Source organism: Tessaracoccus terricola, from assembly GCF_054776555.1.
This window is the reverse complement of the sequence record NZ_BAAHBS010000007.1, coordinates 57,539-113,579: the sequence shown is the minus strand read 5'-3', so window position 1 is coordinate 113,579 and position 56,041 is coordinate 57,539. Positions and strand designations below refer to the sequence as shown.

The window sequence follows — 56,041 nt, the reverse complement described above, 5'->3', positions numbered from 1 at the left end:
TTGGAGGGACGCCCCCATCGAGGACTTGACCGCGCGACGGTAGAGCGGGTCCGCCGACGTCGGGGACACGACGACGCCGCCCCAGCCGAGCGCGGCCGCCACCCGCAGGATGGAGCCGATGTTGGTGTGGTCCACGATGTCCTCGCAGGCCACCAGGCGCCGGGCCGCCAGCAGCTGCTCCCAGGGTGCCTCGGGCGGCCGGATGTAGGAGGCCAGCGCTCCCCGGTGGACGTGGAAGCCGCTGACCCGCTCGGCGAGTTCGGCACTGACGACGTAGCAGGGCACTTCCGGGTGGGCGGCCAGCACGTCGGCGAGACCGGCGAGCCAGCGCTCCTGCAGCAGGAACGAGCGGGGCCGCGCACCCGCCTCGGCGGCGCGGCGGATGATCTTCTCGCCCTCGGCTATGAACAGCCCCTCGGCCTGCTCGAGGTTGCGGCGCAGCCGGGAGTCGCGCAGGGATACGTAGTCGCCCAGCCGTGGATCGGTGGCGTCGGTGACCTCAACGAGCATCGGCGCCGCAGCCGTCGGGGAAGTTGTCCATGGGAGAAGGTTAGTGCCGTGGCACCCGGGACGCGGATCCCCGCCCGAGCGGTACGTTTGCTCCCATGGCTTCCTCCCGGTCGCGGATCGACCCGTTCCTGCTGCTGATCCTCGCGTCCGCGCTGCTGGCCATCGTGCTGCCGGCCACCGGGGATGCGGCGGTAGTCGTGGACTGGGCCACGAAGGTTGCGATCTTCGTGCTGTTCTTCGGCTACGGGGCCAAGCTCTCGGTCCACGAGGCGGTGGCCGGACTGAAGCACTGGAAGCTGCACCTGCTGATCCTGGCGTTCACCTTCGTCCTGTTCCCCCTCGCGGCGTTCGGGCTCCTGGCACTGCCCGACGGTCTGGTCGGCGGGGCCACGAAGCTCGGGCTGGCGTTCCTGTGTCTGGTGCCCTCCACGGTGCAGTCTTCCATCACGTTCACCTCGCTGGCCGGGGGGAACGTGCCGGGCGCGATGGTCTCCGCGACGGCGTCGAACCTGCTGGGCGTGTTCCTCACTCCCCTGCTGGTGATCCTGCTCCTGCCCACGACCGGCACGGGCGGCGTGGGGCTGGACCAGTTCCTGGGGGTGCTGGTGCAGTTGCTGCTGCCGTTCGTGCTGGGCCAACTCTCGCGCCGCTGGACCGCCGGTTTCATGGAACAGCACGCCAAGCGCATCAAGTACTGGGACCAGGGCGTGATCTGCCTGGTGGTCTACAGCGCCTTCTCCGACTTCTTCGCGCAGGGCACCTGGCGCGACCTGCCCGTCTCCGACCTGTTGGTGATGGCGGGAATCTCCGTGGTGCTGCTCGCCGTGATGCTGTGGCTCACGTGGCACGTGGGTGGCTGGCTCCGCTTCGACAGGGCGGACCGGATCGCCATCATGTTCTGCGGCACGAAGAAGTCGCTGGCCACCGGGGTGCCGATGGCCAGCGTCCTGTTCGTCGGTCAGGCGGTGGGGCTGATCGTCCTGCCCCTGATGGTGTTCCACCAGTTGCAGCTGATGGCCTGCACCGTCATGGCTGGTCGTCTGGCTCGGGGGCAGGCTCCTCGGTCCCGCTGAACGATGACGGCTGCTCCTGTGGCTGCGGCCGGTCCAGCTCCGCGGGCCCGTTGCCGCGCGAGCGGCGCCCCGTCGGGTTCTGCTCCATGGCCTGCGCCTCGGCGATCGCCTGCTGCATGGTGGCGTTCGAGCGTTCCTTGTCCTGGTCGCGCTGCGCCGCGATCTCGGCCTGGACGTCGATGCGCTCCGGGGCCTCGAAGTTCTCACCCACCTTGGAGATGTAGTCGCGCACGTTCTCCGCGCCCGAGACCTGGCCCAGCCCCTTCAGGGCGTCGTTCAGCTCGCTCGGGATGATCCACATCTTGTTGGAGTCCCCCGAGGCCAACCGCGGCAGCATCTGCATGTACTGGTAGGCCAGCAGCCCCTGGTCCGGCTGGCCGGCGTGGATGGCCCCGAACACGGTGGTGATGGCCTGCGCCTCACCCTCGGCCCGCAGCATCTGCGCCTGACGGTCCGCCTGGGCGCGCAGCACCTGCGCCTCCCGCTCACCCTGGGCCCGCAGGATGGCCGATTCCCGGTCACCGCCGGCCTGCAGGATCTGGGACTGCCGCTGGCCCTCGGCCAGCAGGATCGCGGCGCGCTTGTCGCGCTCGGCGCGGGCACCCTTCTCCATGGCGTCGCGGATGGTGGGCGGCGGGTCGATGGCCCGCAACTCCACGCGGTTCACCTTGATCCCCCACTTGCCGGTGGCCTCGTCGAGGACCATCCGCAGCTTCTGGTTGATCTCCTCGCGCGAGGTGAGGGCCGCCTCCAGGTCCATGCCGCCGATGATGTTGCGCAGCGTCGTCATGGTGAGCTGCTCGATGGCGTCGTGGTAGTTCTGCGCCTCGTAGGCTGCCCGCACGGGATCGACGATCTGGAAGTAGATCACCGAGTCGATGGAGACCATCAGGTTGTCCTCGGTGATGACTCCCTGCGGCGGGAACGGGACCACCTCCTCGCGCATGTCCATCGTGTAGGCGATGCGGTCGAAGACGGGGATGACCAGGTGCGGCCCGGGGTCCAGGCGGCGCCGGTACTTGCCCAGCCGCTCCACCAGCCCCACCTGCTGCTGCCGCACGATCTTGAGCATCATGAGCAGGAACAGCACCACCACCACAGCGATGCCGATTGCGACGAACTCCATCGTTCCTCCCGGGTTTCAGTGGTTCCCGAGCTGGCCCTGTGGCCGGACGGGATAGACGATGAGGGTCACGCCGTCGAGTCCGTAGACCTCGATCTCGTGGCCCTCGAGGATGGTCACGCCCGGATCGAAGGAGCGGGCGTCCCAGACCTGACCGGAGACCTTGACCTCACCGCCGTTGGCGTCGATCTGGGCGGTTGCCCGGCCGGTGGAGCCCACCAGCGACTCCAGCGACGAGCGGTAGCCGGGCGCGTTGCGGACCTTGTCCAGCAGCGTGGGCCGCAGCAACAGCAGCGTGAGCACGGCGACGACGACCGCCACCAGCACCTGCAACCACCACAGCCCGGGCGCCACCAGCGCGGTCAGCCCACCGGCAAGCGCCCCGGAGGCCAGCATCAGCAGGGTGAGGTCCATGGTGAGCATTTCCAGCGCGGCCAGTCCGACGGCGAGGATCCCCCACCCCGCCCAGGCGAAGTCGCGCAGCCACGCGAAGAAGTCATCCATGACGCGCGACCGATCTGGCGGCCCATCTGCCGTCGGCGTTGGTCACGTGCAGGCCCATCCCGAAGGTGGCGCTGAGGTTCTCGTCGGTGAGCGTGTTCCCGATCTCCCCGGCGGCGACGACGCGGCCGTCGGCCAGCAGCAGGCAGTGGGTGATGCCCAGCGGGATCTCCTCGACGTGGTGGGTGACCAGCATCGAGGCGGGCGCGTAGGCGTCGAGGAAGAGGTCCGAGAGGGTGTCCACCAGGGCCTCGCGGCCGGCCAGGTCCAGGCCGCCGGCGGGCTCGTCGAGCAGGAGCAGCTCGGGGTCGGTCATGAGGGCGCGGGCGATCTGGGTGCGCTTGCGCTCGCCCTCGCTGAGGGTACCGAAGGTGCGGTCCGCGAGGTGGTCGATCCGCAACTGCTCCAGCAGGCCCATGGCCTGGGCGTGGTCCTCGGCCTCGTACTCCTCGTTCCAGCGGCCGAGCACCGCGTAGGCGGCCGAGAGCACCACGTCGAGGACGCGCTCCCCGCGGGGGAGCCGCTCGGCCAGTGCCGTGGAGGTCAGGCCGATGCGGGGCCGCAGTTCGAAAACGTCGACGGTGCCGACGACGTCGCCCAGCAGCCCGACGACGCCCTCGGTGGGGTACATCTGCGCGGCCAGGATCTGCAGCATGGTGGTCTTGCCGGCGCCGTTGGGTCCGATGACCACCCAACGGTCCTGCTCCATCACGGTCAGGTCCACCTGGTCCAGCAGGACCGCGTCGCCGCGCTTGACCGTCACACCCGCAAGTTCCGCCACCGCTGTCATGGCACCAACCCTACCGGGGTGAGGCGTGAGCCGTGGTCAGGCCCCGGTGGAATGCAGCCCGCCGTCGACGTGGATCATCTCGCCGGTGGTGGCGGGGAACCAGTCGGACAGCAGGGCCACGACGGCCTTGCCGGCTGGCACCGCGTCGGTGGCGTCCCACTTCATGGGGGCCCGCTCCGACCAGATGGCGTTGAAGTCCGCCGAGCCGGGGATCGCCTTCTTGGCGAGGGTGTCGATGGGGCCGGCGGCCACGAGGTTGGAGCGGATGCCGTCGGGCCCGAGGTAGCGGGCGAGGTAGCGCGACGTTGACTCGAGCGCGGCCTTGGCCACACCCATCCAGTCGTAGGCCGGCCAGGACACGCGGGCGTCGAAGGTCAGGCCGACGACGCTGGCGCCGGTGTTCATGATGGGTCGGGCGGCCATGGTCAGGCTCTGCAGGGAGTAGGCGGAGATCTCGACGGCCTTGGAGACGGTCTCCCAGTCGGTGGACAGGAACGCACCGCCCAGGGCCTTCTCCGGATCCGCGAACGCGATCGAGTGCACCAGTCCGTCCAGGCCGCCGGTGAGGTGCTCGCCCAGGGCCTCGGGCAGGTTGGCGAGGTGCTCGGGGTCGGTCACGTCCAGTTCGATCAGCGGCAGGGGGTTCTCCATCCGCGCGACGACGCGGCGGGCCAGGCTGACGGCCCGGCCGGCGGCGGAGACGACGACGTTGGCCCCCTCCTGCTGCGCGATCTCGGCCGCGGCGTAGGCGATGGAGGAGTTCATCGTCACGCCGGTGACGAGGATGTTCTTGCCTTCGAGGATTCCCATGTCTTCCTTACGGTTTGTCAGTGGCCCATGCCGAGGCCGCCGTCGACGGGCAGCACGGCTCCGGAGATGTAGCCCGCGGCGTCGCCCGCGAGGAACAGCGCTGCGGCGGCGACGTCGTCGCTGCTGCCGAGGCGGCCCGACGGGATGCGGGACTTGTAGCCGGCGATGGTGTCCTCCGGCAGGACTGCGGTCATGTCGGTCTCGATGAACCCGGGTGCGATCACGTTGGCGGTGATGTTGCGGCTGCCGAGTTCCCTGGTGAGGCTTCGCGCCATGCCCACCAGCGCCGACTTGGAGGCCGCGTAGTTGAGCTGGCCGGGGGAACCGATGAAGCCAACCACCGAGGAGATCAGGATGACGCGGCCGAACCGGGCGCGCGTCATGGGCCGGGCGGCCCGGCGCACCACGCGGAAGGTGCCGGTGAGGTTGGTGTCGATGACCTGGTCCCAGTCCTCGTCGCTCATGCGCAGGATGAGGGTGTCCTTCGTGACGCCGGCGTTGGCGACGAGGATCTCCACCGGCCCGAGTTCGGCCTCCACCTGCTCATAGGCGGCGTCCACCTGGGCCTGGTCCGTGATGTCGCACTGCAGGCCGAGGACGCCGTCGGGCACTCCCCCGGACCTGTAGGTGGCCGCGACGCGGTACCCCGCATCGCGGAATCGTTCGGCGATCACCCGACCGATTCCCTTGGAGCCGCCGGTTACCAGGACAACGCGAGATTCTTCCACGGCGTCAACCTACCGCAACGGGCATATGCTGGACAGACCATGGCATTCTCACGTCACGCTTCGGACACGCAGCTCATCACCACTGCTGCGCGTGGGCGCACCCCGGACGTCGACGAGCGCGAGCGCCGCTACTTCATCACGATGAGCATCCGGACCGCGTGCTTCTTCGCGTTCCTGTTCGTGCCCGGGTGGTGGAAGGTGGTCACGCTGCTGGCTGCTGCGTTCCTGCCGATGATCGCCGTGCTGATGGCCAACAACTCCGACCACAGGCCCCCGCCCGTGGCCCCGGAGGACGACGAGGACCGGCCCGCCCTGCCGCCCTCCGAAGTGATCGAGGGCGTCGTGGAGGACGACGAGTGAAGAAGATGATCCTGCGCTGGGTGGCCCTCGCGGTGTTCCTCAGCCTGGTGGCGTTCGCGTGCGTGAAGTTGGGCGAGTGGCAGCTCGACCGGCTGGAGCAGCGCCGCGCCAGCAACGAGACGGTGGTGGCGAACGAGGGCCTGGCGCCCGTGCCGTACCGCGACGTGATGGGCGGCCCCATCGCCGACGAGGCGCAGTGGCAGCGCGTCGAGCTCACCGGCACCTACACCGGCGAGCAGTTCCAGGTGCGCTACCGCAACTACGACGACTCCGCCGGGATCGAGGTGGCGGCGGTGCTCACCACGCTCGAGGGCGACGAGCTCATCGTGAACCGCGGCTTCATCCCCCGTCAGGCCGGGCAACCGGACACCGAGGTGCTCCCCGAGCCCCCGGCCGGCGAGGTGGCGGTGATGGGATACGTCCACCGCGACGAGCAGGGCGACGACACCGCGGTGGTACCGCACGAGTTCAAGGTGAGGCTCATCAACTCGGAGGCGATCGCGGAATCGCTCGGGCGCGAACTGCTGCCCGGCTACGTGATCCTGTCCACCTCCAGTCCCGCCAACGGCGAGGACCTGGTGCCCATGGAGCCGCCGGTCCTGGACGAGGGCAACCACTTCTCCTACGCGCTGCAGTGGTTCGCCTTCGGCGCCATCGCAGTGATCGGGATCGGCGTGCTGATCCGGGCGGACCTGCAGGACCGCAGGAAGGCACGGCAGAAGGCGGAGAAGCTGGCACGTCTGGCCGCGGCCCGGGAGGCGAGGGCGGAGCGGGAGGCCGAGGAAGCCACCAGTGCCGCCGAGTGACGCACTGCAGCGGGTGGCCGGCTGGCTCGCCTGCCCGAACTGCGCCGCTCCCATGGAACTCGCCGACGGCGTGCTGCGGTGCGGCACGGGCCACGCCTTCGACGTCGCCCGCCAGGGGTACGTGAACCTGCTGGGCCGGGCAGCACCCGCCAACGCGGACACTCCCGCCATGCTGGCGGCCCGGGACCGGTTCCTGTCCTCCGGCCACTATCGGGACTTGAGCGACGCCGTCGCCGCCGCCGTCGCCGGGCGCGAGCGGCTGCTCGAGGTCGGGGCGGGCACGGGGCACCACCTGGCCGCCGCACTCGACGCGAGCCCAGGGGCGCTCGGCCTGGCCAGTGACGTCTCCCCCGCCGCCGCCCGCCGCGCGGCGAAGGCCCATCCCCGGATGGCCGCCGTCGTCGCCGACACCTGGGCCGGCCTGCCGCTCGCGGACGCGTCGGTGGACGCCGTCGCGTGCGTGTTCGCTCCCCGCAACCCCGCCGAGTTCGCCAGGGTGCTGCAACCCGGCGGCACCCTCGTCGTGGTGGTACCCGGACCGGACCACCTGGTGGAGCTCCGCAGGCGCCACGGCCTGCTCGACGTGGGCGCGGACAAGCTGGTGGAGGTCACAGCTCAGCTGCGGGAGCACTTCTCCCCCGCCGCCACCGTCGAGGTCCGCCGTCGCCTCCAACTCCGGGAGGCGGAGGCCACCGCCCTCGTCGCGATGGGACCGAACGCGTTCCACGCCGCCCCGGAGCGCGTGCCGGCCGCCGACGTGACCCTGCAGGTGGGCGTCGCGGCGTTCACGCGAGTGGATTAGAACTCTCTAACCCACCCCACATCGAGACCTCATCTGCCCACGATTGGATCAGTTCCAATGGTTCCCCACCAAAGGAAAGGCAGAACACAATGAAGCGTCTCCTCGCCGTCGCAGCCAGCGCGGCCCTCGCGATCGGCGGCCTCGCCCTCGCGGCCCCCACCGCCTCCGCCGATGACCGGACCTGTCGCGGCAGCATCGGCTCCGGCTACGTCGACGGCAACGTCATCGTCCCCTCCGGCGCCTCCTGCAACCTCAACGGCACCCGCATCGACGGCAACGTCGAGGTGGGTTCCAACGCCACCCTCTCGGCCAACAACGTCACCGTGGACGGCAACATCCAGAGCCAGGGACACCGTTCGGTCGCGGTCAGCAACAGCCGCGTGAACGGCAACATCCAGCTCGAGCAGGGCGGCGCCATCACCCTCTCCGGCAACCGTGTCGACGGCGACATCCAACTGTTCAGCAACCGCTCCGGCGCCAAGGTGCTCGACAACAACCGCGCCGAGGGCAACATCCAGTGCAAGTCCAACACCCCCGCCCCCACCGGCACCGGCAACACCGCCGACGGGAACCTCGAGGACCAGTGCCGGAACCTGCGGCCCGCCGGCGGTGGCGGCTCCACCGGCCCCGGCACCGGACAGAACGGCGCCAACGTGGACATCTACGTGACCGAGGGCCGCTGGAGCAAGAACGGCCGTGAGTGGCGCACCGTGTGCGCCCCCTACTCGCAGTCCGAGCGCTGCACCACCGAGATCTGGGCCACCCAGGTGACCCGCGACGGTGGGCGCTACGTGAACAAGTCCGGCTGGTACTTCAACAACCTCACCTACAAGCCCATGCCGCGCTCCATGTACGCCAACAACCCGCTCGGCAAGAACGGCAGCTGGACCAGCGAGGGACGCCAGTGGCGCACCGAGTGCGACACGGCCCTCACCGGCCAGGGCGGCTGCCGCACCTTCGTGACCGCCGACGTCATCGAGCGTCGCGGCGGCACCTACCGCACCGTCACCAGGGAGGTCTTCAACAACATGGTCCGCTTCAGCTGACCGAATTCCCCTGGGAACGGAGAACCCGACGGGCGCGGCTCGTCGGGTTCTTCACGTCTGTGCCTCAGAGGCCGAGGAACTGGCGGAACTCGTCGCACGCCTGCTCCGCCTGGGCCCGGTCCGGCATCTCACAGAAGATGCGCAGCAGCGGCTCGGTGCCGGAGAAGCGGGCGATGATCCAGCCCTGCTCGAAGTAGACCTTGCAGCCGTCCATGTAGTTGGTGTCGGTCACCTTCGCGGTGAACTCGGGCAGCTTCTTCTCCACCATCAGGGTGTTGAGGATCTCCGGCTTGCGCTCGGGGTCGAACGCGAAATCGGTCTCCGCCATGTAGTGCGGGGCGAACTGGCCGGTGATCTCGTCGTAGATCTCGCTCATGGACTTGCCCACGACGGCGATCATCTCCACCAGCAGGGCTGCGGCGTAGATGCCGTCCTTGCCGGAGATGTGGCCGCGCACCGTCAGGCCACCGGAGGACTCGCCGCCGATGATGGCGTCGGTCTCCAACATCTTGCCCGAGATCCACTTGAAGCCCACCGGGACCTCGTAGCACTTCTCCCCGAAACGCTCGGCGACGTCGTCGAGCAGCGAGGTGGTGGCGACGTTGCGGACCACGGGCCCCTTCCAACCCTTGTACTTCAGCAGGTAGTAGTAGAGGATCACCAGCAATTGGTTCGGGTGCAGGAAGTTGCCCTTGTCGTCGATGACGCCGATGCGGTCGGCGTCGCCGTCGGTGGCGATGCCCAGGTCCGACTTGTTGTCCACGACGAAACGCTTCAGCGCGGACAGCCCCGCGCTCGTGGGCGAGGGCAGCTTGCCGCCGAACAGCGTGTCATGGCGGTCGTTGATGACATCCACCTCGCAGCGCGCCGTCAGCAGGATGGTCTGCAACGACGTGCGCGAGACCCCGAACATCGGGTCCAGCGCCACCTTCAACTGCGCGCCACGGATCGCCTCCATGTCCACCTGCGAGATGATCGAGTCGATGTAGCCGTTGAACGGGTTGATCTCCACCACCGCGCCACGGTCCACAGCCTTCGCGTAGTCGATCTCGACGATCTGCTCCTCGCCCGCACCCTCGAGGGCAGTCATGCGCTCCTCGACGTCCAGCGTGACGTCCTCGTCGGCGTCCTTGCCGCCGGCGGTGAACACCTTGATGCCGTTGTACAGCGCCGGGTTGTGGGAGGCCGTGATCGCCATGCCGTAGGGCAGTTCCTGGTCCTTCACCGTCCACATGATCAACGGTGTCGGGGCCTGGGCCACCTTGATCACCTGGCACGGGATCCCCGCACCGGCGAACACCTCAGCCGCCCACTGCGCGGCGACGTCGGAGAGGAACCGGCGGTCGTAGCCGATGACGATGCCGCGCTCGGCCACGCCCTCGTCGACCATCTTCGCGGCCAGCGCAGCCGAGAGGAGCCGGACGTTGGCGCGGATGAACTCATCCCCGATGATCGCTCGCCAACCGCCGGTACCAAACTTGATTCGCGCCATTGCCACTCCTGTTCGTCTTCGAGCTTCCAGCGTAGACAATGGGCACGCGGTGAGTGATCGAATGCTCAGGAGGGGTGCGCGAACGCTCAAGCCAGGTCCACGAGCTCCTGGTACTCGTCGCTCCAGAGGTCCTCGACGCCGTCCGGCAGCACCAGGACCCGGTCCGGTTCGAGGGCCTCGACGGCGCCCGGGTCGTGCGTGACCAGGACGACGGCGCCGGCGTAGGTGCGGATGGCGTTGAGCACCTCGGCGCGGGAGGCCGGGTCCAGGTTGTTGGTGGGCTCGTCGAGCAGCAGCACGTTGGCCGCAGAGACCACCAGCATGGCGAGCGCCAGCCTGGTCTTCTCGCCGCCCGAGAGCACCCGCGCGGGCTTGGCAACGTCGTCTCCCATGAACAGGAACGAGCCCAGCACCTTGCGCACCTCGGTGTCGTTCAGGTTCGGCGACGCGGAGACCATGTTCTCCAGCACGCTCCGGTTCACGTCCAGGGTCTCGTGCTCCTGAGCGTAGTAGCCGAGCTTGGCACCGTGGCCGAGCAGGCGCTCGCCCGTGTCCGGGTCCTCCAGACCTGCGAGGATCCGCAGCATGGTGGTCTTGCCCGCGCCGTTGAGGCCCAGGATGACCACCTTCGAACCCTTGTCGATGGCGAGGTCGACGGCGGTGAACACCTCGAGGGAACCGTAGGCCTTGGAGAGGCCGTCGCCGCGCAGCGGCGTCTTGCCGCAGGGCGCCGGCTCCGGGAAGCGGATCTTGGCCACCTGGTCGGCCTGGCGCTCCCCCTCGATGCCGGCGAGCAGCTTCTCGGCCCGCTTCGCCATGTTCTGGGCCGCGACGGCCTTGGTGGCCTTGGCACGCATCTTGTCCGCCTGCGCCATCAGCTGCGTGGCCTTCTTCTCCGCGTTCACCCGCTCGCGCTTGCGGCGCTTCTCGTCGGTGTCACGCTGCAGCAGGTAGCGCTTCCAGTTCATGGAGTAGACGTCGATCTCGGCCCGGTTGGCGTCCAGGTGGAAGACCTTGTTCACGACGGCATCCAACAGCTCCGTGTCGTGGCTGATGATGATCAGCCCACCGGAGAAGTTCTGCAGGTAGCTGCGCAGCCACACGATGGAGTCGGCGTCGAGGTGGTTGGTCGGCTCGTCCAGCAGCAGGGTGTCCGCGTCGGAGAACAGGATCCGCGCCAGCTCGATGCGACGGCGCTGACCCCCCGAGAGCGTCTTGAGGGGCTGTGAGAGCACCCGGTCCGGGAGGCCCAGGTTGGCCGCGATCCGGGCCGCCTCCGCCTCCGCACCGTAGCCGCCGGCCGCCTGCAGTGCGTCCTCGGCCCGGGTGTAGGCGGCCATGGCCTTGTCCCGTTCGGCACCGTCGGTGAGGGCCATCTCCTCCTCCGCGCGGCGCAGGCGACGGATCACCACGTCCAGTCCGCGGGCCCCCAGGATCCGGTCGCGCGCGATCTGCTCCGGGTCCCCCGAGCGCGGGTCCTGGGGCAGGTAGCCGAGCTGTCCGGTACGGGTCACGTTGCCCGCGGCGGGCTGTCCCTCCCCCGCCAGGATCCGGGTGAGCGTGGTCTTGCCGGCACCGTTGCGGCCGACCAGTCCGACGCGGTCACCGTCGATCACCTGGAAGGACACCGGGGACAACAACAGACGGGCTCCCGCCCGCACCTCTAGATCCTTCACCTGTAGCACAAGGGGCGAGTCTACCCGGCCTGTGTGCGGACCCTTATTGCGGCAACATGGCGTCGGTGAACACCTTGCTCCGCGGCCTCGGCATCGGCCTGCTGCAGTCCATCGCGGCCCGCATCTCGCCCGTCGTGGCAACGGTCGTGCAGTTCGCGCTGATCCTCGTCGGGACACTGCTGCCCCTGTTCCCGCTCTTGTCCGGGGCCATCGGGTTGCCGGACCTCTTGGTCTACACCGTGCTGGCGATGCTGCTGTCGATCGGAGGCACCGTGGTCAGGTTGCGCACGATGTCCCCACGGTCCCCGAGTGCGGACTTCTTCACGCTGCACTACTCGGGGTTGATCGGAATCCTGTGCGTCGTGTGCGGTGTGTGGGCGGTGATCCTGCTCGTGATGACCGGCGGTCCGAGCGGTGGTTGGAAGGCGCTCCTGCCGATGGCCGCCGCGCTCGTGCTGGCCAACGCCTGGTCGCTCGCCGACGGCTGGTTCATCCGCGGCGGACGCTTCGCCGTGAGGACCTGGCAGGTCCTGCTGCCCGGCTACCTGCGGTTCGCACCGCTGCTGCTGGCCACGGTGTTCGGCGCGGTCGCCATCTTGGGCGAGGGCTCCGGAGTCTCGCCGTTCCGGGTGGCCGTGGGTCTGGTGGTGGCGCAGACCGTGATCGACCTCGCCGTTTCCGTGGCCTCCCTGCTGCTGGCCCGTCGCGCGGGCGCGGCCTCAGAAGACGAACGACAGGCCGACGAGCCAAGTCACCACGGCCAAGCCTGACAGGCCGAACTCGAGCAGGATCCCCCGGGCCGCTGCCTTGATGGCCTCCCAGGACGACTTCAGCGCTCCGGGCACCTCCCCCACCCGCAGGTACTCCGCGGCGAACAGGCCCAGCGCGAACCCGAGCGGCAGCCCCACCACGGGTACGAGGAACATGCCCACCACCCCGATCACGAGGCCGATCACGATGGAGCGGTTCGGGATCTTCTCCCGCTTGAGCACCCGCCCGGTCAGGACGTAGGTGCCCACCATGCCGGCAAGGCACAGCACCGTCCCGATGGCGAACACGACCCACCCCACGGGCCAGCCGATGAAAACCGCCCAGACAAGCAGTCCGACGATGATGGTGATGCTGCCGGGCAGGATCGGGACCACGATCCCCGCCAGCCCGATCAGCACGAGGATGCCGGTGATGACGGAGACAACCACGTCAGAGTGCATGCCCCAACGGTACGCTGTCTCCCAACCGATCATCGAGGATCGTTGACGCTGCGGCCGCCGGGCCTCGCCGCCCGGTCTCCCACCGTCGCCAAGCGTCCGGCACACCCGAAGAGGATACTGATGAACAAGAAGTTCGTGGTTGCCCTGGCCGTCGGTGCGCTCGTCTGCGCCGCCAACGTCTCCCCCGCCCACGCGGATCCCACCGAGCCTGCCGAGGGCTTCCGCATCTACCCCTACCTGCTGGCCCCCTCCTCCACGAGCATGCAGCTCAACTGGGTCAGCGAGACCGACACCGCAGGTACCGCCACGGTCACCGGCCCCGGACTGCCCGACGGGGGCGTGCAGCTCACCTCCGCACCGGAGTACCTGCCGCTGGCCGAGTACACGGAGGCTGAACTCGCCCAGGAGATCGACGGACTCGAGCAGGGATCCTGGCTGAAGGCCAACACCAACTACCGCCACATCGTCGACGTCGCCGGCCTGCAGCCGGGCGAGGCCTACGAGTACACGGTGGAGCAGGGCGGTGAGGAGTTCACCCGGACGTTCCGGACGGCCCCCACCGCCGAGGACTGGGACCACATCCGCATCGCCGCCTTCTCCGACTCCGAGACCGAGCCCTATGGCCGCACGGAGCAGCGCGAGTGGGAACTCAGCTTCACCAACCCGTACACCGAGGGCTCCGCCGAACGTCCCGGCGAGGGTTCCGACTACGTCGCCAGGCACGGGAGCACCACCCGCTACGACCAGTTCACGCTGCGATACCCCATGGACCAGGACCGCGCGATGCAGGAGAACATGCGCGTCATCGAGGAGCAGGACCCGGACCTGATGATCATCGCCGGCGACCTGTCCCAGGGATCCGGCTATCAGCCCGCCTGGGACGAGTTCTTCGGCTACGTCGCCGGAGAACACGGGACCCTCGCCTCGCAGATCCCGTTCCTGACCGCAGTGGGGAACTGGGAGACCTTCGCCGCCCTCAACGGCGGCTATGGCACCGACGAGGACCGATCCCCCGCCGTGATCTCGAGGAACAAGTACCTCGACTACTGGACGCACCCGGTGGACCCGGAGAACCCCGCCGCCCGTGGCTCCTACTACCGCGCGGACCACGGGCCGCTCACCGTGCTCACTCTCGACTCCACCAACGGGCGTCCCGACGAGAGCGCCGGCGACGGGAGCCTGCCGACCATCACCGGCGACGACACGGAGCTCACCCCGGAGAACCTGTCCACGGACACGCAGGGCGAGTTCACCTACGATGCCTACGCGGCGGCCTACCAGGAGGTCTTCCCCGGCAGCACCGCCGATGACGTGGACCTGCCCAACATGGACCCGGCCTCCCGCCAGTGGGAGTGGGCCCAGGAGCAGCTCGCGGACGCAGCAGCCGATGGCCAGATCATCATCGTCCAGTTCCACCACGCCGCGTACTCCATCGGTGTCCACGGGGTCCCGCCGAACCACGCCATCCCGGACAACCAGTCCGGCGTGGCCATGCGCGCCTACACCCCCATGTTCGAGGAGCACGGCGTCTCCGTGGTCCTGTCAGGACACGACGAGATGTTCGAACGCTCCTGGGTGGACGAGGACGGTGACGGCGAGGGCTTCCACTCCTACGACATCGGGGTGGCCGCCGACGGCCTGCGCGGCGAGTTGATGGTGCCGGCCGAAGGCGGCGGGTACGAACCGCTCGCCTTCAACACGGCCACGCAGTGGAGCGCCGTTCGCGACCAGCCGGAGACCTGGGAACTCGTCGACGGCCGTCCGCAACTGGTGGACGGGGGCCTCCACTACGGCCACCTCCAGATCGACATCACCAGGAACGGCGACCAGGCCGACGTCGTCCTCACTCCCGTCTACCTGTTCCCGCACCTGGACGAGGACTACGACGTGGTCTCGGTGGAGCGGCGGATCTACGACGACGTGGTGGAGTTCTCCGTGGACCTCCCGGACACTCCCACCGAGGAGCCGTCACCCGAGCCGAGCGAGGAACCCTCACCAGAGCCCACGCCAGATCCGACCCCGCCCGGGGACCTCTACACCACCCCCGGGCTCCACGACGTCAACGGACGCCGCTGGATGACCGTGTGCGAGCCCTACTCGCAGACCACCCGCTGCTTCACCTACATCTGGGCCACCCAGATCCACCGCTCGGGTGACCAGTACTTCCAGCTCAACCAGTGGGCGTTCAACAACCTCACCTACGTCGCCGCCCCGAAGGCGCTGTGGGCGGACAACCCGCTGGCAAACCCCGGCGAGTGGGTTGCCGCGGACGGGCGCCGTTGGCGAACCGAGTGCAACACGCCTGCCACCGGCGGCAACGGCTGCCGCAGTTATGCCGAGGCCAGCGTCGTCGAGCGGACCGGTACCGGGTTCCGGACGGTGACCAAGATGGTGTTCAACAACATCGTCCGGTTCAAGTAGCGCCCCGACGGCGCGGACACCTGACGGAGTCCGCGCCGTCGACGCCTCAGAGGCTGTTGGTGAAGTCGATCAAGGCCCGCTCCCACTCGCCCTGGTGCGAGCGGTTGGCGCCGTGCGGGGCTCCCTTGAGCACGTGCAGGCTGGCGCCGGGGATGATCTGGGCGGCGCGGGTGCTGGAGGCTGCGAGGGGGACATTCTGGTCGCCGTCGCCGTGGAGCAGCAGCGTGGGGACGTCGATGCGGGCACAGTCGTCGCGCAGGTCCGTCGCCCAGATCAGGATGCACTCCGCGGCCGCCTGCGGGTCGCTCTGCAGGGCCTGCCGGAGCGCCTCCTGCCGGACCTCCGCAGCCACCGTGAGCCCGTCGTCGTTGGAGAAGAAGTTCGTCACGAACTGGTCCACGAACCCGGCGTGGTCGGCGGCGCAGGCCTCGGACATCTCCTGGAACGCGGAGAACGGCATGGCGCCGTCGGGGTTGTCCTCCCCCTGCGCCAGGGCCGGGGCGATGGATCCGGACAGCACCACGGCCGCGACGTCGTCGGTGCCGTAGGTGGAGCAGTAACGCACCACCTCCCCGCCGCCCATCGAGAACCCGAGCAGGACGAAGTCACGCAGTCCCAACTGTTTCACGAGGTCATGCAGGTCCGAGGCGAGCCGGTCGTAGTGGTAGCCGGTTGCGGGCTTGGCGGAGCGGCCGAAACCGCGTCGGTCGTAGGTGATCACGCGCAGCCCCGCGCCAGTGAGGGCGGCCTCGTTGGCCTTGAACGACTCGCCGCTGAGCGGCCAGCCGTGCACCAGCACGATGGGTCTGCCGAGACCGCCGGTGTCCGTGTAGTGCAGTTCGACGGGGGCATCACCGGTGGTGGTCAGTGTGGGCATCGTCGCCTCCTTGCGAAGTGGTTGCCCCCGACGCTACCCGCCCGACCCGACACGCCGAACCCTTTCGGCGAGAAGGTGGCGAGCCACCCCGCCGTCGATTCCGGTCGGCGAGTCGGGTCACCGCGGAAACACGACGACGGGCCGGCCCGGGAAGGGCGGCCCGTCGTGGTCAGCTCGTCAGAGGTTGTAGCCGACGGCGCGCAGCTGCTCGCGGCCGTCGTCGGTGATCATCTCCAGGCTCCACGGCGGCAGCCAGACCCAGTTGATGGCCACGGACTTGGCAAGGCCGTCGAGCACGTACTTGGTGTCGTACTCGATCTTGTCGGTGAGCGGACAGGTGGGCGAGGTCAGGGTCATGTCGAGGGTGACGTTGCCCTCGTCGTCGACGTTGGCGCCGTAGACGAGCCCGAGGTCGACGACGTTGACCATCAGTTCGGGGTCCACGACGTCCTTCATCGCCTCGAGGACCTCCTCCTCGGTGGGCACGGCGGAGCCGGCGCCCACGTCGGGCAGGTCGTCCTTCACGAGATCGCTCGGACGGGTGTTGGTTTCGTACATCAGAGTGCCTCCTCGGCAGTGGCTTGGCTGACGGCGTCCCGCAGCGCTGCCCAGGCGAGCAACGCGCACTTGACGCGGGCGGGGAACTTGCTGACGCCGGCGAATGCGATGGCGTCCTCGAAGCGATCCTCGTCCGGTTCGATCTGGCCCTTCGACTGCATCATCTCCAGGAAATCATCGTACAGGCCCATGAAGTGTGAGATCTCGGTACCGATGACCAGGTCCGTCATGACCGACGTCGAGGCCTGGGAGATGGAGCAGCCCACCCCCTCGTAGGAGACGTCGGCGATCTGCTGGCCGTCCAGGCGGACGCGCAGGGTCAGTTCGTCGCCGCAGGAGGGGTTGACGTGGTGGACCTGGGCGTCGTGCGGGTCCCGCAGGCCGCTGTGGTGCTTCTCGCGGTAGTGGTCGAGGATGATGGTCTGGTAGAGCTCGTCGATGTTCATCGGCTCAACCCCCGAATCGCGGTGCGAAGTAGTTGCGGGTGTGCACCAGCGCGTCGGCGAGGGCGTCGATCTCCGCGGTGGTGGTGTACAGGTAGGACGAGGCACGGGTGGAGCTCTGGTGCCCGAGCCGCTTGTGCAGGGGGCGGGCGCAGTGGTGGCCGCCACGGATGGCGACGCCGCGCGAGTCCAGCACCTGCATCACGTCGTGCGGGTGGACCCCGTCCAGGTTGAAGGAGATGGCGCTGCCCCGCTCCACGGCCTCCTTGGGCCCCAGGATCGTGAGTCCCTCGATCGCCTGCAGCTTGTCCAGGGCGTAGGCCGTGATCTCGTGGTCGTGGGCCTCGATGGCGTCCATCCCCACGGCCTCGAGGTACTTCACCGCGGCACCCAGACCGACCGCCTGCGCGATCGGCGGGGTGCCGGCCTCGAACCGGTAGGGCGGGGCCGCGAAGGTGGAGTGACCCATCTCCACCACCTCGATCATCTCGCCGCCACCCAGGAACGGCGGCAGGGAGGCGAGCAGGTCGTAACGGCCCCAGAGGACGCCGATGCCGGTGGGCCCGAGCATCTTGTGCCCGGTGAACGCCATCAGGTCAGCCCCGAGCGACTCCACGAAGGTGGCCTGGTGCGGCACGGCCTGCGAGCCGTCCACCACGACGGTGGCGCCCACCTCGTGCGCCTTCGCGGCGATCTCGGAGACCGGGTTGCGCGTCCCGACGACGTTCGAGACCCACACCAGCGAGACGATCTTCGTGCGCTCGTTGATCAGGGAGTCCCGCTCGGCGGCCTCCAGGTCGAGGCGGCCGTCGTCGGTGACGTCGAACCAGCGCAGCGTGGCGCCGGTGCGTTCGCACAGCAGCTGCCACGGCACGATGTTCGAGTGGTGCTCCATCACGGAGATCACCACCTCGTCACCCGGCTGCAGACCGGCCCCCAGGCTGTGGGCCGCGAGGTTCAGCGCCTCGGAGGCGTTCTTGGTGAAGATGACCTCCTCGGGGCGCGCGGCTCCGATGAAGCCTGCGACGGCGCTGCGTGCGCCCTCGTAGGCCTCGGTGGCCTCCGCCCCGAGGAGGTGCATCGCCCTGGCCACGTTCGCGTTGTGTCGGGAGTAGTGCTCCGACAGCGCGTCGATCACGGCCTGCGGCTTCTGCGACGTGTTCCCCGAGTCCAGGTACACCAGGGGCTGGTCCCCCTGGGTGCGCGACAGGATCGGGAAATCGCGCCTGATGGCGTCGACGTCGAACACGTTCACCTTCTCTTCCTGGGGCTTGTCCGGTTTGCCGGTCAGGTGGCTCAGACCGCTGCGGCTGCAGCAGCCTTGACGTACTCCTCGTAGCCGTTGGCCTCGAGCTTGTCGGCGAGCTCGCGGCCGCCGGACTCGACGATCTGTCCGTTGACGAACACGTGCACGAAGGTCGGGTCAATGTAGCGCAGGATGCGGGTGTAGTGCGTGATCAGCATCAGCGCACGGTCGCCCTTCTCCGCGAACTTGTTGACACCCTCGGAGACGATGCGCAGGGCGTCGATGTCGAGGCCGGAGTCGGTCTCGTCGAGGATGGCTGCCTTCGGGTTCAGCAGCTCGAGCTGGGCGATCTCGTGGCGCTTCTTCTCACCGCCGGAGAAGCCCTCGTTGACCGAGCGGCTCGCGAAGGACTTGTCGAGCTGCAGGCCCTCGAGGGCCTTCTCGACGTCCTTGACCCAGGTGCGCAGCTTCGGGGCCTCGCCGTCCAGGGCGGTCTTGGCGGTGCGCAGGAAGTTGGACACGGACACGCCGGGGACCTCGACCGGGTACTGCATGGCCAGGTACAGCCCGGCCTTGGCGCGCTCGTCGACGCTGAGCTCGGTGAGCTCCTCGCCGTCGAGGGTGACGGAGCCGGAGGTGATCTCGTACTTGGGGTGGCCGGCGATGGCGTAGGCCAGGGTGGACTTGCCGGAGCCGTTGGGGCCCATGATGGCGTGGATCTCACCCGGGTTGATCGTCAGGTTGACGCCCTTGAGGATCTGCTTGGGGCCGTCCTCGGTGAGGACGTCGGCGTGCAGGTCGGTGATCTTGAGAGTGGACATTTCTTGGGTGCTCCTCTGGGTTTTCAGTTCGTGAAGTCAGTGATGGTCGAGTCGGGATCGACCTGGATGTTGCCGTCCTCGATCCGGACCGGGAACACCCGGACCGGTTCGGTGGCGGGCAGGTTCAGGACCGCGCCTGTGGCCAGGTCGAAGCGGGACCCGTGCAGGTAGCACTCGATGGTCCCGCCCTCGACGTCGCCCTCCGACAGCGGCACGTTGCCGTGCGAGCACTCGTCCTCGATGGCGTACAGGTTGCCCTGGTGACGCACGATCGCGACGGTCAGCTCGTCGTCGACGTCCGCGGCCAGCGGAACGTCGTCGACCAGCTCGCCCAGCTCCGCGACGGTGACGAAGGTCATGCGCCGGCCTTGACCGCTTCCAGCGTCTCGAGCTCGCGCTCGACGCGCTCGAGCATCTTGTTCTCGATCTCGTCGACGTCGATGCGCCGGATGATGTCCCAGAAGAAGCCGTGCACGACGAGACGGCGGGCCTCCTGCTCCGGGATGCCGCGGCTGCGCAGGTAGAACAGCTGCAGGTCGTCGAAGCGACCGGTGGACGAGGAGTGGCCGGCACCGGCGATCTCGCCGGTCTCGATCTCCAGGTTCGGCACGGAGTCGGCCTGGCAGCCCTCGGTGAGCAGCAGGTTCTTGTTGGACTCGTAGGTGTCGATGCCCTCGGCGGCCTTGCGGATCAGCACGTCGCCGATCCACACGGCGTGCGCGCCCTTGCCCTGCAGCGCGCCGCGGTAGTCCACGTTGGACTTGGTGTGGGGCTCGTTGTGGTCCACGAACAGGCGGTGCTGGATGTGCTGCTCGTTGTCCACGAAGTACAGGCCGTAGCCCTCGAGCTCGCCGCCGGGTCCGTCGTAGCGGAAGTTCTCCTGCAGGCGCACCGCGGCACCACCCAGGGAGGCGGTGACGGTCTTCACGTGGGCGTTGCGACCGACGCTCAGCGAGCGCTGGCCACCGTGGACCGCGTCGTCGGCCCAGTCCTGGACGGTGACGAGGTTCAGCTGCGCCCCCTCACCGACGATGAAGTCGGACTTCTCCGCGAACAGGGCCGAGCCCTCGAAGCGGAAGATGACGGTGGCGCGGGCGTTGGTGCCGACGCTGAGGATGAAGTGGTCGCGGGCCACCTCACCGTTGCCGGTGGCGGTGAACACGATCGGCTCGGTGTAGTCGCCGTCGGCCGGGATCTGGATGTGCGTGCGGCGGCCGCTGCGGTCCGCGGCGACGGCCGAGACGCGGTCGACGGGGGCCTCGACGGCCAGGCCGCGGGCCTCGTCGGAGCTGATCTCGGTGACGGTGACGCCCTCAGGGAGGTCGGCCTGCCAGTCCAGGGAACCGGCCTCGGCCTCGGCGTCGAAGAGTCGCTTCAGCTTCTTCACCGGGGTGAAGCGCCAGATCTCCTCACGGCCGGTCGGGACCGGGTGGTCGGCCAGGTCCCACGAGGGCGTGGGGTGGAGGTGCGACTCGACGGTCTCGATGGCAGCGGCCACATTCGGGGTTTGGGCAGTGGTGGTCAATTGGGGTTCCTTCTCGTACTCGAACTCTTGATGCCTGGGACGGGGGCCGGCGGTCAGCCGACCGCACCCTCCATCTGGAGCTCGATCAGGCGGTTGAGCTCGAGCGCGTACTCCATGGGGAGCTCACGGGCGATGGGCTCGATGAAGCCGCGCACGATCATGGCGGTGGCCTCGAGCTCGTCCATGCCGCGGCTCATCAGGTAGAACAGCTGGTCCTCGGAGACCTTCGAGACGGTGGCCTCGTGGGCCATCGAAACGTCCTCCTCGCGGATGTCCACGTAGGGGTAGGTGTCCGAGCGGGAGATGGTGTCCACCAGCAGGGCGTCGCACATCACGCCGGAGGACGAGTGCACGGCGCCCGGGTCCACCTGCACGAGGCCACGGTAGGAGGAACGGCCGCCGCTGCGGGCCACCGACTTGCTCACGATGGAGCTGGTGGTGTGCGGGGCGCAGTGCACCATCTTGGAGCCGGCGTCCTGGTGCTGGCCCTCGCCGGCGAAGGCGATGGACAGGGTCTCGCCGTGGGCGTGCTCGCCCATAAGGTAGACGGCCGGGTACTTCATGGTGACCTTGGAACCGATGTTGCCGTCGATCCACTCCATCGTCGCGCCCTCCTCGCAGGTGGCGCGCTTGGTGACGAGGTTGTAGACGTTGTTGGACCAGTTCTGGATGGTCGTGTAGCGGCAGCGGGCGTTCTTCTTCACGATGATCTCGACGACGGCGCTGTGCAGCGAGTCGGACGAGTAGATCGGGGCGGTGCAGCCCTCGACGTAGTGCACGTAGGCACCCTCGTCGACGATGATCAGGGTCCGCTCGAACTGGCCCATGTTCTCCGTGTTGATGCGGAAGTACGCCTGCAGCGGGATCTCGACGTGGACGCCCTTGGGGACGTAGATGAAGGAGCCACCGGACCACACGGCCGTGTTCAGCGCGGCGAACTTGTTGTCGCCGACGGGGATGACGGTGCCGAAGTACTCCTCGAAGATCTCGGGGTGCTCGCGAAGTGCGGTGTCGGTGTCCAGGAACAGGACGCCCTGGCGCTCGAGCTCCTCGTTGATCTTGTGGTAGACCACCTCGGACTCGTACTGGGCCGCGACGCCTGCGACGAGGCGGGCCTTCTCCGCCTCGGGGATGCCGAGCCGGTCGTAGGTGGTCTTGATGTCCTCGGGCAGGTCCTCCCAGGTCTGGGCCTGCTTCTCGGTGGAACGCACGAAGTACTTGATGTTGTCGAAGTCGATGCCGCTCAGGTCCGCGCCCCAGTTGGGCATGGGCTTGCGCTCGAACATCTTGAGGCCCTTGAGGCGCAGGTCACGCATCCACTGGGACTCGCCCTTCAGGTCAGAAATGTTGTTGACGACGTCCTCGTTGAGGCCACGACGGGCGGCCTGGCCGGCCTCGTCGGAGTCGTGCCACCCGAACCGGTAGTTGCCGAGGGCATCGAGGTGCTCGTCCTGGGTGGAGCCCAGGCCGGGGGCCTGCTGCGGTGCTGTCTGTGTCATGAAAGTCACTTCCTGCTAGAGAGCGAGATCGGGGTGGGTAGTGGTTTGGGGACGTGCGTGGTGCAGACACCGTCGCCGTGGGCGATGGTGGCAAGCCGTTGCACGTGGGAGTCGAGGAGGCGACCGAACAGCTGGGTCTCCACCTCGCACAGCATCGGGAACTCGGCCGCCACGTGGGCCACCGGGCAGTGGTGCTGCAGGAGCTGGTCACCGGAGCGAACCGGACGCACGGACGGGGCGTACCCGTCCTCGCCGAGTGCCTCGATGAGCAGTTCCATCGCCGGGCGGTCGGGCTCGAGGGCCCGCAGGTCCTCGAAGCGTTCCTCGAGGTGCTCGAGGCGTTCGGTGGCCAAGTCCCGGACGGCCGTCGGGCCCACCGCGTCGACGAGCTTGCGGATGGCGGCGATGGCCAGGTCATCATAGGCCTGTTTGAACTCGGAGCGCCCATGGTCTGTCAGGGCGAAGACCTTCGACGGACGTCCTCGACCGCGCTGGCCGTAGACCCGCTGCTCGTGCTGGTCCAGGATTCCCTCCGCCAGGAGGGCGCCGAGATGGCGCCGGATGGCTGCCGGGGTCAGCTCGAGCCGTTCGGCGAGCTGGCGCGCTGTCGAGGGACCTTCATCGAGGATGCTGCGGATCACCCGCTGCCGGGTCGAGACCTCTGCCTCGTTCTCCACCTCAACGTCTTGTGACACGGCCTACCCCCTCCCTTCGGTAATTGCGCACTCCAGTGTTTCGTAATCCAGTTTTGTTTTCAAATAAGGGTTGCCTGCCCAACCTTGCGGGCGAACACCCCGTCGCGGACCGTCGGTAGGCTGTCACTCGTGCAAACCTCCCCTGTGCTCGTGGCGCGCGACGTCAGCGTGAGCTTCAACGGCGTCGCAGCCCTCGCCGGCCTGGACCTGGACGCCACACCCGGGAGGGTCACCGCCCTGCTCGGCCCCAACGGCGCCGGCAAGACCACCTTCATCCGCTGCTGCACGGGTCTGGTCACCCCCGATTCCGGCACCGTCGAACTGTTCGGAGCCGCTCCCGGATCGGCGACGGCGCGGGCCCGAGTGGGGCTGATGCCGCAGTCGACGGGCGCCTGGTCCGCCATCACCCCGGCACACCTGCTGCGCTACCTCGCCCGACTCTACGCCTCTCCACAGCCGGTGCCCGAACTGGTTTCGAGGCTCGGGATCGGGCCTTTCGAAAACACCCCCTACCGTCGCCTCTCCGGGGGTCAGCAGCAGGCGGTCAACCTGGCCGGGGCACTGGTGGGTCGACCGGGTCTGGTGTTCCTCGACGAGCCGACGGCCGGCCTCGACGTCAGGGCCAAGCGCAACGTCTGGGCGCTGGTCACCGAGGTCCGGGCAGCGGGGGTCGCCGTCGTCCTGACCACCCACGACATGCACGAGGCCGCGGAACTCGCCGACGAGGTGGCCATCATCGACCGCGGCACCATCACCGCCCGGGGAAGCGTGGCGGACCTCACCCGCCACGCGGACCTCGAGGAGGTCTTCCTCGCCAACACCACCGGAGACCGCGAATGAGCCTCGACCTGTCTCCCACCGGAACCGCCGCGCCCCGTCGCCAGCAGGTCCTCGCCCACGCCCGGACCGAGGCCACCCTGATCATCAGGAACGGCGAGCAGGCACTGCTGGCCCTCGTCATCCCGATCGCGATCCTGTTCGGCGGCCGCTTCTTCGGTGACCGTCTGGGCCTGCCCTTCGCCACGACAGCTCCTTCGGTGCTGGCACTGGCCATCTGGTCGTCCTGCTTCACCTCGCTGGCGATCGCCACGGGCTTCGAACGGCGCTACAACGTCCTCGAGCGCCTGTCCGCCACCCCGCTCGGCAAGACCGGGATCCTGCTCGGGAAGGCCCTGGGGATCGCGGCCATCACCACCGCCCAGGTGGCGGTGCTCGGAATGGTGGCGCTGGTGCTCGGCTGGCGGCCGATGCCCGACACGGTCCACGTCCTGGTGGCGCTCGGGTGCGCGGCCCTCGCCATGGTCGCCTTCGCGGGGCTGGCCCTGTCACTGGCGGGGACGGCGCGCCCCGAGGTGACCCTCGCCCTGGCGAACCTCGTCTACCTCGTCGGCATGGCTGCCGGGATCATGCTCCCGGCGGACCGCTACCCGACGTGGCTGCAACCGGTCATCCAGTTGCTGCCCACCGGGGCGCTCGGAGAGGGACTCCGCTCGGGGACGCCGCTGTCGCTCGTGGTCCTGGCGGCTTGGTCCGTCATCGGGCTGGCGCTGGCCCGGAGGGTGTTCTCCTGGACCTCCTGAGCCGGTGGCGCGGCGGGATCAGGTGAGCAGCGGGTCCACGGCCATGGCGAGGAACAGCAGCGCCAGGTAGCTGTTGGACCAGTGGAACAGGCGCATCGCCTTCAGCTGCGCACCCTCCAGCCCGGCGCGGGCGCGCAGCAGCAGCCGGACGGCCTCCACCAGGAACACGGCGCCAGTGACGGCGGCAACCACCGGGTAGATCCAGCCCGTGGGGGCCACGGGCCACAGCAGCAGTGAGACCGCCACCGTCGCCACGGAGTAGACCAGGATCTGGGTGGCCACCTGCGGTGCGGTGCGCACCACGGGAAGCATCGGGACGCCGGCTGCCGCGTAGTCGTCCTTGTAGCGGAACGCCAGCGCCCAGGTGTGGGGCGGCGTCCACAGGAACACGATCATGAACATGATGAAGGGCGCCACGGCCAGTTCGCCGGTGACGGCGGTCCAGCCGATGAGGGGTGGGAAGCAACCGGCGATGCCACCCCAGACGATGTTCTGGGACGTGCGGCGCTTCAACCACATGGTGTAGATGAAGACGTAGAAGGCGTTGGCGCCGAGCGCCAACCCGGCCGAGAGCCAGTTCGCCCCGAACCCGAGGATCAGCGTTGAGGCGACGGCGAGCACGAACCCGAAGACCGTGGCGGCCGCGGTGCTCACCTGGTGCCGGGGCATCGGGCGGCGGCGCGTGCGGCGCATCACCTCGTCGATGTCGCGGTCCAGGATGCAGTTGAAGGTGTTGGCGCTGGCCGCGGCGAACAAGCCTCCGAAGAGCGTCCAAACGACGAGGTCCCAGCGGGGCAGGCCCTGCGCCGCGAGGAACATCGCAGGCAGGGTGGTGACCAGCAGCAGTTCGATGATCCTGGGCTTGGTCAGGGCGACATAGGCCTTGACCACGTCCATGACGCCCGCACGGACCTCCATCGTCTGGTCCACAGTTCCAGCCACCACGTTTTCAGTCCTCCAACCGTCACTTCCGCGGCGAGTCTACCCCGGGTTGCCCGCGAACGCCGATACGGGAAACGGGCATGCCGTTTGCACACTAAGGTGGGGGACGCCGTTCGTCGAAAACTGCCGAGGAGCCCGATGTCGATCCTGAGCACGAACCCGCTGCGCGATCCACAGGATCGTCGCCTGCCCCAAATCGCCGGACCCTGCGTCCTGGTGATCTTCGGGGTGACGGGTGACCTGTCCCGCAAGAAGCTGATGCCTGCGGTCTACGACCTCGCGAACCGCGGGATGTTGCCGCCCGGCTTCGGCCTGGTGGGCTTCGCGCGGCGTGACTGGGCCACCCAGGACTTCGCGCAGCAGGTTCATGACGCCGTGAAGGAGAACGCTCGCACCGAGTTCCGCGAGGAGGTCTGGGAGCAGTTGCTCGAGGGCATCCGCTTCGTGCCCGGGACCTTCGACGACGACGACGCGTTCATCCGCCTGCGCGACACCATCCACGAACTGGACAACGCCCGCGGCACCGGCGGGAACCACGCGTTCTACTTGTCCATCCCGCCCTCGAGCTTCGAGATCGTCGTCAGCCAGCTGAAGCGCCACGGCCTCACCGACCGCACCGAGGACAACTGGAACCGCGTGGTAATCGAGAAGCCTTTCGGGCACGACCTCGCCTCCGCCCAGGACCTGAACAAGGTGGTTTCCTCCCTGTTCGAGCCGCACGAGGTGTTCCGCATCGACCACTACCTGGGCAAGGAGACCGTCCAGAACCTGATGGCGCTGCGGTTCGCGAACCAGATGTTCGAACCCATCTGGAACAACCACTACGTCAGCCACGTCCAGATCACGATGGCCGAGGACATCGGTATCGGCGGCCGCGCCGGCTACTACGACGGCATCGGCGCCGCCCGGGACGTCATCCAGAACCACCTCCTGCAGCTCCTGGCGCTGACCGCCATGGAGGAGCCGACGTCGTTCGAGGCCTCGCAGCTGCGCGCGGAGAAGAAGAAGGTGCTGGCCGCCGCCCGGGTGCCCGACGACATGGACACCCACACGGCCCGCGGCCAGTACTCGGCCGGCTGGCAGGGCGGGCGGCCCGTGAAGGGCTACCTCGAGGAGGACGGGGTGGACGCGTTGTCCAACACGGAGACCTATGCCGCCATCCGCGTCGACGTCGAGAACCGGCGCTGGGCCGGGGTGCCGTTCTACCTGCGGGCCGCCAAGCGCATGCCCCGTCGCGTGACGGAGGTGGCGCTGAGTTTCAAGCGGGCGCCGCACCTGCCGTTCACCAAGACCGACACCGAGGAGCTCGGCGTGAACGCCCTCGTGATGCGGATCCAGCCCGACGAGGGCGTCACCCTGCGCTTCGGCGCCAAGGTGCCGGGCACCCAGATGGAGATCCGTGAGGTCTCGATGGACTTCGGCTACGGCGGCTCGTTCACCGAGACCTCTCCGGAGGCCTACGAGCGCCTGATCCTGGACGTCCTGCTGGGAGATCCGCCGCTGTTCCCGCTGCAGGAGGAGGTGGAGCTGAGCTGGAAGATCCTGGACGCCGTGATCGAGCACTGGGCCGCCCAGACCGAACAGCCCCAGCCCTACGTTGCCGGCAGCTGGGGTCCCCAGTGCGGGATCGACATGCTCGCAGCCGACGGCTTCACCTGGCGACGCCCGTAGAAGGAGATCCTCACATGATCATCGAACTCAACGACACCTCCACCAAGGAGATCGCCGCCGAGCTGCTACGCGCACGCCAGAGCGTCGGCGGCACCGGCGGCATGGTCCACACGCTCATCGTCGTGGCAGAGGACCACAACAGCGCCGACGTGTTCGAGGCCGCCCAGGCGTCCGCCCGGGCCCATCCGTCCCGCGTGATCGTCGTGGTCTACTCCGATGCCGAGGAGCCGCACCTGGACGCCGAGATCCAGGTGGGTGAGGGCACCCCCGGGGACCTGCTGGCCCTGCGGATCCACGGCTCCGAGATCCGCGAGCACGCCGGCTCCGTGATCCTGCCGCTGCTCCTGCCGGACTCCCCCACCATCGTCTGGTGGCCGCACGAGGCGCCCGAGAATCCCGCCAGTGACCCGGTCGGTGCGCTCGGAAACCGCCGCATCACCGATGCCGCGGGCAGCGAGGACCCGAAGCACGCCCTCACCACCCGGGCCCGCAACCACACCCCGGGGGACACGGACCTGAGCTGGACCCGGCTGACCCGCTGGCGGGCGCTGCTGGCGGCCTCCCTGGACCAGTACCCGCACACCGTCACCGGCGCCGTCATGAGGGCCGCCCACGACAACGCCCCAGCGATGCTGCTCGCCGCCTGGCTGGAGACCCGGCTCGGCGTCGAGGTGCGGATGGAGGACCACTCCCGTCCCGGCGTCAGCGAGGTCCGCCTCGAGACCGCCGACGGTGACGTCGTGATCAACCGTGGCAACTCGGACACCATCGCGCTGTACAACGTCCCCGGACAGCCGGAGCGGAAGGTGGCACTCAAGCGTCGTCCCCTCACGGAACTGTTGACCGAGGAGCTCCAGCGGATGGACGCCGACGACATCTTCGAGGCGGCGGTGAGCAGGGTCCTTGAAAAGGTCGGGCCGTGACCTTCCAACGCGTGGCACGCCTCTCCGACGCCGCCGAACTGGCCGACGTCGTGGCGCACCGCTTCCTGGACCGGATCGTCGCCCTCCAGGGCGTCAAGGACGTCGTGCACGTCTGCCTCACTGGCGGCACGACGGCCAACCTCCTCTACGAGCGGTTCGCGGACCTCGTGCCGGGCTCTGGGCTGGACGTCTCGCGGCTGCAGCTGTGGTGGAGCGACGAACGCTTCGTGCCCGCCACGGACCCGGACCGCAATTCGCTGCAGGCCGTCACGCGGCTGGCCCGCACCCTTGAGGTGAACTCCGCCACCACCCACATGATGCCTGCCGCCGACGGTCGCCTGGACGCGCACCAGTGCGCCTCCGAGTACGCCTCCGAGCTCGGGGACACCCATTTCGACATCACACTGCTGGGGGTCGGGGAGGACGGGCACGTCGGCTCCATCTTCCCCAACCACCAGAGCTTCGAGGCCACCACCAAGACCGTCATCGGGGTGACCGAGTCCCCGAAGCCACCGGCGGAGCGGATCACGCTGACCATCCCCGCTCTCAACCGCACCGACGAGTTGTGGTTCATTGCCAACGGCACCCCCAAGGCCGACGTCGTCGCGCGCGCCATCCAGGGCGACAAGTCCCTGCCGGCGGCCCACGCGCAGGGTGAACGAGCCACCTACTGGTTCATCGACCGCGAGGCCGCGGCCAGGCTGCCCGAGCAGTACCGCTGCGAGTTCTAGACAGCTTCCGGACGAAGCAGAAGGCCGGGCCCCGAAAGGGACCCGTCCTTCTTGTTCAGTCTTCTAGTAGATGACCTCGCCGGACGCGCGGCGGGCGCGCAGGGCGGCGACGGCCTCCTCGAGGATCTCCTTCGCCTCGGCCTCGGTGCGACGCTCCTTCACGTAGGCGAGGTGCGTCTTGTAGGGCACGATCTTCGGCGGCGGCGGCGGGTTCTCCGCGTCGGTGTTGGCCGGCAGGCCGCAGCGCGGGCAGTCCCAGGACTCCGGGATGGCCGCGTCGACGGCGAAGGCGGGGCGGGTCTCGTGGCCGCTCGCGCAGAAGTAAGAGACGTGAAGCCTGGGTGCGGAATCCCCGCGCTCAGCTTCGCCCATTGGTCCGGCACCTACACGGCTACCGCGGATGGCGTTGCCACCTGCCACAGCTACTCCTCCACTACTTCGTGTTCAACTATCTTTACTACGACTTCTGGATTGCTCAGAAACTGATCTTGTACAGCACGAGCAATGCAACGATCGTCAGCACCCAAACAGCCGTCAGGACCACCGTCAGGCGGTCCAGCCTGCGCTCCGCCGTGGAGGCACCACCCATCGAGGAGGACATGCCGCCGCCGAAAAGGTCCGACATTCCGCCGCCACTGCCTTTGTGGAGGAGCACGGATGCGGCCAGGAGGGCGCTGAGGATGATCAGGATGATCGAAAGCGTCGTAATGGGCCAGCTCAGAAGGGGGACAATCACGCGGCCGAGTCTACCCGAGCGTTCAGGAATCTCCACATCGGAGGGCACCCGCGCCCACGTTGCGGGACGGTGCGTGACCCGACATACCGAGCGGGGATCGGCCGAGAAGGTAGCGGGCCACCTTCCCTGCGATTCCTGTCGGCGTGTCGGGTCGGGTGGGGCCGGGCATGGCAAGAGCCCCGGGGACCAAGGTCCTCGGGGCTCTTCGCGGGTGTTCGTCAGGCGGGCAGGTCGTAGAACCGCACGATGGCGGCGAACTCCTCCGGCTGCAGGCTGGCCCCGCCGACGAGCGCGCCGTCGACGTCGGGCTGGGCCATCAGCTGGGCCACGCTACCGGCCTTGACGGAGCCGCCGTACTGGATGCGGACGGCGTCGGCGGTGGGCTGGTCGTACAGGGCGGCGACGTCGGCACGGATCGCGCCGCAGACCTCCTGCGCATCGGCCGGGGTGGCCACCTCGCCGGTGCCGATGGCCCAGACGGGCTCGTAGGCGATGACGAGGCCGGCGACCTGCTCGGCCGTCAGGCCGGCGAGGGTGCCGCGCACCTGGTCCAGCGTGTACTCGACGTGGGTGCCCTCCTTGCGGATGTCCAGGCCCTCCCCCACGCAGATGATCGGGGTCATGCCGGCGGCGAGGACCTTCTTCGCCTTGGCGTTGATCAGCTCGTCGGTCTCGCCGTGGTACTGGCGGCGCTCAGAGTGGCCGATGACCACGTAGGACACCTGAAGCTTGGCCAGCATGTCCGCGCTGATCTCACCGGTGTAGGCGCCCGAGTCGTGCTCGGAGACGTTCTGAGCGCCGAGGATGATCGGCATGCGCTCGCCGTCGATGAGGGTCTGCACGGTGCGCAGGTCCGTGAAGGGCGGGATGACGACGCACTCGGACTTGGTGCCGTCGTACTCCTTGTCGGCCAGCGTCCACGCGAGCTTCTGCACCAGACCGGTGGCCTCGACGTGGTTGAGGTTCATCTTCCAGTTGCCGGCCATGATCGGCTTGCGGGTCATCAGTTGTTTCCTTCCAGCACTGCGATTCCGGGCAGTTCCTTGCCCTCGAGGAACTCCAGCGACGCTCCGCCGCCGGTGGAGATGTGTCCGAACTCGTCGTCGGCGTGGCCGAGGACGCGGACAGCGGCCGCGGAGTCACCGCCGCCGACGACCGACAGGCCGTCGACCTCGGTGAGGGCCTTGGCCACGGCGGCCGTGCCCTTGGCGAGCTCGGCGATCTCGAACACGCCCATGGGGCCGTTCCAGAACACGGTCTTCGCGCCGCGGATGGCGTCGGCGAAGAGCTTCTCGGACTCGGGCCCGATGTCCAGGCCCTGCTTGCCGGCGGGGATTGCGTCGGCGGCCACGACGTCGACGGCACCCTTGACGGTGCGGTTGTCGAAGTCAGCGCCGTCTGCGACGCGGATGTCGGTGGGCAGGATGATCTGCTTGCCGGCGGCCGCGGCCTGCTCGAGGTAGGACTTGCAGGTCTCGATGTTGTCCTCGTCGAGCAGCGAGGCGCCGATGTCGTGGCCCTGCGCCTTGAGGAAGGTGAACAGCATGCCGCCGCCGATGACGAGGGTGTCCGCCACCTGCAGCAGGTTGTCGATGACCGACAGCTTGTCCGCCACCTTGGCGCCACCGAGCACGACGACGAAGGGACGCTCGGGCTCGCCGACGAGGCGGTTGAGGACGTCGACCTCCTTGCCGACCAGGTAGCCGGCGGCGTTCGGCAGCAGCTTGGCGACGTCGTAGACCGACGCCTGCTTGCGGTGGACGACGCCGAAGCCGTCGGAGACGAAAACGTCACCGAAGGCGGCGTACTTCTTGGCCAGCTCGGTGCGCTCGGCCTCGTCCTTGGACTCCTCGGCGGGCTCGTAGCGCACGTTCTCCAGCAGGGCGACGTCACCGTCGCCGAGGCCCTCGACGGTGGCCGTGGCGGAGTCTCCCACCACGTCACCGGCGAGCCGGACCTCGGTGCCGAGCAGCTCGGAGAGCCGCCCGGCCACCGGGGCCAGGGAGAACTTCGGGTTCACCGAACCCTTGGGGCGGCCCAGGTGAGCCATGATGACAATCCTGGCGTTGCTCTCGCGCAGCTTCTTCAGGGTGGGCAACGCGGCGCGGATGCGCCCGTCGTCGGTGATGGTCTCGCCATCCAGCGGGACGTTGAAGTCGCAGCGGATCAGGACCCGCTTTCCGGACAGGTCACCAAGATCGTCAATGGATCTCACCATGGGCTTTCCCTTCTTGTTCAGTTGTCTCGGATCAGAGCTTGCTGCCGACGAGGACGGTCAGGTCCACGAGGCGGTTGGAGTAGCCCCACTCGTTGTCGTACCAGCCGAGCACCTTGACCTGGTTGCCGATCACCTTGGTGAGCTTGGCGTCGAAGATGCAGGAGGCCGGGTCGGTCTCGATGTCCTTGGACACGATCTCGTCCTCGGTGTAGACGAGCACCTTGCCGTCGGCGGCCTTCTTGATGATCTCGTTGATCTCCTCGACGGAGGTCTCACGCGAGGCCTCGAAGGTGAGGTCGGTGGCGGAGCCGGTGGGGGTGGGAACGCGCATGGCGTAGCCGTCCAGCTTGCCCTTCAGCTCGGGCAGCACCAGGGCGACGGCCTTGGCCGCACCGGTGGTGGTGGGGACCATGTTGAGGGCGGCGGCGCGGGAGCGACGCAGGTCCTTGTGGGGACCGTCCTGCAGGTTCTGGTCGGCGGTGTAGGCGTGGATCGTGGTCATCAGGCCCTTGGTGATGCCGATGCCGTCGTTCAGCGCCTTGGCCATCGGGGCCAGGCAGTTGGTGGTGCAGGACGCGTTGGAGATGATGTGGTGCGCGGCCGGGTCGTACAGGTTGTCGTTGACACCCATGACCACGGTCAGGTCCTCGTTCTTCGCCGGGGCGGAGATCAGGACCTTCTTGGCGCCGGCGTCGATGTGCGCCTTGGCCTTGGTGGCGTCGGTGAAGAAGCCGGTGGACTCGATGACGATGTCAACGCCCAGCTCTGCCCAGGGGAGGTTCGCGGGGTCCTTCTCGGCGAAGGCCTTGATCTCCTTGCCGCCGACGATGATGGCGTCGTCGTCGTAGCTGACCTCGTCGGCGAAGCGGCCGAGGATCGAGTCGTACTTCAGGAGGTGCGCGAGCGTCTTGTTCTCGGTGAGGTCGTTGACGGCAACTACCTCGAGGTCGGCGCCGGAAGCGACCAGGGCGCGGAAGTAGTTGCGGCCAATGCGGCCGAAGCCGTTGATTCCAACCTTGACGGTCATATGGATAGATCCCCTTCAAGAGATACCTGACGGTACGCACCACGGCTTGATCCAGCAGCACGCACGCGCCATTCGGACGATCCCATCCTAATCACTCCGGTTTCAGGGGAACAGTCGGGGTGCAACATGCGGGCACCCGCTGCTCGGGACCTCAGTCCACCTCGCGCATGTCCGCCGGGAGGCTGGCCTCGGTGTTGGGCACGCCGGCCGCGTCGGCGGCCTTGTCAGCGGTGGAGAGCAGTCGGCGGATGCGGCCGGCGATGGCGTCCTTGGTGAGCACCGGATCGTGCAGGCGGCCCAGTTCCTCGAGGCTGGCCTGGCGGTGCTCCAGCCGCAGTTCGCCCGCCATCCGCAGGTGGTCCGGGACGTCCTCGCCGAGGATCTCGAGGGCGCGCTCCACCCGGGCGCTGGCGGCGACGGCGGCCCTCGCGGAGCGGCGCAGGTTGGCGTCGTCGAAGTTGGCGAGGCGGTTGGCCTGGGCGCGGACCTCGCGGCGCATGCGACGCTCCTCCCAGACCAGGCGTGCCTCCTGGGCACCCATCCGGGTCAGCAGGTCGGCGATGGCCTCGCCGTCGCGCAGGACGACGCGGTCCACGCCCCGCACCTCGCGGGACTTGACCTGGATCCCGAGCCGGCGCGCTGCGCCGATCAGGGCCAGAGCGGCCTCGGAGCCGGGGCAGGTGATCTCCAGCGACATGGAGCGCCCGGGCTCGGTGAGGGACCCGCGGGCGAGGAACGCGCCGCGCCACACGGCGACCGCGTCGGCGATGGAGCCGCCCACCACCACCGGCGGCAGGCCCCGCACGGGCCGACGCTGCTGGTCCACCAGGCCGGTGAGGCGGGCCAGCGCCTCACCGTCGCGGACCACCCGCACGGTGTAGCGAGTGGTGCGGCGCAGGCCGGAGGAGTTGATGACGAGCATCTCGCTCTCGAGCGAGTACAGCTCCGCGATGAATGAGCGCAGGCGCCGTGCGGCGGCGTTGGTGTCCAGCTCGGCCTCCACGACGATGCGGCCCCCGACCAGGTGCAGTCCCCCGCCGAAGCGCAGCATCGCCGCCACCTCGGCACGTCGCGCGTTCGGGTGCGGCGTGACCACGGCGGCGAGCTCGGACTTGACCTTCTGCGTCAGTGCCATTGCATTCATCCTGTCATTCACTCGGTGGGACCGGTGGCGGTCTCCAGAACCTCGGAGAGTACAGCCGCCAGCCGGTTCGGGTCATGCCGCGGGGAGCCGTCACGCATGGCGACGTCCGCACTCAACAGGGTGGCACCGAGCGAGGCCACGTAGGCCTCGAGGTGCGGGTCCGTGGAGGCGAAACCCTTGTCCGCCACCACGACGTCGAGCGTCAGCCGCGGGGCGTGCTCGGCGAGCAGTTCGATGTGGCGGGAGGCGGAGAAGCCGTCGGTCTCGTCGGCGGGCGCGAGGTTCAGCACCAGCACCCGCTGGGCCTTGGTGGTGACGATGGCCTCGGCGAGGTCCGGCACCAGCAGGTGCGGGATCACCGACGTGAACCAGGAGCCGGGGCCCAGCACGATGCTGTCGGCAGCCATCACGGCCTCGACGGCCTCCGGGCGTGCCGGGGGCGACGACGGCACCAGCCGGACGGACTGGACGGTGGAGCGGGTCTTGGCGACGCTGGCCTGGCCGCGCAGGGTGGCCAGTTCGTCGGGCGCGACGGGGTCGAGCCCTATCACGTCCGCCTCGATCTCCAGCGGCACGGAGCTCATCGGCAGCACCCGGCCACGGGTGCGCAGCAGGTCCCCCACCATGTCCAGCCCGGCCACCGGGTCGTCCAACTGCTGCCACAGGCCGGCGATCAGGAGGTTGCCGATGGCGTGGCCGGCCAGGCTGCCGTCGCCACCGAAGCGGGACTGCAGGACGCGGGCCCAGGTGCGGCCGACGTGGTCGTCACTGCAGAGCGCGGCCAGCGCCATCCGCAGGTCCCCCGGCGGCAGGCACCCGAACTCGTCGCGGAGCCGGCCCGAGGAGCCGCCGTCGTCGGCGACGGTGACCACAGCGGTGAGCCGGTCGGTGAGGCGGCGCAACGCGGTGAGCGAGACGGACAGGCCGTGGCCGCCGCCGAACGCGACCACCCTCGGTGCCAGGACCAGGTCCCCGCCGGGGCGCTGCACGTTCATTCCTTCCCCAGGTCCCGGTGCAGGACTTTCACGGCGAACCCCTCTTCCCGCAGCCGGTTGGCCAGTTCCTCGCTCATCGAGGTGGAGCGGTGCTTGCCGCCGGTGCAGCCAACGGCGATGGTGACCTGGCGCTTGCCCTCCACGAGGTAGCCGGGGGCGACCGTGCGGACCAGGTCCACCATGTTCTCCTGGAACTGCGCGGCCGCGTCCTGGCCCAGCACGTAGTCGGCCACGTCCTTGGACAGGCCCGTCTTGGGGCGCAGTTCCGGCACCCAGAACGGATTGGGCAGGAACCGGACGTCGAAGACGATGTCGGCGTCCACGGGCACGCCGTTCTTGAAGCCGAACGAGATCAGCGAGACCTTCAGGTTGTCGGTCTCCTCGCTGCCGAAGTGGTTGGAGATGCGCTGCGCGAGCTGGCGGGCGCTGAGCCGCGAGGTGTCCACGACGATGTCGGCGCTGGCCCGCATGTCGGCCATCAGGCGTCGCTCGCGGGTGATGCCGTCGACGAGTCGGTCGTCACCCTGCATCGGCAGCGGGCGCCGGCTGGACTCCTGGCGCTGGACGATGATGTCGTCGGTGGCCTCGAGGTAGAGCACGGTGACCTCGCAGCCGCGGGCGCGGAGTTCCTCCAGCGCGACGGGGATCTGCTCGAACTGCACCCGGGAGCGGACGTCGAGGACGACCGCGACCCGCAGTTCCCCCACAGAGCGCATCTGCTGTGCCAGTTCCGGGAGCATCAGGGGCGGCAGGTTGTCGATCACGTACCAGCCCAGGTCCTCCATCGTGTGGGCGGCGGTGCGGCGCCCGGCCCCGGACATGCCGGTGACGATCACGAAACGCTGGAGGTCTGTGGTGGGAGCTGCTGCCATGCCCCACAGCCTAGTGGGGCTTCAGGACCGGCTGTCGCCGATGCCACGCGCCTGCAGCGCCTCACCAGTGCGCTCGGCGTAGCCGACGGCGCCCAGCATCACGGGTGTGAGCAGCCGGGCGGGGTTGCGGCCGAGGCCGCGGGCACCGGCTGCGGCGCGGGCGTCGTCGACAGTGCCCATCAGGAACGGGATGGAGCGGATCATCAGGGCGACGGCGAGTGCCGCCTGCGCGGGGTCTAGGCGGAGCAGCCGCAGCGGCGTCAGTGCCGTGGCCAGGGCGTCCATCAGTACCGGCATTGACGTGGTGAGCGTCAGCATGCGGGCGGCAAGCACTGCGACGAGGATGTTGCCGGGCCGCATCACTGCGGCCGTGGGGTGGAGCGTGACGAGGTGGAACCCGAGCAGTACCGCGAGCATGGCCCACAGCATCCAGCCCAGACGCAGCATCCGTCCCGGGCCCAGGCCCGACGTGGCCGCCACCGCCAGCACCACGGCGAGGGAGGCGAGGGTGAACCACCACTGCGCCACCACCAGCGTCGGGACGCTGAGGGCCAGCACCAACAGGTACTTCCAACCCACCGGCAGCCCGAACAGCCACCCGGGTCCGGGCTGGAAGATTCCGAAGACGCTCGTGTGGGTGTTCACGGCCCCACCCGCATGGCCGACTCGTAGGACGAGATCGACTCCCCCGGCGGGCCGTCGGCGACGATGCGGCCGCCATCGACGACGATGACCCGCTGCGCGTCGGCGGCCACGTCCATGTCGTGGGTGGAGTAGATGACCTGCTGCGGGAGCTCGGCGAAGGTGGCGCGCAGGGCCAGCTTGTTGCGCAGGTCCAGCAGCGTGGTGGGCTCGTCGGCGACGATGACGCGCGGCTGGACGGCCAGCACGCTGGTGAGGGCGACGAGTTGTCGCTCGCCACCGGAGAGGTCGTAGATGCTCTGGTGCGCGAGGTGCCCGATGCCGCGCTCGTCGAGCAGTTGTTGGGCGGCGCGGGTGCGCTCCTTGCGGTTGCGCACGGTTGCGCGCAGGCTGAGCTCGACGTCCTCGATGGGCGTGGACATCAGCAGTTGCGCGAGCGGGTCGGTGAAGATGAACCCCACCTGGGCGCGGACGGCCCGGACGTCGTCGACGGTGGAGTGCCCGCCCACCCGGATGCTGCCGGAGGTGGGTTGCCGCATCCCGTTGAGCAGCCGCAGCAGCGTCGACTTGCCGGACCCGTTGGCCCCGATGACGCAGATCCGGTGCTCCGCCAGGCGGAGGGTGACGTCGTCGAGGAGCGTGCGGTCGGGCTGGCCGTGCCGGCTGCCCGGCACCACCACGCTGACGCCGTCGAGTTCGATCATCAGCGGCCCAGCAGCCTCGGGAACGCCTTGTGGACGGCGAAGGCGAGCATGGCGGCGATCACGGACTTGACCAGGTCCCCGATCCAGAACGGCAGGTCCACCAGCAGGGCGGCCGGGACGTCGATGCCGAGGGTGCCGGTGAGCCCCACCAGCGCGAACGGGAGGATCACGAGGTAGCGGGAGGCGAGCACGCCGAGGAACAACCACACCGGCGTCATGGGGCTGAGGCCGCGGCGGACCGCCCACTTGGCCACCAGTCCCGTGACGATGGCCGCGAACGGGAACGCCAGCAGGTAGCCGACGGTGGGCCCGGCCAGTACCGCCAGTCCGGCCTTGCCGCCGGCGAAGATCGGGAGCCCGGCCAGGCCGGCCACGACGTAGAGCGCGACGGCGGCGAAACCGCGGAGCGGGCCGAGGCACAGGCCGCACAGCGCCACCCCGAGGGTCTGCAGCGTGATGGGCACGGCAACGGCACCCAGCGGGATGGCCGGGGCCAGCGAGAGGGCCGCGAGGAGGGCGGCGAACACTGCGATCTGGGCCAGGTCGGGGGCGCTGAAGCCCCGGGTGCGGGCGCTGGACGTGGCTGTCGTGGAGGTCATGTCATCCATTGAACACCACCCCTTGAACAGTGTTCAAGTCGGGGTTCCTCAAGCATGGGCGTCGAGGAACTGGAAGACCTCGGTGTCGTCGACCCCGGGGAAGGTCCCGGGCGGGAGCGCCGCCAGGAGGTGGGCGTGGGTGCGGGCGCTGGGCCAGGCGTGCCCCTCCCACCGGCCGGTCAGGTCCTCGGGCGCACGGCGGCAGCAGGTCGGGTCCGGGCAACGGGACACTGAGCGCTCCGGGGTGTCCCGGCCCCGGAACCACTTGGAGTCTCGGTAGGTCACCCCGATGCAGGTGGAGAAGTAGCCGGCGCTGGCGCGCTCCACCCGTGCCGTGCACCAGAAGGTGCCGTTCGGCGTGTCGGTGTACTGGTTGAAGGCGTTGAACTTGTCAGCGACGTCGAAGACCTGCCGGGAGGTCCAGTACCGGCACACCGGCTGTCCCTCGATGGCCCCGAGGTTGTCCTTGGGGAAGGTCACGCCGTCGTTCTCGTAGGCCTTGTAGATGATCCCGGACTCGTGCACGCGCTGGAAGTGGACGGGGATCCCGAGGTGCTTCGTGGACAGGTTCGTGAACCGGTGGGCGGCGGCCTCGTAGCTGACGGCGAACGCGTCGCGCAGGTCCTCGACCGCCAGCTCGCGCCGCTCCTTGGCCTGCTGCAGGTAGCCGACGGCCGTGGCCTCCGGCATCAGCAGGGCGGCGGCGAAGTAGTTGGTCTCCACCCGCTGCCGCAGGAAGTCGCCGTAGCTGGTGGGCGGCGAGTGCCGCAGCACGTAGCTGCCCAATGCCTGCAGCAACACCGAACGCGGTTCGTGGTCCGTGGAACTGGCGGCGGGCAGGTAGATCCGCATGTGCTTGAGGTCGGTCACCGAGCGGGTGGAGTGCGGCAGGTCCCCCACGTGGTGCAGCGCGAACCCGAGGTGCTCGGTGATCTCGCCGATGAAGTGCTGGGACAGCGGCCCGGACTCATACCCCACCCGGGCGAGGAGCTTCGCAGCCTCCGCCTCGATGCCCCCGAAGTAGTTGTCCTGCGCCCGCATCTCGGCGCGCAGCTTCGCGTTGGCGCGGCGCGCCTCCTCCGGGGTGGCGATCCGCTCCTCCGCGTCGCGGGCCAGCTCCCGGTGGAGGGCGACGAGCGCCTCGAGCACCTCCATCGGCATCCGCGGCGAGATCCGCACTGGCGGCAACGCCCGCGCCCGGGCCAGCGGGGAGCGCATCAGGCGCTCCAGCTCGATCTCCAACTGGGCCCGTCGATTGGGCACGGGCGCGGTGATCTCGTCTAGCGTCGCGCCGTAGAGACGGGCGAGCTTCTGCAGGTTCGACAGCTTCGCCTCCCGCTTGCCGGTCTCCATCAGCGAGAGCTGGGAGGCGGCGATCCCGGACTCGGCCGCCACCTGCGCCAGGGTCAGTCCACGCTCCTTGCGGAGGTGGCGCAGCTGGCGCCCCAGCGAAAACGGGTCGAAAACATCTGTCTCGACATCAAGATTTGCTCGGTCATCCTCGTCGACAGCCATGAAATTCAGCATACGGGAATTTCTACGTTTCTTTCCACGAAATTCATCTAGGAATTCCTTGCACGGCCCGCCAACGTTGTGTTCCACGAGGGGCCCGCACCGGCGCCGGCCCCGGCAAGACGAAGGAAGTGATCCCCATGTTGGAGCCGATCTCGGCCGAACTCATCGAGCACGACTGGCAGCACAACCCCCGCTGGGCGGACGTCCGACGCGACTACACCGCCGACGACGTGGTGCGGCTGCGCGGCCGGGTCCGGGAGGAGCACACCCTGGCCCACCGCGGCGCCGAGCGCCTCTGGGACAAGCTCCATTCCCAGGACTACGTCAACGCGCTCGGCGCCCTGACCGGCAACCAGGCGGTGCAGCAGGTCAAGGCCGGCCTGCAGGCCATCTACCTCTCGGGCTGGCAGGTGGCGGCCGACGCCAACCTCTCCGGCCAGACCTACCCGGACCAGTCCCTGTACCCCGCCAACTCGGTCCCGCAGGTGGTCCGCAGGATCAACAACGCGCTGCTGCGCGCGGACCAGATCGAGCACGCCGAGGGAATCCACACCGTCGAGGACTGGCTGGTCCCGATCGTCGCCGACGCCGAGGCCGGCTTCGGAGGCCCGTTGAACGCCTACGAACTCATGCTGTCCATGATCACCGCAGGCGCGGCCGGGGTGCACTGGGAGGACCAGCTCGCCTCGGAGAAGAAGTGCGGCCACCTCGGCGGCAAGGTGCTCATCCCCACCAAGCAGCACGAGCGCACCCTGAATGCAGCCCGACTGGCGTCGGACGTCGCCGGGGTCCCCACGGTGATCATCGCCCGCACGGACGCCGAGGCGGCCACGCTGATCACCTCCGACGTCGACGAGCGCGACCAGGAGTTCCTCACCGGGGAGCGCACCGCCGAGGGGTTCCACAAGATCCGCCCGGGCCTGGAGTCCTGCATCGCCCGCGGCCGCGCCTACGCCTCGTACGCGGACCTGCTGTGGATGGAGACCGCCACCCCGGACCTGGAGCTCGCGGCGAAGTTCGCCGAGGCCATCAAGGCCGAGCACCCGGACCAGAAGCTGGCCTACAACTGCTCCCCGTCGTTCAACTGGCGCAAGCACCTGGACGACGCCACCATCGCGAAGTTCCAGCGCGAGCTGGGCGCGATGGGCTACGCCTTCCAGTTCATCACCCTGGCCGGCTTCCACGCCCTGAACCACTCCATGTTCGACCTCGCGCAGGGCTACGCCCGCAACGGCATGTCCGCCTACGTCGAGCTGCAGGAGCGCGAGTTCGCCTCCGAGGCGCAGGGCTACACCGCCACCAGGCACCAGCGCGAGGTGGGGACCGGCTACTTCGACCAGATCGCCACCGCCATCAACCCCAGCAGTTCCACCACCGCCCTCACGGGCTCCACCGAGGCCGCTCAGTTCCACTGAGCCACACCCACACCCAGGAAGGAAGATTCCGAGATGACCACCACGATCCAGGCACCCACCCGGCAGGCCGTCCCCACCCACACCCGCATCGGCGAGTTGCAGGTGGACCGAGCCCTCGTCGAGTTCATCGACCACGACGCCCTCCTGCGCACCGGCGTGGACCGGGACACGTTCTGGGCGGGCTTCGTGAAGGTCTTCGCGGAGTTCTCCGACCGCAACCGGGCGCTCCTCGCCGAGCGGGAGCGGCTGCAGCGGGCCATCGACGAGTACCACCGCAGCCGCCCCGGCACCCCGGACCCCGAGCACTACGAACGGTTCCTGCGGGAGATCGGCTACCTCCACCGCGAGCCCGCCGAGGTCCGCGCCCGCACCGCCAGGGTGGACGCCGAGATCGCCGAGATCGCCGGCCCGCAGCTGGTGGTCCCGGTCACCAACCGGCGGTTCGCGATCAACGCCGCCAACGCCCGTTGGGGATCCCTCTACGACGCGCTCTACGGCACCGACGCCATCGGCGACGACGACGGCGCGGCCGCGGGCCGGGGCTACAACCCGGTCCGGGGCGAGCGGGTCATCCGGTGGGCCAGGGAGTTCCTGGACCGTGCCGTCCCGCTCAGCTCCGGCTCCCACAGCGACGTCATGGTCTACGAGGCCGGGCAGCGGCTGCGGGCCAAGCTCACCTCGGGCGAGGTCGTCGGCCTGGCCGACGAGGGCTGCTACGCCGGCTACCGCGGCGAGGCCGGCTCCCCCAGCCACATCCTGCTGCGCCACCACGGCCTGCACATCGAGCTGCGCATCGACCCGGCCGGGGCGATCGGGGCCACGGACCTGGCCGGCATCGACGACGTCGTCCTCGAGTCCGCCGTCACCGCGATCATGGACTTCGAGGACTCCGTCGCCGCCGTCGACGGCCCGGACAAGGTGGTCGGGTACCGCAACTGGCTGCGGCTCAACGACGGCATCGCCGCCCAGACGATGACCAAGGGCAGCCGGTGCTTCACCCGCACCCTTGACCCGGACAGGTTCCACACCGCCCCCGACGGCGGGGAGGTCCGCCTGCACGGCAGGGCGCTGATGCTGTGCCGCACCGTCGGGCACCTGATGACCACGCCCGCCGTCCTGGACGCCGAGGGCAACGAACTGCCCGAGGGGATCCTCGACGCGATCGTCACGGCGTTGTGCGCGATGCCCGGCCTGTACGCCCGCAACGAGCGCCTCAACTCGCGGGCGGGTTCCATCTACATCGTCAAGCCCAAGCAGCACGGACCGGCCGAGGTGGCCTTCACCACCCAACTGTTCGCCGCCGTCGAGGACGCGCTGGGCCTGCCGCACAACACCATCAAGATGGGGATCATGGACGAGGAGCGCCGCACCACGGTCAACCTCGCGGCCTGCATCGCCGAGGCCCCCGCCCGGATCATCTTCATCAACACCGGTTTCCTGGACCGCACCGGGGACGAGATCCACACCTCCATGGAGGCCGGGCCGATGATCCGCAAGGCCGAGATGAGGCAGGCCACCTGGATGGGGGCCTACGAGGACTGGAACGTCGACGTCGGGCTCACCTGCGGACTGCCTGGGCACGCCCAGATCGGCAAGGGGATGTGGGCCATGACCGAGCAGATGGCGGACATGCTGGAGCAGAAGCTGGGGCACCCGCAGGCCGGGGCCAACACCGCCTGGGTCCCCTCCCCCACGGCCGCGACGCTGCACGCCACTCACTACCACCTGACCGATGTCCGGGGACGGCAGGCCGAGATCGGGCGCGGGGGTCGGCGTGCGGAGCTGTCCCAGCTGCTGGAGATCCCCCTCGCGCCACGCACGGACTGGTCCCAGGAGGAGCGGCGCCGGGAGGTGGACAACTCCTGCCAGTCGATCCTCGGCTACGTCGTGCGTTGGGTCAGCCAGGGCGTCGGCTGCTCGAAGGTCCCCGACATCGACGACGTCGCCCTGATGGAGGACCGGGCCACCTGCCGCATCAGCTCCCAGCTGCTGGCCAACTGGATCCGGCACGGCGTGGTCTCACAGGAATCGGTCGTCGAGTCACTGCGGCGGATGGCGCCGGTCGTCGACGCCCAGAACGGCGGGGACCCGGACTACCTCCCGATGACGCCGGGGCCGGAAGGCTGCTTCGAGGACTCGATAGCCTGGACCGCGGCCAGGGACCTGGTCCTGCAGGGCACGGTCTCCCCGTCGGGCTACACCGAGCCGATCCTGCACGGGGCGCGGCGCCGCTTCAAGGCCCTCCACGAGGAGCAGATCGAGAGCGACGACGAGGAGCCCGGCACCGACCCCGAGGCGGACTGACCCGGCTCAGGTCTCGGTGACCTCTCCGGTGGTGAGGTTGATGGCCTCACCACCGGAGTCCTTCACGGCCGCGTGCACCGCGGCCGCGAGGGTGGGCCCGAAGCCCGGCACCTGGGAGATCTCCTCGACGGTGGCCGCCCGCAGCTTGCGGAGGCTGCCGAAGTAGGTCAGCAGCGCCTTGCGCCGCAGTTCCCCCAGGCCCGGGATGCCGTCCAGCAGGGACGAGACCATGTTCTTGGCCCGGCGGGAGCGGTGGTGGGTGATGGCGAAGCGGTGGGCCTCGTCGCGCAGGCGCTGCAGCAGGTAGAGGCCCTCGCTGGCGCGGGGCATGATCACCGGGTAGTCCTCCCCAGGCACCCAGACCTCCTCGAGCCGTTTGGCCAGCCCGCACAGCGCGATCTCGTCGGCCAGGCCCAGCTCGTCCAGCACCTGCTGTGCCGCGTTGACCTGCGGCAGGCCGCCGTCGACGACGATCAGGGCCGGGGCGTAGGCGAACTTCCGGGGTGCGCCGGTGGTGGGGTCCACCAACAGCGGGCCGCCGTCGTCGCCCTCCAGCGGCTGCGAGCGGCCGCGTTCGTCGAGGAGGCGTCCCAACCGGCGGCGCAGCACCTCGTCCATGGCGGCGATGTCGTTGGACCCCTCGAAGCTCTTGATGATGAAGCGGCGGTACTCGGATTTCTTGGCCAGGCCGTCCTCGAAGACCACCATGGATCCCACCACCTCGGTGCCCATGGTGTGCGAGATGTCGTAGCACTCGATCCGCAGCGGCGGCTCCTCCAGCCGGAGGGCCTCCGCCACCTCCTCCAGTGCGGCGTTGCGGGTGGTGAGGTCCGTGGCCCGCCGGGTCTGGTGCTGCTTCAGCGCCAGCTCCGCGTTCTTCACGACGGTGTCCAGCAGGACGCGCTTGTCGCCCCGCAGCGGCACCCTCACCTCGACGCGTCCGCCGCGGCGCTCGGCGAGGAGTTCCACCAGGGACTCCTCCGCCTCCACCGAGCTGAGGATCTGCGGCGGGATGTCCACGCCCACCTCGTCGTAGAGCTGCAGCAGGAACGGTTCGAGCAGTTCTGTTAGGTCCAGGTCGTCGGCGCGGTCGGCCACCCAGCCCCGCTCGCCGGTGATGCGGCCGCCGTGGACGTGGAACACCTGGACCGCCACCTGCTGGCCGTCGTCGGCGAACCCGACGATGTCCGCCCGGGTGGACTCCTTCAGGACGACGGTGTTGCGCTCCTTGGCCTTGTTGAGGGCGTTCAGGGAGTCGCGCAGGTAGGCGGCGCGCTCGAAGTTCAGGTCTGCCGAGGCCTGGTACATCTCCCGCTCGATCTCGCCGATGATGCCTGCGGTGTTGCCGGCCATGAAGGAGCAGAACTGGTCCACGATCTCGCGGTGCTCGTCGGCGCTCACCCGCCCCACGCAGGGTGCGGCACACTTGCCGATGTCCCCGAGGAGGCACGGCCTGCCCGCGGCCCGCGCGCTCTTGAACACCCCGGCCGTGCAGGAGCGCATCGGGAACACCCGCAGCAGCAGGTCGAGGGTCTCCCGGATGGCCCAGGCCTGGCCGAACGGTCCGAAGTAGCGGGTGCCGCGCCGCTTCGCGCCGCGCCCGACGAACACGCGCGGGTACTCGTCGGCCACCGTCACCGCCAGCCACGGGTAGGACTTGTCGTCGCGGTACTTGACGTTGAAGCGCGGGTCGAACTCCTGGATCCAGGTGTACTCGAGCTGCAGCGCCTCCAACTCGTTGGCGACGACGGTCCACTCCACCTTCGCCGCGGTGCGCACCATGGTCTGGGTGCGGAAGTGCAGGGAGGCCGGGTCCGCGAAGTAGGAGTTGAGGCGTTGGCGCAGGCTCTTGGCCTTGCCGACGTAGATGACGTTGCCGAACGCGTCGAAGAACCGGTAGACCCCCGGGTCCAGTGGGATGGAACCGGGCCGTGGGCGGTAGGTGGACGGGTCAGCCATGCCGTCGATCATAGGCGCGGCCACCGACGGTTCCCGCCCCGGTTCCCGCCGGGGCCGGGAGGTCGGCTGTGGACCGCGCCGGTGTTGGGTTCCCGTTCCATGACCAGCAGAGCCACCCGCACCCTTCGCCAACTGCTCTGCGGGATCGCCGGAATCGCCCTCGCACTGTCCCTGGGTGCCTGCGGCGCCCCGGCCCGTGACCTGCCGGAGCGTCCACCCCTGGCCGACCGGCAGGCGCTCGACCTGTGCGCGCTGGTCTCCTTTGCGCCGCGGTCACGGACGCCGGGATCGGGGAGGCGCTCGGCATCGAGGGACCTGTGGAGGTCCGCACGGGCAACCACGCCGAGTGCATGGTGGGTGACTCCTGGGACCTGAACCTCGCGTTCGGGACCGTGATGCCACCGGCACCCGCTGTCGACGCCGCTGAGACCGAGATCGGCGGCCGCGCCGCACTGTCCGCCGACGAGGGCTGCAGGCTGTGGGTGGACCTCGGCGAGAACCCCGTCCTGGCCGAGCTCGTCGACGGTGGTCGCGACGGCCTGGACTGCTCGGCACTGCCCGCCACCCTCGAGCCCTTGGTCAGCTAGCTGGCGCACTGACGCGCAACCCCTTGTCCCGCGCCCTATGCTCTCCCCATGACCACCCGACGCGAGGTCCTGATCACCGGTGCGGCAATTGCGACTTCGCTGTTGGCCGCCTGCAGCCCAGAGATGGAGCCCGGCCCGACAGGCGGCCCCATCGAGGTCCCGAAGGGCGACGTCCCGGTCGGCGGCGGCGTGGTGCTGGCCGATGCGCGCGTGGTGGTGGTGCAGCCCGAGGAGGGCACCTTCCTGGCCTACTCGGCGCTGTGCACGCACCAGCACTGCATCGTCCGCGAGGTGCGACCCGAAGGCATCCACTGCGCCTGCCACGGCTCGCTGTTCGACACCTCCGACGGCTCACCCATCGAGGGTCCGGCCACCGAGCCGCTGCCCGCCGTCACCGTCGAGGACACCGGTGACATGCTGGTGGTGACCGCCTGAGCGAGGCTCACTGGGCGAGCATCGACCTCAGGAACTCACCCGTCGCCGAACCCTCCACCGCGGCGATGTCCTCCGGCGTGCCCGTGGCCACCACCTGACCACCGCGGGAGCCGCCGTCGGGGCCCATGTCGATGACGTGGTCGGCCGACTTGATGACGTCCAGGTTGTGCTCGATCACCACGACGGTGTTGCCGGTGTCGACGAGCTTCTGCAGCACCAGCAGCAGCTTGCGGATGTCCTCGAAGTGCAGCCCGGTGGTGGGCTCGTCCAGCACGTAGAGGGTGCGGCCGGTGGAGCGCTTCTGTAGTTCCGCGGCCAGCTTGACGCGCTGCGCCTCGCCGCCGGAGAGCGTGGTGGCGGCCTGCCCGAGCCGGACGTAGCCGAGCCCCACCTCGTTCAGCGTCCGCAGGTGGCGGGCGATGGAGTTGATGGAGGCGAAGAACTCCACCCCTTCGCTGATGGACATGTCCAGCACGTCGGAGATGGACTTGCCCTTGTAGTGCACTTCGAGCGTCTCGCGGTTGTAGCGCGCGCCGTGGCAGACCTCGCAGGGGACGTAGACGTCGGGCAGGAAGTTCATCTCGATCTTGATGGTGCCGTCGCCGGTGCAGTTCTCGCAGCGCCCGCCCTTGACGTTGAAGGAGAACCTGCCGGGCAGGTAGCCGCGCACCTTGGCCTCCGGGGTCTGGGAGAACAGTGTGCGGATCTTGTCGAACACGCCGGTGTAGGTGGCGGGGTTGGAGCGCGGGGTGCGGCCGATCGGCGACTGGTCCACCTGGATCACCTTGTCCAGGTGCTCGAGGCCCTTCAGGGAGCGGTGCCGACCGGGGACGGCCTTGGCGGAGTAGATCTGCCGGGCGGCCGCGGTGTAGAGGATGGAGTTCACCAGTGACGACTTCCCGGAGCCGCTGACCCCGGTGACGGCGGTCAGGGTCCCGAGCGGGAACTTCACGTCGATGTTCTTCAGGTTGTGCTCCCGCGCGCCGATCACGGCCACGTGGTTCCCGTTGCCGGGGCGGCGCACCTCGGGCACGGGGATGCTCAGCCGGCCGGCGAGGTAGCCGCCGGTGAGGGACTCCTCGCTGGCCAGGAGGTCCTCGACGGTGCCCTCGACGACGATCCGGCCGCCGTACTCGCCGGCGCCGGGACCGATGTCGACGACGTGGTCCGCGGCCCGCACCGTGTCCTCGTCGTGCTCCACGACGATGAGCGTGTTGCCGAGGTCCCGGAGGCGCTGCAGCGTCTGGATGAGGCGCAGGTTGTCGCGCTGGTGCAGTCCGATGCTGGGCTCGTCGAGCACGTAGAGCACCCCCACCAGGCCGGAGCCGATCTGGGTGGCGAGGCGGATGCGCTGCGCCTCGCCGCCCGACAGGGTGCCGGCCCCGCGCGACAACGTCAGGTAGTCCAGGCCGACGTCGAGCAGGAACCGCAACCGGGCCTGGATCTCCTTCACCACACGGGCGGCGATCTGGGCCTCACGCTCGGTGAGGGTCAGCCCGGTGAGGAAGTCGTTGGCCTCGCCGATCGACATGTCCGAGAGTTCCGCGATGTTCGTGCCGGCCACGGTCACTGCCAGCGTGGCGGGGCGCAGGCGCGCCCCGTGGCATGTGGAGCAGGCGATCTCACGCATGTAGCCGCCCCAGCGCTCGCGGGCGGCGTCGGTCTCCGCCTCACCGTGCCGACGGCGGACGAACGGGAGGATGCCCTCGTACTTCTGGGTGTAGCTGCGGGTACGGCCGAAGCGGTTCCGGTAGGTGACCAGCACGGGGTCCTTGACCCCGTTCAGCAGCAGCTTGATGTGCTTGGCCGGCAGTTCCTCCCAGGGCGTGTGCACACTGAACTTGTGTTCGGCGGCCAGCGAGTCCAGCACGTGCTCGTAGTGGCCGCGCAGGTGGGCAGTGGCCCACGGCGCGATGGCGCCCTCGGCCAGGGTGAGCGTGACGTCGGGAACCACCAGTTCCGGGTCCACCTCGAGGGTGGTGCCCAGGCCCGCACAGGCGGGGCAGGCACCCCAGGGCCCGTTGAAGGAGAACTGGCGGGGCTCCAGTTCCTCGATGGCGACGTCGTGGTCGTTCGGGCAGCCCATCGCCTCGGAGAACCGCTTCTCCCGCTCCGGGTCGTCTGCGGGGAGGTCCACGAACTCGACGCCGACGATCCCGTTGGCAAGCCCGAGCGCCGCCTCGACCGACTCCGTGATGCGCTGCTTGGCGGTGGGCTTCACCACCACCCGGTCCACGATCACGTCGATGTCGTGCTTGATCTTCTTGTTCAGGGCGGGCACCTCGGTGAGCGGGTGCACCTTGCCGTCCACGCGGACGCGGCTGAACCCGTCGGAGCTCAGCTGTCGGAAGAGTTCCTGGTACTCGCCCTTGCGGCCGCGGATGACGGGCGCGAGGATCTGGAACCGGGTGCCCTCCTCCATGCCCAGCAGCCGGTCCACGATCTGCTGGGGGGACTGCTTGCCGATCGGCTCGCCGCACTCGAGGCAGTGCGGGATGCCGATGCGGGCGTACAGGAGGCGCAGGTAGTCGTAGACCTCGGTCACGGTGCCGACGGTGGAGCGCGGGTTGCGGCTGGTCGACTTCTGGTCGATCGAGACCGCCGGGGACAGGCCCTCGATGAAGTCGCAGTCGGGCTTGTCCATCTGCCCCAGGAACTGCCTGGCGTAGGAGGACAGGGACTCGACGTAGCGACGCTGGCCCTCGGCGAAGATGGTGTCGAACGCAAGGGACGACTTGCCGGACCCGCTGAGGCCGGTGAACACCACGAGGGAGTCCCGTGGGATGTCGAGGGAGACGTTCTTGAGGTTGTGCATCCGGGCACCGCGGACTGTCAGCCGTTCGTTCACCCGGCACATCATACGCACTTCCCGAAGCGAATTCGAACATCAGTTCAGTAGCTCCGTCCGCCCGCGCGAGAGTTTTTCCCGTCGTCGATCGCGCGAACGGGACGAGTTGCTAGTGTGTCGCCCATGCCGAGCCCGCTGAGCGTTGGAGACGGCGCACCCGACGAGAGTGTCCTCCAGGCGGTGCGCGAACAGACGCACCTCCTCCTCGGCCGGACCATCAGCTACTCGGAGGAGGACTGGGCCGAGTCCACCCGACTGCCGGGCTGGTCCAGGTCGCACGTGGCAGCCCACCTCGCGGCCAACGCGAGGGACCTGGTGGCCGCCTGCCGGGCGCTCGCCCGGGGCGCCGGACTCGTCGAGCTGCCCAACTCCCCCGCCGCCGAGGCCCACGACCTCGAACTGGGCGCCCTCGACGACGGACTCACCCTCCAGATCGCCCTGGACACCTCCGCCGGCGCCCTGCACGACGCCATGGCCGAACTCGCACCCGGCGACGCGGTCGTGCGCCTGAAGTCCGGTCAGGAGATTCCCGCCCGGTTGATCCCGCTGGTCCGGCTGCACGAGGTCATCCTGCACCAGTTCGACCTGGCCTCCGAGGTGGACGACGTCGTGCTCGAGCCCTCCGTGGCCAACGACCTGCTGGCCTTCCAGGTCTCACGGATGGGGGCCGATTCCCTGCCCCGGGCCCACGTCCTGAGCCACGAGGGCTTCGACACCCGGTTCGGGGACGGCGAGGTACCCCGGGTCACGGGGCCGGCGGCGGACCTCGTGGTCTGGTTGGCGCGAGACGTGGTCTCGCGACGCGTGGGCGGGGCCGTCCCGGCCAGCCCCAGCGACTGACGAGGCGAGTTGGCACCGTCCTCCGATACCCTGCTTGCTCAACCAGATTCTTCGCAGATGGAGTGCCAACAATGACCCAGCCGCCCAACCAGCCCGGCGCCGACGGCCAGAACGACTGGACCGGACCCCAGCCCCAGGGCACCCCCCAGCCGCAGGGAACGCCGAACCCCGGGTACTCCCAGCAGCCCCCGGGCACCCCCAACCCCGGCTACTCCCAACAGCCCCAGGGCGCTTACAACCAGCAGCCCCCGCAGGGCGGCCAACCGGAGTCCTTCGAGCAGCAGGCCGCGTTCGGCGCCGGTGGCCCGCAGGCGTTCCCGGAGAAGAAGTCCGGCGGCCAGAAGGTCAAGAGCATCCTCGGGCTCATCGTCGCCGTCGTCCTGGTGGCCGTGGTCGGCTGGGGCCTGTGGACCAACTACCAGAAGGACGCCGCCCTCGAGGCCGGCAACTGCCTGGTGTTCTCCGGTGAGAGCGACGACGCGGACCACGAGCTGGTCGACTGCGATGACTCCAGCACGTTCTCCTACCTCGTCGCCAAGGTGATCGAGGGCGCAGGCAGCTGCGGAGCCGAGTTCGTCGAGTACGCGGTCGGCACCGAACGTCGCGGCAACACCACCACCAACAAGGTGACCTGCCTGATCGAGAACTTCCACGCGGGCAACTGCTACGCGGAGACCGATGACATCATGACCTTCGGGATCGTGGAGTGCTCGGACCCGAGCGCGTCGTTCAAGATCACCACGGTCGAGGACTCCGCGGACGCCACGTGCGCCGCCGAGGAGCAGCCGTACTCGTTCACCGATCCGGCCCGCACCTACTGCCTGGCGGACCCCGCCGCCTGACCGGACCGACGAAACGCCTTGACAGGGGCGGGATCCAGAGCGGATCCCGTCCCTGTCAGTGCCCGCGCATAGAGTTGTCGGCATGAGACCAGTCGACGAACTCCGACGCCAGGTCGCCCCACTCAAGGTGCAGGCCGATTTCGAGCCGTCGGGTGACCAGCCCACGGCGATCACCGAGCTCGAGAAGCGGATCAACTCCGGGGAGCAGGACGTTGTGCTGCTCGGCGCCACCGGCACGGGCAAGACGGCCACCGTGGCCTGGCTGGCCGAACGGGTGCAGCGCCCCATCCTCGTGATGCAGCCCAACAAGACCCTGGCCGCGCAGTTCGCCAACGAGCTGCGGGAGTTCTTCCCGGACAACGCCGTGGAGTACTTCGTCTCCTACTACGACTACTACCAGCCCGAGGCCTACGTCCCCCAGACCGACACCTACATCGAGAAGGACTCCTCACTGAACGAGGAGGTGGAACGGCTGCGGCACTCGGCCACCAGTTCCCTGCTCACCCGGCGCGACGTCGTGGTGGTGGCCACCGTGTCCGCCATCTACGGCCTCGGCACCCCGCAGGAGTACCTCGAACAACGAGTGACGTTGCGGGTGGGCGACGAGCACGAGCGCTCCGAACTCCTGCGGCACCTCGTGGACATCCAGTACGCCCGCAATGACCTGGCCGGCACCCGCGGCACGTTCCGCGTCCGGGGAGACACCCTGGAGGTCTTCCCGATGTACGAGGAGAACGCCGTGCGGATCGAGTTCTTCGGCGACGAGATCGAGCGGATCTCCACCATGGACGCCCTGACGGGAGAGGTGCTGCACGAGGAGCAGGAGGTCTACGTCTTCCCGGCCACGCACTACTCGGCGGGCTCGGAGCGGATGGAACGTGCCATCGCCGGCATCGAGAAGGAGCTCGCGGAGCGGCTGCAGGACCTGGAGGAACAGGGCAAGCTCCTGGAGGCCCAGCGGCTGCGGATGCGCACCAGCTACGACATCGAGATGATGCGCCAGATCGGGACCTGCTCCGGGATCGAGAACTACTCCCGCCACATCGACGGCCGTGCCCCCGGCTCGGCACCGTCGTGCCTGCTGGACTACTTCCCCGAGGACTTCCTGCTGGTGGTCGACGAGTCCCACGTCACCATCCCGCAGATCGGCGGCATGTACGAGGGCGACGCCTCCCGCAAGCGCACCCTCGTGGAACACGGCTTCCGGCTCCCCAGCGCCCTGGACAACCGGCCGCTGCGCTTCGACGAGTTCGTGGACCGCATCGGGCAGACGGTCTACCTCTCGGCCACACCGGGGCCCTACGAGATGGAACGCTCCGACGGCTTCGTGCAGCAGATCATCCGCCCCACCGGCCTCGTGGACCCGGAGGTGGTGCTGAAGCCCACCAAGGGCCAGATCGATGACCTCATGGCGGAGATCAAGCTCAGGGTGGAACGCAACGAGCGGGTGCTCGTGACCACGCTGACGAAGAAGATGTCCGAGGACCTGACCGACTACCTCATGGACAACGGCATCCGCACCCGGTACCTGCACTCCGAGGTGGACACCCTGCGCCGCATCGAACTGCTGCGCGAGCTGCGCCTGGGCGAGTACGACGTCCTGGTGGGCATCAACCTGCTGCGCGAGGGCCTGGACCTGCCGGAGGTCTCACTGGTCGGCATCCTGGACGCGGACAAGGAGGGCTTCCTGCGCTCCGAGCGCTCCCTGATCCAGACCATCGGCCGCGCCGCCCGAAACGTCGCCGGCCAGGTACACATGTACGCGGACAAGATCACCCCGTCGATGGCCGCCGCCATCGACGAGACCAATCGGCGCCGTGAGATCCAGATGGCCTACAACCTCGAGCACGGCATCGACCCACAACCGTTGCGCAAGCGGATCGCAGACATCACCGACATGCTGGACCGGGAGGACGCGGACACCGAGGAACTCCTCGCGGCCGGCGAGCAGGCGAAGAAGGGCCGCAAGCGCAACGGCGGCCTGGACCCGTCCACCATGGCCACGACGGAGCTGGGGGACCTCATCGAGGACCTCACCAGCCAGATGCACCAGGCCGCGGCGGCACTCCAGTTCGAGACCGCCGCGCGGATCCGCGACGAGGTGGCGGACCTGAAGAAGGAGCTGCGGCAGATGATCGAGGCCAACAAGTAGCCCCGCGACGGACACCCATCCAGCCTGAATTGATTTACGCTAGCCTGACTGCACCTAATTCATGCAGCTCAGGAGGATGCAATGACGATCACCAGGCTTGCCCCCCGCCGCCCACACCGGGCCCCGGGGACGCCCCGTCCCGCGCAGTCCGTTGCCAACGCCCTCACCATCGACCCCGGCGACCCCTCCACCCTTGAGGAGTGGGCCGCCCGCCTGCACGTCAGTTCCAAGACGCTCCAGCGGGATTTCCGACGCGAGTTCGGGGTCCCCTACTCCGAGGTCCGCAACATGCTCCGCCTGCGCGCGGCCACCGTCCTGCTCGACTCGATGTCCGTCACCGAGGTGGCGGCCCGCGTCGGCTACTCGAGCACCTCCTCGTTCGTCCAGGCCTACGTCCGCGCCCGGGGCGTCACGCCCGGCACGGTGCAGCGCCAGCACCGAGACGTCGCTTGAGGAAAATTGCAGGTTCAGCCGAATCGGCCCCTTCCGGGGCATAGTGTGGAGGCGAAGCGACTCGAAAGGAGCCAATCATGGCACGCATTCTCTGGATCGTGTTCGTAGTGATCATCGCCCTCTGGCTGATCGGTTTCATCGCCGATTTCGCAGGTGGCTTGATCCATCTCCTGCTCGTCGTCGCACTGGTGATCCTGGTCATCAACCTGATCACAGGCAGGCGCGCAGTCTGAGGCACACATGCCCGCAGGATCTCGATATCCTGCGGGCATGCCCCGAATCGCACTGACCGGAGGCATCGCCTCCGGCAAGACCCTCGTGTCCGAAGAACTGGCCCGGCTCGGTGCCGTCATCGTCGACTCGGACCTGATCGCGCGCGAGGTGGTGGAGCCCGGAACCCCCGGCCTGGCGCAGGTCCGCGCACGCTTCGGGGGAGGCGTGGTCCGGCACGACGGCTCCCTTGACCGAGCAGCGCTCGGGAAGCTCGTGTTCAGCGACGACGCCGCGCGCGAGGACCTGAACGCCATCGTCCATCCCCTGGTCCGCGCCCGGGCCACCGAACTCGGGGCTGCGGCCGCTCCCGGAGCCGTGGTGGTCAACGTCATCCCCCTGCTCGTGGAGACCGCGCAGGAGAACGACTTCGACGCAGTGGTGGTGGTCGACGTGCCCACCGAGGTCCAGGTGTCCAGACTGATGCACCGCAACAACCTGACCACCGAAGAGGCCCGGGCGAGGCTGCGCGCCCAGGCGCCGCGCACGGATCGCCTCGAGGCCGCCGACTGGGTCATCGACAACTCCGGGGATGAGGCCGCCACCATCGCCCGGGTCCGCCGCCTCTGGGACGGACCTGTCCAGGGACTGCGGCAGCGCGAACTGGCGCGGCGGAACTTCTTCGCGCTCCCCGCAGCAGTGCGAGGTCCCGAGCCCAGCACGGACGTCCGCGCCCTGCGCGCCTTCATCAAGGCCCAACAGTTCGCCACTGGCGACGACGAATTCGACCTAGACAGCCTCGAGGAACTGCTCCCCGGCGCCAGGGTGCTGCGCCACCGCGGCGCCATCGTGGGTGCGGTGGTCGCGGCCCCGGGCGGGGACGGGATCCTCGTCCACGGGCCTTGGATCGTGCCCCGCTTGCGTGAGAGCGCCCGGCCGGTCCTCATCGATGCCGCACTGGCGCAGGCTCCCCACAGGGACTGAGAAGACCGCCGCCCCCTCACCGTGCTGGTGAGGGGGCGGCGGTCTTCTGGCTCTCAGGAGCCGTCGGGATCAGTTCCCGCCGGTCAGCTTCTCGCGCAGGGCCTGCAGGGCCTCGTCGGAGGCCAGCGAACCCTCGCCCGAGTCCTCGACCGCAGCGGAGGAGAAACCGGTGCCGGCCGTGACGGCCGCGTCGCGCTCTGCGGACTCGGCGTCCTCGACCTGCTTCTTGTGGGCCTCCCAACGGGCCTGGGCCTCGGCGTACTGACGCTCCCACGCCTGGCGCTGCTCGTCGTAGCCTTCCTTCCACTCGTTGGTCTCCGGATCGAAGCCCTCGGGGTAGATGTAGTTGCCCTGCTCGTCGTAGCTGGCGGTCATGCCGTACAGCGACGGATCGAAGTCGTCAGCGGCGACGTCGACACCCTCGTTGGCCTGCTTCAGCGACAGGGAGACGCGACGGCGCTCCAGGTCGATGTCGATGACCTTGACCATGACCTCGTCGCCCACGGAGACAACCTGCTCCGGGATCTCGACGTGGCGCTCGGCCAGCTCGGACACGTGGACCAGGCCCTCGATGCCGTCGCCCACGCGGACGAACGCACCGAACGGAACCAGCTTGGTGACCTTGCCGGGCACGATCTGGCCGATCTGGTGCAAACGGGCGAAGGTCTGCCACGGGTCTTCCTGGGTGGCCTTGAGGGACAGGGAGACGCGCTCGCGGTCCATGTCCACCTCGAGCACCTCGACGGTGACGGGCATGCCGACCTCGACGACCTCGTTGGGGTGGTCGATGTGCTTCCAGGACAGCTCCGAGACGTGCACGAGGCCGTCGACGCCACCGAGGTCCACGAAGGCACCGAAGTTGACGATCGAGGACACGACACCCTTGCGGATCTGGCCCTTCTGGAGCTGGGTGAGGAACGTCTGGCGAACCTCGGACTGGGTCTGCTCGAGCCAGGCACGGCGGGACAGCACCACGTTGTTGCGGTTCTTGTCCAGCTCGATGATCTTGGCCTCGAGCTCCATGCCGACGTAGGGCTGGAGGTCACGGACGCGACGCATCTCCACCAGCGAGGCGGGCAGGAAGCCGCGCAGGCCGATGTCGACGATCAGGCCGCCCTTGACGACCTCGATGACGGATCCCGAGACCACGCCGTCCTCTTCCTTGATCTTCTCGATCGTGCCCCAGGCGCGCTCGTACTGCGCACGCTTCTTGGACAGGATCAGACGACCTTCCTTGTCCTCCTTCTGCTGGACAAGCGCCTCGATCTCATCACCGACGTTGACCACGTCGAAGGGATCGACGTCGTGCTTGATGGAGAGTTCCTTGGAAGGGATGACGCCTTCGGTCTTGTAACCGATGTCGAGCAGGACTTCGTCCCTGTCGACCTTGACGACGGTGCCGGACACGATGTCGCCGTCGTTGAAGTACTTGATGGTGGCGTCCACCGCAGCCATAAAGGCTTCTGGGGTGCCAAAGTCGTCGACTGCAACAGTCGAGGCCTCAATGGAGGAGGTCATGTAGGTTGGACTCCGAAAATTTCGTAAGGCGCGTTGTGCCTTGTCGTAGGCGCCAACCGGTGGGAATCCTCAGCAGCCACTTACAACGCGCCAACCCCACTCCGTCCGAGGGTGGGCAGGTCACAGCGCCCCATAAGCCTAGCCCCGAGGGCAAGCCCGGTCAAACGGTGTCCCTGGCGCCC

Annotated in this window: 56 protein-coding genes (1 of these 56 only partly in view); 22 read left to right on the top strand and 34 right to left on the bottom strand. The window is 68.8% G+C overall.

All coding sequences use genetic code 11. From position 1 onward, the window contains the following. Positions 1-510: the 5' portion of a TrmH family RNA methyltransferase gene (locus ACYU7G_RS16455; RefSeq protein WP_461109832.1), read on the bottom strand. The gene continues 276 nt to the left of window position 1, outside the view; only the first 510 of its 786 coding nucleotides appear in the window; the start codon lies at positions 508-510; its stop codon lies off the left edge, out of view. A 95-nt stretch (positions 511-605) separates the two neighbouring features. Here ACYU7G_RS16455 and ACYU7G_RS16450 point away from each other — a divergent pair, with 95 nt between their 5' ends. Further along, positions 606-1,583 (top strand): bile acid:sodium symporter family protein, encoded by a 978-nt coding sequence (locus ACYU7G_RS16450; RefSeq protein ID WP_461109830.1) that lies wholly within the window; start codon positions 606-608, stop codon positions 1,581-1,583. Here the strand turns inward: ACYU7G_RS16450 and ACYU7G_RS16445 are convergent. From ACYU7G_RS16445 to fabG, 5 genes are read right to left on the bottom strand one after another with little or no spacing between them, the layout of a single operon-like run. Beyond that, positions 1,537-2,709: an SPFH domain-containing protein gene (locus ACYU7G_RS16445; RefSeq protein WP_461109828.1), complete on the bottom strand. Its 1,173-nt coding sequence runs from the start codon at positions 2,707-2,709 to the stop codon at positions 1,537-1,539. The genes ACYU7G_RS16450 and ACYU7G_RS16445 overlap by 47 nt on opposite strands. 15 nt (positions 2,710-2,724) lie before the next feature. Beyond that, positions 2,725-3,210: an NfeD family protein gene (locus ACYU7G_RS16440; RefSeq protein WP_461109826.1), complete on the bottom strand. Its 486-nt coding sequence runs from the start codon at positions 3,208-3,210 to the stop codon at positions 2,725-2,727. Continuing rightward, the gene (locus tag ACYU7G_RS16435; RefSeq protein ID WP_461109824.1) at positions 3,203-3,997 is read right to left on the bottom strand and encodes an ABC transporter ATP-binding protein; all 795 of its coding nucleotides are present in this window, start codon (positions 3,995-3,997) and stop codon (positions 3,203-3,205) included. The genes ACYU7G_RS16440 and ACYU7G_RS16435 overlap by 8 nt, the downstream gene beginning before the upstream one ends. Positions 3,998-4,033: 36 nt before the next feature. Continuing rightward, complete coding sequence (fabI, locus tag ACYU7G_RS16430) at positions 4,034-4,807, bottom strand: enoyl-ACP reductase FabI (protein ID WP_461109822.1); 774 nt, start codon at positions 4,805-4,807, stop codon at positions 4,034-4,036. Between the two features lie 17 nt (positions 4,808-4,824). Next, a complete protein-coding gene (gene fabG, locus ACYU7G_RS16425) occupies positions 4,825-5,535 on the bottom strand; it encodes a 3-oxoacyl-ACP reductase FabG (RefSeq protein ID WP_461109820.1) in 711 nt (236 codons plus the stop codon). A 39-nt stretch (positions 5,536-5,574) separates the two neighbouring features. Between fabG and ACYU7G_RS16420 the strand changes: the two genes are divergently transcribed. From ACYU7G_RS16420 to ACYU7G_RS16405, 4 genes are all read left to right on the top strand, one after another. Continuing rightward, positions 5,575-5,895, top strand: a complete 321-nt coding sequence (locus ACYU7G_RS16420) for a DUF3099 domain-containing protein (protein WP_461109818.1) — start codon at positions 5,575-5,577, stop codon at positions 5,893-5,895. A 5-nt stretch (positions 5,896-5,900) separates the two neighbouring features. Further along, positions 5,901-6,701, top strand: coding sequence for an SURF1 family cytochrome oxidase biogenesis protein (locus ACYU7G_RS16415; protein ID WP_461110048.1), 801 nt, complete (start codon positions 5,901-5,903; stop codon positions 6,699-6,701). Next, complete coding sequence (locus ACYU7G_RS16410; protein ID WP_461109816.1) at positions 6,688-7,503, top strand: putative RNA methyltransferase; 816 nt, start codon at positions 6,688-6,690, stop codon at positions 7,501-7,503. Before ACYU7G_RS16415 ends, ACYU7G_RS16410 begins: the two co-directional genes overlap by 14 nt. 89 nt (positions 7,504-7,592) lie before the next feature. Beyond that, positions 7,593-8,549 (top strand): hypothetical protein, encoded by a 957-nt coding sequence (locus ACYU7G_RS16405; protein ID WP_461109814.1) that lies wholly within the window; start codon positions 7,593-7,595, stop codon positions 8,547-8,549. A gap of 64 nt (positions 8,550-8,613) precedes the next feature. On the opposite strand, the gene ACYU7G_RS16400 is transcribed toward ACYU7G_RS16405, so the two are convergent. Continuing rightward, the gene (locus ACYU7G_RS16400) at positions 8,614-10,041 is read right to left on the bottom strand and encodes a phosphoglucomutase/phosphomannomutase family protein (RefSeq protein WP_461109812.1); all 1,428 of its coding nucleotides are present in this window, start codon (positions 10,039-10,041) and stop codon (positions 8,614-8,616) included. Between the two features lie 86 nt (positions 10,042-10,127). After that, positions 10,128-11,726, bottom strand: a complete 1,599-nt coding sequence (locus ACYU7G_RS16395; protein ID WP_461109810.1) for an ABC-F family ATP-binding cassette domain-containing protein — start codon at positions 11,724-11,726, stop codon at positions 10,128-10,130. Positions 11,727-11,782: 56 nt separating this feature from the next. On the opposite strand from ACYU7G_RS16395, the gene ACYU7G_RS16390 reads away from it, so the two are divergent. Beyond that, complete coding sequence (locus ACYU7G_RS16390; protein ID WP_461109808.1) at positions 11,783-12,487, top strand: DUF6498-containing protein; 705 nt, start codon at positions 11,783-11,785, stop codon at positions 12,485-12,487. Here the strand turns inward: ACYU7G_RS16390 and ACYU7G_RS16385 are convergent. Further along, a complete protein-coding gene (locus tag ACYU7G_RS16385) occupies positions 12,437-12,928 on the bottom strand; it encodes a DUF456 domain-containing protein (protein ID WP_461109806.1) in 492 nt (163 codons plus the stop codon). The two genes, ACYU7G_RS16390 and ACYU7G_RS16385, sit on opposite strands and share 51 nt — an antisense overlap. Before the next feature lie 120 nt (positions 12,929-13,048). Here ACYU7G_RS16385 and ACYU7G_RS16380 point away from each other — a divergent pair, with 120 nt between their 5' ends. Further along, positions 13,049-15,349 carry a metallophosphoesterase family protein gene (locus ACYU7G_RS16380; protein ID WP_461109804.1) on the top strand — a complete coding sequence of 767 codons (2,301 nt, stop codon included), beginning with the start codon at positions 13,049-13,051 and terminating at the stop codon, positions 15,347-15,349. A 46-nt stretch (positions 15,350-15,395) separates the two neighbouring features. Here the strand turns inward: ACYU7G_RS16380 and ACYU7G_RS16375 are convergent, their stop codons facing one another. From ACYU7G_RS16375 to ACYU7G_RS16335, 9 genes are all read right to left on the bottom strand, one after another. After that, a complete protein-coding gene (locus ACYU7G_RS16375; RefSeq protein WP_461109802.1) occupies positions 15,396-16,226 on the bottom strand; it encodes an alpha/beta fold hydrolase in 831 nt (276 codons plus the stop codon). A 177-nt stretch (positions 16,227-16,403) separates the two neighbouring features. Further along, entirely contained in the window at positions 16,404-16,784 is a 381-nt protein-coding gene (locus ACYU7G_RS16370; protein ID WP_461109800.1) for a metal-sulfur cluster assembly factor, read from the bottom strand. Further along, a complete protein-coding gene (gene sufU, locus ACYU7G_RS16365) occupies positions 16,784-17,230 on the bottom strand; it encodes a Fe-S cluster assembly sulfur transfer protein SufU (RefSeq protein ID WP_461109798.1) in 447 nt (148 codons plus the stop codon). Before sufU ends, ACYU7G_RS16370 begins: the two co-directional genes overlap by 1 nt. Before the next feature lie 4 nt (positions 17,231-17,234). Then, positions 17,235-18,476 carry a cysteine desulfurase gene (locus ACYU7G_RS16360; RefSeq protein WP_461110047.1) on the bottom strand — a complete coding sequence of 414 codons (1,242 nt, stop codon included), beginning with the start codon at positions 18,474-18,476 and terminating at the stop codon, positions 17,235-17,237. A 47-nt stretch (positions 18,477-18,523) separates the two neighbouring features. Next, positions 18,524-19,294: a Fe-S cluster assembly ATPase SufC gene (sufC, locus tag ACYU7G_RS16355; protein WP_461109796.1), complete on the bottom strand. Its 771-nt coding sequence runs from the start codon at positions 19,292-19,294 to the stop codon at positions 18,524-18,526. Positions 19,295-19,317: 23 nt separating this feature from the next. Next, positions 19,318-19,653 (bottom strand): non-heme iron oxygenase ferredoxin subunit, encoded by a 336-nt coding sequence (locus ACYU7G_RS16350; RefSeq protein WP_461109794.1) that lies wholly within the window; start codon positions 19,651-19,653, stop codon positions 19,318-19,320. Further along, the gene (gene sufD, locus ACYU7G_RS16345) at positions 19,650-20,819 is read right to left on the bottom strand and encodes a Fe-S cluster assembly protein SufD (protein ID WP_461109792.1); all 1,170 of its coding nucleotides are present in this window, start codon (positions 20,817-20,819) and stop codon (positions 19,650-19,652) included. The genes ACYU7G_RS16350 and sufD overlap by 4 nt, the downstream gene beginning before the upstream one ends. Positions 20,820-20,872: 53 nt before the next feature. Next, positions 20,873-22,318 carry a Fe-S cluster assembly protein SufB gene (sufB, locus tag ACYU7G_RS16340; protein ID WP_461109790.1) on the bottom strand — a complete coding sequence of 482 codons (1,446 nt, stop codon included), beginning with the start codon at positions 22,316-22,318 and terminating at the stop codon, positions 20,873-20,875. A 5-nt stretch (positions 22,319-22,323) separates the two neighbouring features. Continuing rightward, complete coding sequence (locus tag ACYU7G_RS16335; protein WP_461109788.1) at positions 22,324-23,013, bottom strand: helix-turn-helix transcriptional regulator; 690 nt, start codon at positions 23,011-23,013, stop codon at positions 22,324-22,326. 129 nt (positions 23,014-23,142) lie between these two features. On the opposite strand from ACYU7G_RS16335, the gene ACYU7G_RS16330 reads away from it, so the two are divergent. Together ACYU7G_RS16330 and ACYU7G_RS16325 are read left to right on the top strand one after the other, a co-directional pair. Then, on the top strand, positions 23,143-23,853 hold the full coding sequence (locus tag ACYU7G_RS16330; protein WP_461109786.1) for an ABC transporter ATP-binding protein: 711 nt from the start codon (positions 23,143-23,145) through the stop codon (positions 23,851-23,853). Then, positions 23,850-24,593 carry an ABC transporter permease gene (locus ACYU7G_RS16325; protein WP_461109784.1) on the top strand — a complete coding sequence of 248 codons (744 nt, stop codon included), beginning with the start codon at positions 23,850-23,852 and terminating at the stop codon, positions 24,591-24,593. Before ACYU7G_RS16330 ends, ACYU7G_RS16325 begins: the two co-directional genes overlap by 4 nt. Positions 24,594-24,611: 18 nt before the next feature. Here ACYU7G_RS16325 and ACYU7G_RS16320 read toward each other — a convergent pair whose 3' ends face one another. After that, a complete protein-coding gene (locus tag ACYU7G_RS16320; RefSeq protein WP_461110046.1) occupies positions 24,612-25,511 on the bottom strand; it encodes a heme o synthase in 900 nt (299 codons plus the stop codon). A gap of 162 nt (positions 25,512-25,673) precedes the next feature. On the opposite strand from ACYU7G_RS16320, the gene zwf reads away from it, so the two are divergent. From zwf to pgl, 3 genes are read left to right on the top strand one after another with little or no spacing between them, the layout of a single operon-like run. Further along, positions 25,674-27,206: a glucose-6-phosphate dehydrogenase gene (zwf, locus tag ACYU7G_RS16315; RefSeq protein WP_461109782.1), complete on the top strand. Its 1,533-nt coding sequence runs from the start codon at positions 25,674-25,676 to the stop codon at positions 27,204-27,206. A gap of 14 nt (positions 27,207-27,220) precedes the next feature. Further along, complete coding sequence (locus ACYU7G_RS16310; protein WP_461109780.1) at positions 27,221-28,129, top strand: glucose-6-phosphate dehydrogenase assembly protein OpcA; 909 nt, start codon at positions 27,221-27,223, stop codon at positions 28,127-28,129. Continuing rightward, positions 28,126-28,860 (top strand): 6-phosphogluconolactonase, encoded by a 735-nt coding sequence (gene pgl / locus ACYU7G_RS16305; RefSeq protein WP_461109778.1) that lies wholly within the window; start codon positions 28,126-28,128, stop codon positions 28,858-28,860. The genes ACYU7G_RS16310 and pgl overlap by 4 nt, the downstream gene beginning before the upstream one ends. A 63-nt stretch (positions 28,861-28,923) precedes the next feature. On the opposite strand, the gene ACYU7G_RS16300 is transcribed toward pgl, so the two are convergent. The 12 genes from ACYU7G_RS16300 to ACYU7G_RS16245 form a co-directional block, all read right to left on the bottom strand. After that, positions 28,924-29,280, bottom strand: a complete 357-nt coding sequence (locus ACYU7G_RS16300; RefSeq protein ID WP_461109776.1) for an RNA polymerase-binding protein RbpA — start codon at positions 29,278-29,280, stop codon at positions 28,924-28,926. Between the two features lie 55 nt (positions 29,281-29,335). Next, positions 29,336-29,596, bottom strand: a complete 261-nt coding sequence (secG, locus tag ACYU7G_RS16295; RefSeq protein WP_461109774.1) for a preprotein translocase subunit SecG — start codon at positions 29,594-29,596, stop codon at positions 29,336-29,338. A 218-nt stretch (positions 29,597-29,814) separates the two neighbouring features. Next, entirely contained in the window at positions 29,815-30,600 is a 786-nt protein-coding gene (gene tpiA / locus ACYU7G_RS16290; RefSeq protein ID WP_461109772.1) for a triose-phosphate isomerase, read from the bottom strand. Further along, positions 30,600-31,811 carry a phosphoglycerate kinase gene (locus tag ACYU7G_RS16285; protein ID WP_461110045.1) on the bottom strand — a complete coding sequence of 404 codons (1,212 nt, stop codon included), beginning with the start codon at positions 31,809-31,811 and terminating at the stop codon, positions 30,600-30,602. Before ACYU7G_RS16285 ends, tpiA begins: the two co-directional genes overlap by 1 nt. Positions 31,812-31,845: 34 nt before the next feature. Beyond that, positions 31,846-32,841 (bottom strand): type I glyceraldehyde-3-phosphate dehydrogenase, encoded by a 996-nt coding sequence (gap, locus tag ACYU7G_RS16280; protein WP_461109770.1) that lies wholly within the window; start codon positions 32,839-32,841, stop codon positions 31,846-31,848. Positions 32,842-32,992: 151 nt separating this feature from the next. Then, positions 32,993-33,976 carry a DNA-binding protein WhiA gene (gene whiA / locus ACYU7G_RS16275; protein WP_461109768.1) on the bottom strand — a complete coding sequence of 328 codons (984 nt, stop codon included), beginning with the start codon at positions 33,974-33,976 and terminating at the stop codon, positions 32,993-32,995. A gap of 17 nt (positions 33,977-33,993) precedes the next feature. Beyond that, a complete protein-coding gene (locus ACYU7G_RS16270) occupies positions 33,994-34,980 on the bottom strand; it encodes a gluconeogenesis factor YvcK family protein (RefSeq protein WP_461109766.1) in 987 nt (328 codons plus the stop codon). Next, positions 34,977-35,852: an RNase adapter RapZ gene (rapZ, locus tag ACYU7G_RS16265; protein WP_461109764.1), complete on the bottom strand. Its 876-nt coding sequence runs from the start codon at positions 35,850-35,852 to the stop codon at positions 34,977-34,979. Before rapZ ends, ACYU7G_RS16270 begins: the two co-directional genes overlap by 4 nt. Before the next feature lie 21 nt (positions 35,853-35,873). Further along, the gene (locus ACYU7G_RS16260; RefSeq protein WP_461109762.1) at positions 35,874-36,497 is read right to left on the bottom strand and encodes a CbiQ family ECF transporter T component; all 624 of its coding nucleotides are present in this window, start codon (positions 36,495-36,497) and stop codon (positions 35,874-35,876) included. Then, on the bottom strand, positions 36,494-37,198 hold the full coding sequence (locus ACYU7G_RS16255; RefSeq protein WP_461109760.1) for an energy-coupling factor ABC transporter ATP-binding protein: 705 nt from the start codon (positions 37,196-37,198) through the stop codon (positions 36,494-36,496). The genes ACYU7G_RS16260 and ACYU7G_RS16255 overlap by 4 nt, the downstream gene beginning before the upstream one ends. Further along, positions 37,198-37,797, bottom strand: a complete 600-nt coding sequence (locus tag ACYU7G_RS16250) for a biotin transporter BioY (protein WP_461109758.1) — start codon at positions 37,795-37,797, stop codon at positions 37,198-37,200. The genes ACYU7G_RS16255 and ACYU7G_RS16250 overlap by 1 nt, the downstream gene beginning before the upstream one ends. Positions 37,798-37,845: 48 nt before the next feature. Next, positions 37,846-39,312, bottom strand: coding sequence for a helix-turn-helix domain-containing protein (locus ACYU7G_RS16245; RefSeq protein WP_461109757.1), 1,467 nt, complete (start codon positions 39,310-39,312; stop codon positions 37,846-37,848). Between the two features lie 137 nt (positions 39,313-39,449). On the opposite strand from ACYU7G_RS16245, the gene aceA reads away from it, so the two are divergent. Next, entirely contained in the window at positions 39,450-40,727 is a 1,278-nt protein-coding gene (aceA, locus tag ACYU7G_RS16240; protein WP_461109756.1) for an isocitrate lyase, read from the top strand. Between the two features lie 33 nt (positions 40,728-40,760). Beyond that, on the top strand, positions 40,761-43,031 hold the full coding sequence (locus ACYU7G_RS16235) for a malate synthase G (protein WP_461109755.1): 2,271 nt from the start codon (positions 40,761-40,763) through the stop codon (positions 43,029-43,031). Positions 43,032-43,037: 6 nt separating this feature from the next. On the opposite strand, the gene uvrC is transcribed toward ACYU7G_RS16235, so the two are convergent. After that, positions 43,038-44,990 carry an excinuclease ABC subunit UvrC gene (gene uvrC / locus ACYU7G_RS16230; RefSeq protein WP_461109754.1) on the bottom strand — a complete coding sequence of 651 codons (1,953 nt, stop codon included), beginning with the start codon at positions 44,988-44,990 and terminating at the stop codon, positions 43,038-43,040. A 245-nt stretch (positions 44,991-45,235) separates the two neighbouring features. Between uvrC and ACYU7G_RS16225 the strand changes: the two genes are divergently transcribed. Together ACYU7G_RS16225 and ACYU7G_RS16220 are read left to right on the top strand one after the other, a co-directional pair. After that, on the top strand, positions 45,236-45,577 hold the full coding sequence (locus ACYU7G_RS16225) for a hypothetical protein (RefSeq protein WP_461109753.1): 342 nt from the start codon (positions 45,236-45,238) through the stop codon (positions 45,575-45,577). Between the two features lie 48 nt (positions 45,578-45,625). Then, entirely contained in the window at positions 45,626-46,012 is a 387-nt protein-coding gene (locus ACYU7G_RS16220; RefSeq protein WP_461109752.1) for a QcrA and Rieske domain-containing protein, read from the top strand. A 7-nt stretch (positions 46,013-46,019) separates the two neighbouring features. Here ACYU7G_RS16220 and uvrA read toward each other — a convergent pair whose 3' ends face one another. Continuing rightward, the gene (gene uvrA, locus ACYU7G_RS16215; RefSeq protein WP_461110044.1) at positions 46,020-48,869 is read right to left on the bottom strand and encodes an excinuclease ABC subunit UvrA; all 2,850 of its coding nucleotides are present in this window, start codon (positions 48,867-48,869) and stop codon (positions 46,020-46,022) included. A gap of 114 nt (positions 48,870-48,983) precedes the next feature. On the opposite strand from uvrA, the gene ACYU7G_RS16210 reads away from it, so the two are divergent. The 6 genes from ACYU7G_RS16210 (at position 48,984) to coaE (ending at position 54,341) form a co-directional block, all read left to right on the top strand. Beyond that, entirely contained in the window at positions 48,984-49,700 is a 717-nt protein-coding gene (locus tag ACYU7G_RS16210) for a maleylpyruvate isomerase family mycothiol-dependent enzyme (RefSeq protein WP_461109749.1), read from the top strand. Between the two features lie 71 nt (positions 49,701-49,771). Further along, a complete protein-coding gene (locus tag ACYU7G_RS16205; protein WP_461109747.1) occupies positions 49,772-50,542 on the top strand; it encodes an LppU/SCO3897 family protein in 771 nt (256 codons plus the stop codon). A gap of 82 nt (positions 50,543-50,624) precedes the next feature. After that, positions 50,625-52,694 carry an excinuclease ABC subunit UvrB gene (gene uvrB, locus ACYU7G_RS16200; RefSeq protein WP_461109745.1) on the top strand — a complete coding sequence of 690 codons (2,070 nt, stop codon included), beginning with the start codon at positions 50,625-50,627 and terminating at the stop codon, positions 52,692-52,694. An 81-nt stretch (positions 52,695-52,775) separates the two neighbouring features. Next, entirely contained in the window at positions 52,776-53,147 is a 372-nt protein-coding gene (locus tag ACYU7G_RS16195) for a helix-turn-helix domain-containing protein (protein WP_461109743.1), read from the top strand. A gap of 77 nt (positions 53,148-53,224) precedes the next feature. After that, complete coding sequence (locus tag ACYU7G_RS16190) at positions 53,225-53,380, top strand: lmo0937 family membrane protein (protein WP_461109741.1); 156 nt, start codon at positions 53,225-53,227, stop codon at positions 53,378-53,380. 37 nt (positions 53,381-53,417) lie between these two features. Continuing rightward, positions 53,418-54,341, top strand: a complete 924-nt coding sequence (gene coaE, locus ACYU7G_RS16185) for a dephospho-CoA kinase (protein WP_461109739.1) — start codon at positions 53,418-53,420, stop codon at positions 54,339-54,341. A gap of 69 nt (positions 54,342-54,410) precedes the next feature. Here the strand turns inward: coaE and rpsA are convergent, their stop codons facing one another. After that, entirely contained in the window at positions 54,411-55,859 is a 1,449-nt protein-coding gene (rpsA, locus tag ACYU7G_RS16180) for a 30S ribosomal protein S1 (RefSeq protein ID WP_461109737.1), read from the bottom strand. Between the last annotated feature and the right edge of the window lie 182 nt (positions 55,860-56,041).

Bases quoted from the DNA above. Each gene is read 5' to 3' on its own strand.
- ACYU7G_RS16450 (WP_461109830.1), top strand. From the start codon at position 606: ATGGCTTCCTCCCGGTCGCGGATCGACCCGTTCCTGCTGCTGATCCTC.
- ACYU7G_RS16445 (WP_461109828.1), bottom strand. From the start codon at position 2,709: ATGGAGTTCGTCGCAATCGGCATCGCTGTGGTGGTGGTGCTGTTCCTG.
- ACYU7G_RS16440 (WP_461109826.1), bottom strand. From the start codon at position 3,210: ATGGATGACTTCTTCGCGTGGCTGCGCGACTTCGCCTGGGCGGGGTGG.
- ACYU7G_RS16435 (WP_461109824.1), bottom strand. From the start codon at position 3,997: ATGACAGCGGTGGCGGAACTTGCGGGTGTGACGGTCAAGCGCGGCGAC.
- fabI (WP_461109822.1), bottom strand. From the start codon at position 4,807: ATGGGAATCCTCGAAGGCAAGAACATCCTCGTCACCGGCGTGACGATG.
- ACYU7G_RS16420 (WP_461109818.1), top strand. From the start codon at position 5,575: ATGGCATTCTCACGTCACGCTTCGGACACGCAGCTCATCACCACTGCT.
- ACYU7G_RS16415 (WP_461110048.1), top strand. From the start codon at position 5,901: ATGATCCTGCGCTGGGTGGCCCTCGCGGTGTTCCTCAGCCTGGTGGCG.
- ACYU7G_RS16405 (WP_461109814.1), top strand. From the start codon at position 7,593: ATGAAGCGTCTCCTCGCCGTCGCAGCCAGCGCGGCCCTCGCGATCGGC.
- ACYU7G_RS16400 (WP_461109812.1), bottom strand. From the start codon at position 10,041: ATGGCGCGAATCAAGTTTGGTACCGGCGGTTGGCGAGCGATCATCGGG.
- ACYU7G_RS16385 (WP_461109806.1), bottom strand. From the start codon at position 12,928: ATGCACTCTGACGTGGTTGTCTCCGTCATCACCGGCATCCTCGTGCTG.
- ACYU7G_RS16380 (WP_461109804.1), top strand. From the start codon at position 13,049: ATGAACAAGAAGTTCGTGGTTGCCCTGGCCGTCGGTGCGCTCGTCTGC.
- ACYU7G_RS16375 (WP_461109802.1), bottom strand. From the start codon at position 16,226: ATGCCCACACTGACCACCACCGGTGATGCCCCCGTCGAACTGCACTAC.
- ACYU7G_RS16370 (WP_461109800.1), bottom strand. From the start codon at position 16,784: ATGTACGAAACCAACACCCGTCCGAGCGATCTCGTGAAGGACGACCTG.
- sufU (WP_461109798.1), bottom strand. From the start codon at position 17,230: ATGAACATCGACGAGCTCTACCAGACCATCATCCTCGACCACTACCGC.
- sufC (WP_461109796.1), bottom strand. From the start codon at position 19,294: ATGTCCACTCTCAAGATCACCGACCTGCACGCCGACGTCCTCACCGAG.
- ACYU7G_RS16350 (WP_461109794.1), bottom strand. From the start codon at position 19,653: ATGACCTTCGTCACCGTCGCGGAGCTGGGCGAGCTGGTCGACGACGTT.
- sufB (WP_461109790.1), bottom strand. From the start codon at position 22,318: ATGACACAGACAGCACCGCAGCAGGCCCCCGGCCTGGGCTCCACCCAG.
- ACYU7G_RS16325 (WP_461109784.1), top strand. From the start codon at position 23,850: ATGAGCCTCGACCTGTCTCCCACCGGAACCGCCGCGCCCCGTCGCCAG.
- ACYU7G_RS16320 (WP_461110046.1), bottom strand. From the start codon at position 25,511: ATGGAGGTCCGTGCGGGCGTCATGGACGTGGTCAAGGCCTATGTCGCC.
- zwf (WP_461109782.1), top strand. From the start codon at position 25,674: ATGTCGATCCTGAGCACGAACCCGCTGCGCGATCCACAGGATCGTCGC.
- ACYU7G_RS16310 (WP_461109780.1), top strand. From the start codon at position 27,221: ATGATCATCGAACTCAACGACACCTCCACCAAGGAGATCGCCGCCGAG.
- tpiA (WP_461109772.1), bottom strand. From the start codon at position 30,600: ATGACCCGCAAGCCGATCATGGCCGGCAACTGGAAGATGAACCTCAAC.
- gap (WP_461109770.1), bottom strand. From the start codon at position 32,841: ATGACCGTCAAGGTTGGAATCAACGGCTTCGGCCGCATTGGCCGCAAC.
- whiA (WP_461109768.1), bottom strand. From the start codon at position 33,976: ATGGCACTGACGCAGAAGGTCAAGTCCGAGCTCGCCGCCGTGGTCACG.
- ACYU7G_RS16270 (WP_461109766.1), bottom strand. From the start codon at position 34,980: ATGAACGTGCAGCGCCCCGGCGGGGACCTGGTCCTGGCACCGAGGGTG.
- rapZ (WP_461109764.1), bottom strand. From the start codon at position 35,852: ATGGCAGCAGCTCCCACCACAGACCTCCAGCGTTTCGTGATCGTCACC.
- ACYU7G_RS16255 (WP_461109760.1), bottom strand. From the start codon at position 37,198: ATGATCGAACTCGACGGCGTCAGCGTGGTGGTGCCGGGCAGCCGGCAC.
- ACYU7G_RS16250 (WP_461109758.1), bottom strand. From the start codon at position 37,797: ATGACCTCCACGACAGCCACGTCCAGCGCCCGCACCCGGGGCTTCAGC.
- ACYU7G_RS16245 (WP_461109757.1), bottom strand. From the start codon at position 39,312: ATGGCTGTCGACGAGGATGACCGAGCAAATCTTGATGTCGAGACAGAT.
- aceA (WP_461109756.1), top strand. From the start codon at position 39,450: ATGTTGGAGCCGATCTCGGCCGAACTCATCGAGCACGACTGGCAGCAC.
- ACYU7G_RS16235 (WP_461109755.1), top strand. From the start codon at position 40,761: ATGACCACCACGATCCAGGCACCCACCCGGCAGGCCGTCCCCACCCAC.
- uvrC (WP_461109754.1), bottom strand. From the start codon at position 44,990: ATGGCTGACCCGTCCACCTACCGCCCACGGCCCGGTTCCATCCCACTG.
- ACYU7G_RS16220 (WP_461109752.1), top strand. From the start codon at position 45,626: ATGACCACCCGACGCGAGGTCCTGATCACCGGTGCGGCAATTGCGACT.
- uvrA (WP_461110044.1), bottom strand. From the start codon at position 48,869: ATGTGCCGGGTGAACGAACGGCTGACAGTCCGCGGTGCCCGGATGCAC.
- ACYU7G_RS16210 (WP_461109749.1), top strand. From the start codon at position 48,984: ATGCCGAGCCCGCTGAGCGTTGGAGACGGCGCACCCGACGAGAGTGTC.
- ACYU7G_RS16205 (WP_461109747.1), top strand. From the start codon at position 49,772: ATGACCCAGCCGCCCAACCAGCCCGGCGCCGACGGCCAGAACGACTGG.
- uvrB (WP_461109745.1), top strand. From the start codon at position 50,625: ATGAGACCAGTCGACGAACTCCGACGCCAGGTCGCCCCACTCAAGGTG.
- ACYU7G_RS16195 (WP_461109743.1), top strand. From the start codon at position 52,776: ATGACGATCACCAGGCTTGCCCCCCGCCGCCCACACCGGGCCCCGGGG.
- ACYU7G_RS16190 (WP_461109741.1), top strand. From the start codon at position 53,225: ATGGCACGCATTCTCTGGATCGTGTTCGTAGTGATCATCGCCCTCTGG.
- coaE (WP_461109739.1), top strand. From the start codon at position 53,418: ATGCCCCGAATCGCACTGACCGGAGGCATCGCCTCCGGCAAGACCCTC.
- rpsA (WP_461109737.1), bottom strand. From the start codon at position 55,859: ATGACCTCCTCCATTGAGGCCTCGACTGTTGCAGTCGACGACTTTGGC.